Origin of the sequence: Paenibacillus sp. FSL P4-0176 (genome assembly GCF_037975265.1) — a bacterium.
Lineage (GTDB): Bacteria > Bacillota > Bacilli > Paenibacillales > Paenibacillaceae > Paenibacillus > Paenibacillus amylolyticus.
Window position 1 is genome coordinate 2,133,849 of record NZ_CP150242.1, and the last position, 57,671, is coordinate 2,191,519.

Below are 57,671 nucleotides of genomic sequence, written 5' to 3' on the forward strand. Positions count from 1 at the left end.
ATTTTTTAAGTGAATAAACTAAGATTGACAATTGAAGTTGCTCATGATTTAATTAACTTACTTAAACATCTAAGTGATATATCTAAGAGAACAAAAACCACATCAATTAGATGTGGAATGGGTTAAGTTATATTCTTGATGATATGTTCTTTAACTTTCTCTTGAATTATTTCTTACTTTGTTTCTTTACTTCTTCAGCAACAGTAGCACTGATGTACTCCTTCAGTTTTTTTGAAAATTCCGGGTGTTGTTCTATCAAGTTTTGTGATATCTGATGTGTAATATCGGTAGTATACATGTAACTTTGAGATTCATTTATAAGGCCATTTTGAATTTCTGCAGTCTTATAGAATTCAACAATGTTCTCAGGGGAATTACCTTTACCAAGTATGAGCCAATCCAGACTTACTTGAAAAAACTCAGCTAAAGCAATTGCCATGTCTAAAGATGGTCGATGTCGATCATTTTCTATGTTGGAGATAGAAGCACTCGTAGTTGGCTTATAAGCAAGTATCTTATTTGTATCCTTTTCACGAAGAGGAATAGCAATTGACTTAGCTAGTGCATCCATACTCAAACGTTTCTTGGTGCGTAGTTCTCTAACACGTTCACCAATAGTATTCATGTCACTCATCCTTATATATTAGTTAATTAGTATATGAATACTAGTATAACGGTATTTGAGTATTTTAAACAAGCTATTCACTCAAGTAACTTAGTAAATACAAAGTTGGCTTTGACATAGGTCAATAAGTATGGTTTAATGATTTTACAAACCTAACGTAAGTATTAGTATAGTCAGCTTACGATTTTGCGCTAAGTAGAGTATAAAAAAAGACCCGAGCTCATTTTGAGTCTGGATCATCATTATCTGTCAGATCGTCAACTTTGAGATTTAATGCTCTAGCAATAATATATAAGTTCTCACTTTTATGATGGACACATTTATCATTTGTGGGATGTCGACTCTCAGTGAATTTCTGATTTTATAATTCATATAACAACTTTATATAAACATTTCTTGTGAAAAATTCACGCAGTAAGAGTTCCACGGAAGGCATGTGTATATTGTAATTGCAGGAGCAGTAAACAAGTTGCTGTTTAACATAAACTTAACTAGAAGGGAGTAAATAAATATGTACAAACACAGCAAACTAATTCACGGTGTTTTATCCATTCGTACATGTTCAGTTAACTGGGTTAAATTGAAATCTGTTGCAGACGTTTAGACAATTATAAAATCACAAAGGGGATTAATACATATGACAATCGCATTCAATCCATCCATTACACAGGCAAATGAACAATCAACCATGACAAAAAACCACATAAGACCAACGTGGACAATTGAAGAAGTTATTGCGGACTGTGAAATAAGCAATAAAGCACTTTCGTTGATTGCCAACCTTAAAGCTGTCTTAGTTACTAATGACCTCTGCACCGAATTTATGATACGTGTTCCATTTGATCCAACTGGCGTAGATGTGAATAGATTAATTGATCAGATGCGCGAGGAACAATTGACCATCAATCCAATGTCAGACGGAGCGTTTATGGATATGTTCATGCTCAATCCACTTCAAGCACTCATTCAATACTTTAAACATAGCGTGGTTCCAGCTCACATTGAACGGATGAAGCAGTGGAACATTGATATTAAAGATGTCGTGGAGATGAAGAAGAAGGATAATACAATTCACTTTGATGAAGCTTTGATGTACTTATATATTTAAATTATTCACATAACAACTAGAATAATACATAAAGTTGAACAGACTAACATTGATCAGGAAAAGATATGGATAGTGCAAATTTGTGCTGTCCTTTTTTATTATTGAAAGATTTTGATGGACAAAATGCCTACTACCAATAATTATGTTACAATATATCCATCACTCACATAAGGAATGAATGTTATGCTGCCTGAAGATAGTCTGTTTGAGCAGATAATGAAGTTGAATAGAACTTCAATTCCAAATCGCAAAAAATTAAAAATAAAACCACAATCACAACAAAAAGTTATAGTGTCATTTAGAGATTCAGGAGACCTTGATATACGTTATAAGAGTTTGATAACAGAAACTAAAGATCGTTCAATACCAATGGAACGTTTATTGGAGATCAGAAAAGAGCTAAGTGAAATAAGAAGATTGAAGAGGGTTAATAAGAAGTTGTAAGAGTATAGTGAAATCATTAAGTGATTGAATCACAGGGTAATTATGGTATAATTATATACATCCGAAAGCATCGGTCAGACCGCCACCTCTAGGGGAGCGGTCATTTTGCTTTGGAAATATATTTTAAGGTGGAGGCATATGAGGAAGTTATTGTATTTATCAATTGCTGTTTTAGTATTATTATTGTCAGCGTGTGGAGTGAAATCGAATTCAATTTCTAAAGTAGATATTGGGGTTATCAACGTACATACAAAGGAAAAAGTTAGTTATGGTATGACTAGATCTGAAGTAGAGAAAGTATTAGGAAAAGGAGAAAAGATAGGTGATGATACTATGTTTTCATATGAAGATGGTCTAAGTATTATCTATAAAAACGATCAATTAATCGGAATCATGTTGAGCAATAGCTCAGAAGGAATCTTTGAAACTGTTCGAGGGATAAAAGTGGGAATGTTAGCCAGTGAAGTTTTAAACTTATATGGTAGTGAGAATAACATATCCGCCGAATCAAAAATTCTACAGTTCATTTATGAGGCTAATAGCGGTAAGTTTTTGAAAGCATATCCTAAAACTAGTGAGGAAATTAAAGCAGCACAGATATATATGTATGATTCTTTTATAGATGACAATCAATATATTTTTAGTGTAAGTTTAGTTGATGAAAGTGCACTTGTAGATCAATAGTATTGCTGTTAAAAGTGAATGATTTCAATTATTTTAAGGAGAGTCCAACAAAGGATTCTTCTTTTTGTTGGTTTTTCATTAGCATTGTTTAACAAGTAGAGTATAAAAAAAGGGAATGAACTATCACTCCCTTTTTCAGAATGTTGTTAATAAGTTGTCCCTAAAAGAGTATGTAGGTATAGGAGAATTGTAGCGTGATTTCATAAATCCTGTTTTATTCTAAAGATTGTTTCTTCAAGTTCTTGAATGACTTCTTTTTTTGCATTGTTTATAAGATGTTTCGTATCCACGTGCTCAGTATTCATCAGTTGTTCGCCATATTCTTTTCCTTTTAAAAGCCAGTCAGTAGAAACATCAAAGTAGTTAGAAAGTGCAATAACTAAATCAATGCTTGGTTTGTTTCTGTCGTTTTCTAAATTTCCAATTGTACCTTTGGTCAAAGTTTTGCACCCATATTCTTCTCCGTTCTCATCGTAAAGAGGGATCTTTACTCCGTTAATTACCTCACTTACAGTCTTACATTTTTGATCTCTAAGAAACCTAACCCGCTTACCAATCGTATTCATAATATATACCTCACTAATGCTAGAATATTCTCTCAATAACATATTATAGCTTGACCTTATTGTATGTACACAAAAAGGTACAAATAGTTGTGTTTGACAAGTACAATACTTTATACTAATATCTGTTACATAAGATACAAAGTTTTGTTCCAATTGAAGGGATCTCTTACAAAATTTTAGTTCAAGGAGGATCATAACTGTTTGTTAAATAGTGTTATTCGAGTTTTTATAAGTAAAATATTAGGTGAGTTCCCTCTATGTAAGTTGAGGATTATTCTTTTTAGATGAAACTAACTATGTATAGAGAGGCTATAGGAGATGTGTTATAATGCAAACAATTATCAATCATAAACAACGTAGTATTAGTTATATAGAATCGATAGATATCCATAGCCGTCATGTTAATAAGAAAGAATTAAATATACTTGATCGTATGCCATATGAAAAATTTATGTATCTTGTTGATTATAGTTACAATTCTTTAATTAAAACTGTTTCCATAATGGAACCAGAGATTGGTGAATTTGCAGTTCAGAGGATTGAATCGCAGTTAGATGAGAATCAAGAAAAAATATTTATACAGCTTCGAGAAGTATACGAGAGGATCATCATGGAGTGCTATTCTCTCAATAGAGGCAATCTAATATATAGACAAAATGACTAGCTGCTAGTACTATTTAGATCGTATCAAATACCATAAAGCAATAATCATAAGAAAAAGACCAATCCCTAGAAAAGTATATACATATACTATATGTACGTCAAAACAGTATAAAATAAATCCAATGAACGCAATGATGTCTCCTATAATTAAGAGCAGAGATGCTTTACGCATTAAATACCTCCTAAAGTGACAAGGATGCTTGCTAATTGATTATATGTTTAAGACAGTACCAAATACAGCGGTAAAATATTACAGTAAAAAGCAGAGCAGGGATACTATTCCCTAGACTCTGCTTCTTTTTTTTGATTCTGATAAGAATTAATTATATTTGGTGAAAGTGAACCGACTTTAGTTTTTTCAATGGACGTATTCTGTGTCATACTGATCACGATTTTGGTCAGAATATCGATTTTTGATGAGAGTTCTTTAAATTCCTTATTTTCTTTTGGCATACATTCATTTATAGAGTATTTGTAGTTGTTTCTGTAATTTACTTTGAGAAAATCGTTCATTGAGTTAACGTTACTTTTGTTTTTATTGCTATAGGTCTTTAACAAATTATCTACCTCATCGTTAGAACATGGTAAATATTTGTCGTCATAAGTATACTTCTTATCTTCCCACTCAAGTTCATTCTCTTCTTCTAGGTCAAGACTCTCCAATTTATCATAGCCAGTTAATAAGAAGTCAAACGAGACCGAGTAAAATTCGGATACAGCAATCAAAAATGAAGAGGTTGGCTCTGTCTTATCTGTTTCGATGTCAATTAATACAGAAGGTGGATATTTCTTATACGAGGTGAATCCTGTTTTTTCTATTCTAATTACTAATTGCTCAGATAATTCATTAATGGTTAACTTTCTCTTTTCACGTAGATCAACTAATCTTTGTCCAATGGTTTCAGTCTTTATATTCGAAGCTACTCGCCACTCATAGACTTGTTCCTTAATCACAATATCTTCAAGCGACTTATAATATAATTCATCTTTTTCGAAATTATTGATGTTATAGGTATTAGATATAGATTCTTTGACTATATAAGGATTTTCGTTGAAATACTGTGGTTCCTCTATTAGAGAGGATTCGTTTAAATCACTTTCAGTATATCCTGCTTTAATCATAAGCATGTTGTAGGGATATTCATAGGCATCTGCCAGTTTCTTTAGTTGTTCTGGTGATACTTTTGAATTCTTTTCTGTAGATGAATGTAGACCTTTCTCTAGCATGCTGATATAGGAATAACTTACTCCAGATTCTTCTCCAGCCTTCCGAAGACTCCAGCCTTTTTTACTTCTAAGTTCTTTAAGCAACTCACCTAATTGATTATTTAATGAGAATGTTTGCACTTAGAAACACCTCCATTTAACGGTTGTTTAATCTTTTGAACAAATTTGTTGACTTCCTATTATTGGTTGATATATATTACTAGTATAACCTTGTTAACTGCTTTAAACAAGTGTTGAAAAGAGTCGGGATCATACATAATTCAACATAGATTCGACAAAAAACATCCCATAATACGACAAAATCCCATCTCTGGGAGAGAGAGATAGGACTATAATCACACTATACGATGTATGAACGGAGTTGTTAAGAACTAAAAATCTTTTAATCTTTGAACAAATTCAATACCTTTGTCGGTGAGTTTTACTTCTACTTCATTGTACTTGACCAAACCATAAAGATTTAAATTGTGACGCAATCTAAGAAAAGTGTCATTAACTTCACTTAGCTGTCCTGTGTCGCTTTTCATACCAAATTTTGCGCCATTTTCCATTAAGTATTCACCAAAAATTAAAAGAAATTCACATATGTCTGTCATTTCCAAAGTCTTAATAGTCGTATGAAGGCCATAAGCTGTGAGAATTTCTTTAATTTTTGAAAATTCATCTGGACTCATAATGCTCCTCCGCTTACTGGCATTGATAAAATCATCTGTGAGTTCATACTCTAGAATGTCTTCAATGTTGTAGGTGCGCGGCATACCTTTGGTCATCGAGATTTCATTCAGAGACTTGAGTATTTTCTCTAATGTATCTATTTCTATCCTTTTTGCATCGCCATTAGCTAGGTCATTAATTGTATTTGGTCTTACTTCGGCATAGACCGCTAATTTATTTCGTGTAATATCGAGTTCTCGCAATGACTTCTCTAATTTAAACAACATCTTCGTATCTCCTTTGGCTATTTATTGCCTTAATGATAACTCTAAAAAAAGGTATTGGCAATACCTAAAAGTTAAACATATATAACTTTAGAAGATAAAAAAAGTTGACGGGAAGAATTATCCATTGTAAGATGATCTCAGAAGTTAAAAAAACCAACTCCTGAGAGTTAGTTTAGGTGGTTGAGTATGCAGGTTAATACCGAAATCATTTCAGTATTAAAAGTTATTGTTCATTATCAAGTGGATCTTGATCAATTTCAGGTGAAGGAGAAAGAGGTATAAACAGATTATTCATTTCACTAGTTACAGAGTCAATCTTCTTGAAAGTTTCAGGGGATACAAAAGGGATCTGTTTCTGTAGATATTTTATGAGTCGATCTTTAAGTTGAACTTTTTGAAGGCTTAATACTGTCAAATTTTTAGTTAATTTGACTCTGTGAGCTTCAATCTGCTCAGGTTTAATATCACCTAACTCATAATCATAAATATTAGGATAGCGAGAAAGTACTCTCAATTCGCGTTCAACTGTTGCAATATTAAAGCAAACAGAATGGTAATTATCATAAAGGCTTTCACCAAATTTATCAAAATCAGTTACACCAATTAAAAAGTCAACACTCTCATCTAGAATACTTGGAAATTTAGCAAGCACTTCTAAGTTGGGTTCACGCTGACCGCTTTCAATTTTCCCATATCCTTGAGGCGACATGCCGACATGATCAGCAACTTGCTTCTTAAGTAATCTCTTTCTGTCTCTAACTAATTCCAATCTTGCAGAAAAAATATCCAAAATGATTCCCCCACTATTGAAAAATAAACAAAACGGATATATAATGATAGTTAAGTATCCGGATTGTATATTTTAGATGATTATATATCCAGAATGGATACTTTAAATTTAGCAGATCAACAGAGGAGAGGCAAGGCTTTATTTGAAACGAACTCTGATGATATCTGGAGTGTAAATGAATAGGTCTGCAACATCATAAACTTTTCCATCTTGTGTAGCCGAGATTCGATTAATAGTATCAAGTAATGTTGCAAGAGTCTCAAGTTTTATTGCTTTGGTTTTACCATCTGACATTTCAGTAATTAAGTTGGGTCTTAACTTAGCTTCAACAGCAAGTTTGTTCTTACTTATATTCAATTCTTCAAGGATGGAATCTAAGTTAATGTCAATCTTGGACAATTCAACACCTCATTGTGTAGTTACTATAGTTACTATTGTAACATACAATACTTATTAAATATAGATTATCGAAAAACAATAAATTAATTAAGAATAACTATTTACATTTAACGAAATTCGATATACAATGAGATTATCAAGTAAAGCACAACACAATCCCAACTCCAAAGGAGACTAATACATAATGACACTGGCAAACATCAAACCATCCACTATTTCACTCTCAAAGGGGATTTTCACTGTGGCAACTAACAATAACGTGACTTGGACTATTGAAGAGGTTATCACTGATTGCGACATTTGCAAAAAAGCGCTTGGCTTGATTGCATATCTCAAGGCAGTCTTGGCGACTGAAGACTTATGTTATGAATTCATGATGCGTGTTCCGTTCGATCCTAATGGACAGCAAGTATCTGACCTACTTGATAAAATGAGGGAAGAACAACTTCAAATCAACCCAATGTCTCATGAATCATTCCTTGATATGTACCTATTCAATCCACTTCAAGCCTTGATGCAGTACTTCAAACATAGCGTATCTACAAGTCACCTTGAACGAATAAAGCAATGGGGTATCGATATCAAAGATGTGATCAAGTTAAAACACTTGGACAATACAATCCATCTGAATGATGCTTTAGAAAAATTGTATCTTAAATAGATTATTAATGTAAGAATCTAAACGTAACATTATACTCGAACAGTCAACATTATGCTCAGAAGACATACCAATAATTCATATAACAACTAAGAATATACATAATAAACTCATTGGAATGATACTTTCATTGAAACTTGTAGCAACGTCTCCATTCACGATATGTCCGTGCCAACTTACACTATCTTTGCTACAGCAACGAAATTAAAGGTATAGCTAGATTAATCCATATCAGATATAGAATTAGCACTGAATTGTGTATTAAGATAGCAATGAAAGGATGTTATTGAATCATAGAAAAAGAGCTACTACACACAAAGGATATTATGGTGAGATTGAAATTAGGCAGAAACGCAGCAAGTGAAGTCTTGCATAAGTTAAATCCAATTCAGATTGGGAAAAGATTCTATGTTCCCAGTGAAGTACTTGCAGTATGGATAAAGACAGGTAGAGTTGATTAATAATATATCCTTATATAAAGGAAGGAGATACATATGAACAATAATGTACTACTGAACGTTACAGGTTTGCACACGCAGTCAGTCTACGCAGACATACGCTCGTTTATAGACTCATTCACAAGTAAACACACTCAGCAGACATATGAGCGCTCTATTCGCATTTTCTTCATGTGGTACACAGGCAAAACTCTAGAAGAGCTCACACCTGATGATCTAGCCATCAAGAATGCAAAGTTCACGAATTACCAGTCCTATTTACGCAATCATGATGTGAATTACAGCAACACAACTATCAACAATATGACAGCAGCTATCCAAAGTCTGTATACGTTTCTGGAGATCAACGAGTATAACGTGAAATCTTTGAACCTTAAACTTAAATCATTGAAAGAAAATCCTGAACACGCTGGTTCTCTTCGTGCAGATGAAGCTGAACAAATGGCTCAGCTAGTATTGAAGCAACGCAAAGGACAGGAGAAATCAGCTCTTATTCGTCTTGCTTATACAACAAGCTTCCGTAAGAGTTCTCTACTGTCTTTGAAATGGGATGACTTTTCTTTTAAGGGTAACTATTATGAAGTGAAGGTTATAGTCAAAGGTGGAGACGTTCATGAGAACAGTATTCCTGTTGAACTTTACAAGGAACTGTTGAAAATTAAAGAACAACCTTACTACCAACAATACACTGACAATAGATTATTTCACCTTGGGAACAAGGCAATTCAAGCTATGATGGATACATTGCGCGCAGAACTAAATATCTCAGAGACTCGTAATATTGTTTTCCATAGTTTTCGTAATGTTGCTGTAAAGTTTGGAACACTTGAAGAAGCACAAGAGCAATTGGGACACTCTAATATCCATACAACTAAAGTATCATATGACAATGAAACAAAAGATCTGTCCAATAGACCAAGTATGCGTATGCACAACAAGATTTCTGATGACGTATTTAAGTCATTGTCCAAAGAGGAATTGATAAGTCTTATTCTTAATGAAGATTCAGGTGTTTTAATGCGTTTGAAGATGAGAGCAGTTGAATTTGGTAATCAGGGCAACGACAAAGAATAATGTTGTTCCCCTGATATCCTCGAATAAGAATAAAAATACATATTGACATTTTGATGTCTGGTGGATAGAATGAAAACAAGAGCTGAACAATACATATTTTTTATCAGATTTTAAAATTATTATAATCGAGAGGATATTGAGAAATGAATAAAGTTATCAAGAATGCCGAAGTCAAAGAACGTACATTGAAATTAATTAGAGAGAGAGGCGTGATGCAAGCCTTTCTTGCTGAAATTATTGGAATCTCTAGACCAGCACTTTCGAGCTTCTTAAGAGGGATAGGAAAATTGAAAGAGACAGACATTGAGAAGCTGGATGCATTAATTGATACATACTATACAAAGTTGCCAGTGGAGGTTTGACCGATGAATACGAAAGGTGGTGGTTAAGGTGTAGAAATTGTTGCTTTAGGATTTAATAAGAATAAAAATAAAAAAATATTGAAGATATTTATGATTAACTTTTAGCTATTGAAAAATATTTGAAATGGTGTCTCTGCCAGAATTAGTTGATCGAGAAGAATTTTTAACTAAGGAACATACTGTACCATCGACTGGTGAAGAGAAAACCAAGAAAAGGAGAGAATTTATATGGGAACAATAAACATTAACAAATTAAATCCACATCCTAAGAATGATTTTTACTTTACCGACATTACTGGTGATAAGTACGAAGAAATCAAACGTAGCATTGATACATATGGTATACGCGATCCATTAAAAGTGACAACTGCTTATACAATTATCTCAGGACACCAACGTTATCGTATTGCCAATGATTTAGGACTACTGGAGGTTCCAGTAGAGATTATGGATGTAGATGAATGGCAAGCTGAGTACATGCTAATTGCTGAGAATACAGAGCGTAGAGGGGAAGCTGAGAGTGATCCGGTTAAGAAGGGGAGACAAGGTGCTTTCTTAAAGGAGTACTGGAAGGCAGGAAAGGGAAGAAAAAATTTAATGGGACCAATGGTCCTAATTAAAGATATAGCTGAGTCTATGGGCGAATCAGAACGTACTATGAAGCGTCTCATCAAACTTAATGATTTAATTCCAGAAATTCAGACACTTGTATCTGTTGGCTCTATTGGAGTTAGGGCAGCCGAACAGTTGGCGTATCTGACAGAAGAAGAACAAACCTCATTGTTCAACCTAAAAGAAGGAAACATAGACAAACTTACACTTGAAGAAAGTAAGCAAATACGAACTGAAATTGAAAATCTCAGAGACACGAATCAACTTTTGCAAGACACAATTACATCATTAAAAGAAGACAATATACCCAAGGTTGTCCATCGTGATGTAATCAAAGAAGTCGTACCAGAACATGTCACAGCAGAAATTAAGCGCCTTAAAGAGCAATATGAAGCCACTCAGAACAACGAGAAGGCATTGCAGTCAGCTATAGGCAACATACAAAGGGAAAAGGAGTCTCTTGAGCGATACATAGAGTCGGATGATTTTGAATTATTGAACACTCAGAAAAAAGAGGCATTGCTTAAATCCCAAGCACATGTAAGTATGTTTGAATTGCAAATTAAGATTCAGAAATTCCTAAAGGAAGCCGCACCTTCACTGTATTTACAGGGAGCCATGGCATGCGTAGACAGAACAGTTAAAAGAGAGCTACTTGAAGCGGCAAAGGCACTGGAAGAATACACTAACAACCTTATTAATTATGTAGGCAACATTGAACGTCAACAAGTTAAAGAAGTTATTGATGTAACAGAATACGAAGTTAACTAAAAGGAGAATGAATATATGAAGAATAATAAAAAAAATGATTTGCAAAAAATGAACCCTAACAATACTAGCATTAAAACGCGGGATGAGCTCGACATTGCCAATGATGAATTTCAAAATGTTAAAATCCAGATTCAAGCACTGGGAGAATTTATGGTAAAACTGTATAACGAGACTCGTCAAGACAGCCGTGTTTCAACTGGACAAGTGAAAGTGCTGAAACGTGAAATGACCAATAAGGCCACTAGAATTACAAAAAACATGTTTCCATCACTAGAAGAAGATAGATCGCGTAAATCAGAATATTATAAACAATGGATTAAAGTGATTCATGGTTTGTGGTCTATTTACCGTAACAGAGTCAATGACCGTGCATGTGGATTCTCAGAAACACCTAGAATTAAATTCAATGCCGCAGTAGATTACATCGATACTTTGTCATTGGCAGATTATATGGCTTACCGTGACTACAGATGGAGTGACATTCAGCAATTTTACTACGAAGCCACTGATGAAGATGAACTAACCTTTGAAGCCATTGTAGAAAACTACAAGCAACAACTCTTGAACAGTATGAGTACTATGAGAATGATTCAATAAATATACATACCCGAATTCATAACGATCACGCCATAGCAGCACAACATAGAGGGTGGGTTAATCTCACTCTCACATAATAAAAATAGGGAGAGGTGGATACTTGACTCAAAAAAGTATAAGACAGATACATCTACCTGACGAATCAATTAGAGATCCTAGCATCACACCAAATGACTTTACGCTGTTACTCTACTTGAAAGCAGCCATTTACGATCATAATTATAAATATTCTTTCTATGAGGATATCAACAAACTGAAATACTGGGTCAATATAAAGGATAACAAGACGTTAAAGAAGTCACTTTTAAGCCTTTACGACTCAGGTTATCTACTCATTAAGACACCGGATAAATTTGTTCAAGGTAAGCCCGTCAATTTCTCATTGAATAAATCAAAACTTGATACAGAAGGAAAAACATTTACAATGCTTCCTATCACAATTCTTGAAATGGTAAGAGATACTACAATAACTAGGGAAGCAGCACGATTGCTTTATTATTACGAAAGCCGAATAAACAGAAAGATTCCTAATCGTCACTTTTGCTTTCCGTCTGAACAAACAATCTCTAGAGAAACCAACATTAAAGATCCTAAAACAATTCGAAAGCACAATAAACTCCTTTCACAGAAATACTTGATTAAGATAGAGAAACACAAAATTACTTGGGATTATCAATATGATGAAAATGACATGCCTATCTTCAACAAGTACAACAATCACTACTATGTGAATCTAGATAAAATGTGTTGAAATCTCCTACAGGGAAATCATCCAAGATAGACAGGGAAATTATCCAAGATGTATAGGGAAATAATCCAATATACACAGGGAAATCCTCTTGGAGAAAATCACCCGTAATAAGTATTACTATAATTTAGACTTTAGACATGTATACACAGTATTTACAGGTGGCTTCGCAAAGCTAATCCACCATGTTTGAAATTGTTTTTTTTGATGTTGTTTGAACTCTAATTAAATAAAAAGGAGGATTTATTTTTGGCGAAACACAAACTAAATCAGAGTCATGTTTTGAAAATAAATTCCACACGAATAAAGAAGGAAAAGTACAATCTAAATTTACCACTAGAACAAGCACGAGAGAATAAAGAAATTGTTTCACTTGGTAGTAGTCAGACATTACGTTTCATTCAGGGATGGGAAAAAGAGCATTATAGTCTAGGTGAGGACTTTGATCGTGAAAGAGATATACATAGAATCAAGATGGAAATCAAAAGATTACGGAAGTTGGATACTAACAAAGAGAACAAGCGCAACATTGCATCACTGTACAAAGAATTGAATGAACGGTTGCATAATCAACACTATGCAATGATTGTTATGAAGTCAAAGAAGGACTTTGATAGATTGTGTTCAAAGAAAGGTTTCAAAATTAATGGTCACAACTATAAACGTTTGCTTGCTACTACTGGAGGTGGCAAAGACTCAACTGTAGTGTTTGTAACAAATGACGTGTATCCATATCTAAAAGAACGTTTGAATATGGGTAGAGATATCACAAAGAGAATGGTTCCAGCCAAGCTCGAAGCGTATCAAGCACTCGCGTGTTCAGCAAGCACACTTTTATCAAATCCAAAAGGAGTATTAATTGTACAGGATGCAATGACCTCATTTAAGTCAAATGTTATTACCATTGACGACAGGTACTCAGATGCCCCTGTTATTGAAGAAATTAAGGATTATTCTTTTGAGGGTGACAGTGCTATGAACGCTTCAGACGGATTTGGATTAATGTTGCCAGATCGAAGTAGAAAGTGGAGTGAAGAATTGGGTATTGATGGTTATGCCAGTATGGTTGTCCGTCATGGTTACACCAAAGGTGTTTTACATCCATTCGATTTCCTTGACTATGCTGAGAATATTGCTAAGTCATACATGGTTCAAGACGCATGGGGAGTTACAAGGGATATCAGGGACTATGATGTGATTCTAACTACATCAATGATGAAGCTGTGGGATTCGTATACGAGCTTAGAGCATGTAAAAGAGTGTTGGGATAAGTTTGGCTATGCCTTTGCTGTAACCAAGACCACACCTGAGAACTTGGACAATGAGGGCGATTTGAATTATCAGTTTATTCAATCGCTAAAATTGTCAGATAGTGAAATTGATCAGTTAATTAGTCGAACAGTAACCGAGATTAAAGAAGTACTTGGTGGAGACTATAGGAAGACACTGCTTTATCTTAGAGGTAAAAAGATTAGTGAGAAAGATGTGCTACATGATAATCCAGACTTCATACAAGCTTTAATGATTGATAAAGAAATAATAAACGATCCATTTGTTCGTAAACATGTCTACAAAATGATACATAAAAGAATTGATGAAGCTAAAACAGGCGTACTCAGGGTTAAGGGGAATTTCAGTATGATGTCTGGTGATCCGTATACATTGTGTCAAAATATATTCGGTATGCCACTCACTGGATTGTTAAAGGGTGGAGAATACTACTCTAAGTACTGGATTGAACGTAAAGTCGAGAAGATAGCAGCGTTTAGAGCGCCAATGACCAACCATAACAATATTCGTGTATTTAGAATGAAGGAAGACAAGGATACATCATATTGGTATCGCTATATGAAGAACGTAACAATCCTAAACAGTTGGGATACAGCTACTCATGCCTTAAACGGTGCTGATTTTGATGGCGACCAAGTATTTACAACAGATGATGAAGTGATCATGAATAATGTCCATGAATTGGATGCACTTGTATGCATGCAGAAACCAGTAGGAAAAGTAGTACCCACAGAAGCAGATTTGATTGCTGCCAATAAAGCAAGTTTTGGTGATGAAATTGGAATTACAACAAACAGAATCACATCTATGTTCGATGTACTGTCTAGATTCGATGAAGACAGTGACGAATACAGAGAAGTGAACTACCGTATCATGAGTGGTCAGATGATTCAGCAAAATGTTATCGATAAGACTAAGGGAATTGAAGCAAAAGGCATGCCGAAAGAATGGTATACCCCTAAATTGAGCTATACACCTATCGTTACTGACGAAAAGGGAAAAGCAATTACTGATGAAAACGGCAAATACATACCACTACCAGAAACTGATGAAGATAGAGCTAGACGAGAATTCAACCTGAGCATAGTTGTTGATAAGAAACCATACTTCTTTATCTGGAAAAAAGATTCATCAGAATTAGGAAATTACAAGAAATACATAAAAGCAGTTGAACGCAATTGCTCAATTAGATTTGGTATTAGTTTTGAAGAGTTGAAAAGAAAGACTGATTTAAATAAAAAGGAAAAAGCGTTTCTTGATGACTATCATCGAGATATTCCAGTCTCAATTGCTCAATCAACGATGAATAGAATTTGTTGGAGAGTTGAAGAAGCATTTAAGGATGTACCTAGAGATGTAAAGACAAACAATTTTGATAAGGAAATACTTAAAACTGATAAAAAGTATTCTCAAGCCCGTTTCAAGGAAATTAAAGAGTTATACAAGAATTATAGTGCAGAGGTAAAGAGCTATATCCTGAGCATGAAAGATGTCATAAAAGATAGTGAAGAAAAAGAAGAAGCGAGACGTATGTTCTTAAAGAGATTTAGAGTAAAAGCATTGAGTATTTGTAACAATGAAGAGGATCTGTGTAACATGGTTGTTGATTTGTGTTACAAGACTGATAATTCAAAGCAGTTTGCATGGGATGTGGCTGGAAAGCAAATTATTCTCAACCTGTTGAGAAAGAACAGATATACATTTAACTTCCCTGTACTCGATGAAAAGGGAGAAATTGAATACAGTGGCAACAGATTTAAAATGGTCGAAATTCAAATGGAGGTTGATAATTATTAATACAGTATTGAATGAACGTTATGAAGCAGAGGAAATTTTGAAATCAGGAAAAGTAGACAAATACCCTAGGAAGACTATCAATAGCCTTGCTAAATACTTTATTGCTGAAGGGTACACTTCAAAGGAAACTGAGGATTCAATTGATGAATTTCTAAAGACACACATGCACAAGTATAATTCAGTTCTATGGTATAAGGATATCACTAAGATTGTTCAAGGTAATAAAAATAGAATTAAAAAAAGAGTAGAAGCGAATAAGGAACCGCTTATAGAAGTTGAAGAGGTAGTAATCACTCAGGACGAATTAGATAGTATACAGCAGTTAAAGAGTATTCGACTCGAAAAAATAGCATTCTCATTTCTTGTGTACGCTAAGGTTGCAAACCAAAAGAACAATAAAAATACATATTGGATTAATGAAGATGTATCAGAGGTAATGAAGGATGCAGGAATAAAGGACGGATTAGTAGAGCAAAATAGAATGATGAATAAGTTGATTCAGTTAGAATATCTAGAGACTCCATTTAAAGCAGCTTCAACAAGTTATCGTGTTACATACGGTAATGAGGATAGTAAAGCAGTGATTACAATTAAGGACTTTACCCACTTCATTTACGAATATTTGAGATATAAGGGTGAGAATGTAGGTAACTGTGGAGAGTGTGGAAGATTGTTAATTAAAAAATCCAACCGTCAAAAAAGATGTAAAGTGTGTCAAAAGAGTTTTAAACGTAAAAATAATATTAAAAAATGAAAATGTAGCATGTTAGAAAACGCTGAAATCCCTTGCCCTATCTGGGCTGAGAGGTTTTACTAGATACGTCTGTAGTGGAGGGGAAGATATGGTTTTCTCCTTCCTCAACTCCGTATTATTCTTCATTCATTTTAAGTCCCTAATGCTAGTTACGGGATGACTGTCTATAGGCAGGCCGTTGCTCTCCGGTTAATGAGAGCCTCCTTTCCTATTGTGTAATGAGGTGTATACAAAATGAGGAATGATACTCAAGTATTTCAAGGATATCTGGTTGCTAACAAGATGAGCTGTGATGGCTCCACAAATAAGAATATATAAAAGGGAGACGTTACAAATTGATTATTACTAAAGAATATTATCCACCTGTTAAAATTACTGACAATGAGGGAAACATCAAGTTTCAATACAAAGGTGCCGTCAGTTCAGAAGGCAATTCATTTGATGAGTCAACTAAATTTACAATTAGTGACAATCAGAGGAATATCAAAATCCAATACAATAATGGTAATTTGTTTGTAGGAGATAGTTCAAGCACTGTTGCCTCGCATGTAACTGTATGGGCAGATAGTGGTCTATGTAGTCCACATCCCGAAGGTGGTACTGGATCCATTGGAAATGAAGAGTGTGAGATTCAATATTTAGACGAAGACACAGAATATGCAATGTCTATTATCGAAGATATGGAATATCCACTAGCCCTATTTGAATGGAGCAAAGAAATGGATAAGAAGTATCGTCAAGAACTTTGGGATACTAGAGATTTGTCATTGCAGTCTATTCGTGAACTGAGCTTGAAATATCCTGATTTTCTTGAATGTACTTGGCTTGATGCTGGACGAATGTTGGAATATCTAAATGATGTAATTGGTACTCAATGATTTGACAGTGTTCGGGATATATTCCTGAACATGATCAAGTTTTTGATCGTTAAAAGAAAAAGAAAGAAGCCCAATTGATGAGCTTCAGGATTGTTTCGGGTTAGGTTGATCTTTATATACAAACCATGTCTTTCCACGTTTACGGGCTATGACTTTACCGTCACTACACAGGTGCTTGATACGTACAGGAGATAGTCCCCATAACTCGCTTGCTTCTTCAGTTGTCATGATACGTTTCATGATATTGTCCATGTCTGATTCAATATGTTCTCTTTGTGATTCCATGAAATACACTCCTAACGTCTACGTATTAGTTGTACTACATTATATAGACCCAATACAACAGCAGCGCTACCAATAATAATATTGAACGTGTTCTTTTCCATGAAGGCAAGTACTACAATGGCAATGATAAATGCTAATATTGTTAATGCTATATTAATTGTTTTGCTCATCTATACACCTCCGTGTATTATCCTTATCTGTTATCTTATCCTAATTAAATTATACATCAACCGTTATCGGTTGTCAAATATCTATGACGAAATATTAAACTTTATTTAATTTCAATTATTTGAAAATGTAACACGTTGCATATAGTCAATAAGATTGTGTATAATTAAGGAGTAAGAGGAACCCTATTGGATTCCTCTAGCTTGTTAGACCTATCGGTGAGTTCTACTTCTTGGCGGGAGTTGCTCACCTTGTCCATTCAGCGCCTGTGCTTCTTTCAGGCGTTTTTCCTTTTTCTCTTCTTTCTTATCCATCCTACCCACTAGGAAGATTGTAAGGTTAAGGATGAATCCGAGTGTTGGGATGATGTAGGGTAGTAGTTCTTTCATTTGTTATCACCTCCTCTTCTTTATATACTTATTATACCACAACCGATATCGGTTGTCTATATTTATTTTCATTCTTAAAGTATTTTGTACTATTGTTGGCTTTGGAAATATGTCCATTCATAATTAAATTGAAATAGAAAAAGACCCCTGAAATTTCAGGAGTCCCAAGTAACCTACATCGTGGCTAAATATGTACTTACAGCATAATGTTTGTTATTTTAGTTTACGTAATCTAAACAGTCCAATGACAGAAATAACAAATGTAAGGAAGCTTAATGTTCTCACAATATTACTGGTATATGAGTTTGTATAGTTAATAAAGAAAGTGCTAATTGCGGCAATCATAAGAAATACATATACAATAGCTGTTGGTGTACGTTTCATGTATGTTTCCTCCTGTTCATGAGATAATGTAAGGCGTTGCATATACTATGTCTATGTTATATAATTATTGTAGGTCTAGAGGAACCATGTAGCTCAGTTCCCCTAGTGTTGGTGCTACTTGCGGTGTTTATCCTTTCGTGGAGGATATACGCCGTTTTTCATTTCCGCTTGTTGTTCCTTCAAGCGTTCTTCCTTTTCTTTTCGCCTGATTCTTCGTTCGGTTATGATGAAGGTTACAAGCGAGAGGATGAGTCCAAGTGATTGTATTATGTATGGAATGTACTCTTTCAAAGTGTTCACCCCCTCTCTTCCACTTCTTTATTATACTACATCCAACCAGTGAAATCAAATGTATATTCATTCTTAAAAGGAGTTTTGTTGTTGTTATATGCATTGATAAGGTATTTGTTATGACATATACTGGATACATCATATAGAGGGATGGTGTATGCGATATGACTAACAAACTCCATGGATGGTACATAGAGGATGATATTCTGACCATTAGAATGATGGTCGAAACAGAGAAGAGTTTCAAATATGATTTAGTAATCACAGTTGATAGACAGAACAAAACTTATAACTATGTAGACAATCCATATTTTGAAAATGAAAAAATCAAAAATGAAAATCAAATTTCAAATGAGGAAATGGAATCGGAATTGGCTGAGTGTGTGAGTGGTATATTATTAGGATTGAGTACCACACAGAGTTTAGTAGATGACCCTGACTATGTAGAGTACACAGACAGCATATTGGACTGGTTATAGTTATGAGACAGTGAGTGATAATGTGGTACGTATGAGAGATGGAATAGTGATGAGTAATTAAGTTGTTAACAATATAGTTGTGGGTAGTATACTTGTAGATAATATAGTTATAAAAAATACCATTGTGGATAATATGTTGATAAGTCATGATATTCGGTTACACTGTTACCCTCACGATAATTAAGCATAGCCCCCCATACGGATTAGAAATTGTGAAAATTCAAAGCTAAATCCTCAAATTTGGTAATTTTTTAACAATTGTTGATCCATTCTTGAGTCATTCCGTCAAGGTGTAAGAGTGCGTCCTAAAGAGTATACAAGTAAGGTTGTGTATTCCTTAGAGATAGGATGGGGGGTATATTTACACCCAAAATCGAGATTGAATTTCCAAATATTCCGACAGCACTTATCCCTACACCGCAATGTTGGATTTCTGCTTTATCCCTAAATTTCAGCCTGTTTTATATCGTAAATGGTGTCGTACCCATCATCGTAAACTCCGCATAAACACTGTTTTTTTCACCTATTTTCCTATCCAAAATCCACCTCAAATTTACTCGACACAACCAATATTCATCACGTTTACATCCATAATTCCTTGATACATAAGCTTTATCACGATATCAACACACCAATTACATACGATTTCACACTTAACCCTTGATATATAAGGGTTCTTTGTTGTTTCACGATATAACCTAATTTGGAGGACGATAATGAATCTTAAAACTCAATTAGCAGCTACTCCAATTGTATATGGTGATGTTGCTAAACAAATCAGAACGGAAGCAAGTAAGCCCACAAGTGATTTAGCTAAGCGTAATGGTAATCGTCTAATCCAGTACTTTGACAAAAGGATGATCCGTAAATGATTAAGCCTATTCGACCAACTAAAGCAAATCTAAGTGATACAGAATATGAACAGTTTAATGAGTATGCAGGTAGCACCACCAAGACACAGAGTATTGGAATGGACAATATGAGACTTCACGTATCTGAATTTAGAAAACACACTAATCCTGAAATGAAGAAAGCAGCAATCCTAACTGGTGGATCATTGAAAACTAAGAATCAAATTGATGCACAGGAGATTTGTTGTGAAGTCAGAGGTAATTTGTATAAAATGAATCGTTAATCTAATAAATATATAGGGAGAGTATATATACAATGGCAAAGAATAAAGACACGAAGAATGTGAACCGTACTGGTGTACTCTGTATGGATGATATGACTATTACTTATAAAGACAAAGATAATACAACCATTTTCAATCTCGAAGCACTACTACAAGAGTTTGATGGTGAGCAGTTTTCAATCACATTAAGTTCAGACTTTAGCCCTAGCCATGTACTGGAGACTACTGAATGATCCATAACGAACTTTTAAAGCAATCTGATGAATCAATCAATGATTATCTAATTCGACTAGGTGACAATCAAGAGTTGTACGGTTTGACATGGGTTCAGACTGCTGACCTACTTAACAAAGAGTCAGGTGATGAGTATTCAGAGTCTAGATGGCGTAAAAAGTACTCTGCATATCTGGAGTGGAAACCTGTTGTACTTGAGAAATATACTAATAATGAAGTTGTAGATGAAATTAGAGATGCAACTATTGAATTAAAAAAAGAGCGTAATAAGCTTCAAACTGAAAAAATTGAGTATAACAAAATGATTCGTGAGCAAGGTAGAGCGGATTTGCTTGAAGAAAAGATTGTAGAAGCAGTAATTAATCGCCCAACTATACATATTCCAAACATTCATATCAAAAAGAATAATGTAAAACGTGACTTTCTTTTCCCCGTTTGTGATCTCCATGACGGTGTCTCCTTTAAACTGTTTGGATGGGAAGGTGAACTTCTCAACGAATACAGCCCAGAGATTCTAGAGCAGCGTATGTGGAAGTTGCTTGAAGAGTTTGTTTCTATTAACGATAAGCAAAAAATTAACCATGTCACACTTCCCAACTTAGGCGATAGCATTGATGGCATTCTTCGCATGAGTCAGTTAATGAGTCTAAAAATGGGAGTCACTGATTCGGCAATCCATTTTGCTGAATTTATGAGTCAATGGTTAAATGAGTTATCTAAATATTGTTTAGTTGACTACTACTCAATCTTTGGCAATCATGATCAGCTTAGACTCCTGTCAGGCAAAAGAGATGAATTCCCACATGAAAATGCTCAAAAGTGGATTACTAAGTTGATTTCAGCAAATCTAAAGGATAATAAGAATGTTTCAGTAACTAACTGCAATGAATTTATGTACCTTGATATTCTTGGCACAAAAACGTTGGCTGTCCATGGCGAGAACGAAAAGAATCTAGAAAACAGTATCAAGGATTACTCTTTAACGTATAGTAAACCCGTCCATCTATTGTTGAGCGGACATTTGCATCACTCACACGAGAAGACTATTGGTATGAATGGCGTAAGAGATATTGAGTATGTGCAATCCCCTTCTATTATTGGTATTGATGACTACTCACTTAAACTTAAAAAGACATCGAATGCTGGTGCTAAAGTAATGATTATTGAAGAAAACAAAGGTCGGACACTTACATATAACATTAGATTGTAATTTTAAATGACTGATGTCCTTATAGGACTTTGGTTCAACTAAGCAAGAATACATAAATCGATCACCTGATTGCTAACACAGAATCGGGTTATTTCTTATTTGTTTTTGTAAGTAGGTTGTTCCTGTATTAAGGAATGTAAAACGGGCTCTCCCTCCCAACCCTACTTATTTTTTACATCGGGAGTCAAGGAAGGTGAACGAATGAGTAAGACAACAGTTAAAATTACATGTATGTACTGTGGAGAAAGCAAAGCAGGACATAGTAATTATTATACAAATGTTAATCCATTGTTTAAGTCAGAAAGACTTCAGATATGTAAGAATTGCATTACTGACTTTATAGGCAATAAAGAAGATAGTGATCATTTAGATAATGTAAAACTTGTGTTGGCACTAATGAATCGTCCATTTTTGGAGGCGACATGGATTGAGTCCAAAATGGATTGGAGTAAGTACATTCCAAAAATCTCATCTTTGCAGCAGCATAGTAAGTTGAGATATAAAGATTCAGACTTCGGATCGGAATTTAAACAAACAACACAGGCATTCCCTGACGAGAGCTTAGGCGTTAGTGAGGAAGATTTGAGACAACTTCGTCATATGTGGGGTAAAGGCTTTGAACTAGAAGATTATCTGTATTTAGAATCTGAATACGAAACATTTTTAAACTCATACGAGTGCGATTCATATGCTCAAGAGATGCTGTTCCAAGAAATTTCACATAAGAAACTTGAGATCAGGAAGCTTCGCGAAGAAAACAAGCCCACAGATAAAGAATTGAAAACACTACAAGAACTGTTGGGTTCTTCAAACATTAAGCCAGTACAGGAAACAGGTGCTAATGCCACAGAACAAGCGACCTTTGGTACATTGATTAAGAAATTTGAAAATGATAAGCCTATCCCTGAGCCAGATGAAGAGTGGAAAGATGTTGATGGGATCAAACAATACGTAAACATTTGGTTTTTTGGTCACTTAAGTAAGATGCTAGGCAAGAAGAATAAATACTCTGAGATGTACGAAGAGGAATTAGCAAAGCATACTGTAGACACTCCAGAATATGATGCTGAAATTGAAGAGAATCAACTATGAGCGGATACAAGAATTTTCAGGTGAATAGAAATAAGTCATCAAGAGGGAACGATGTCTTTAAAAAAAGTCGGAATTTTAATAAGAACACAAATAAAAGCGATAGGCTTATGAATGGCGTGGGCCTATGGGCTAGTTTTTATCGTGCTAACCCTCACAGATTTGCTAAAGAATACCTCGGAATTAACCTCAAGCTTTTTCAAATGATTCTTATCTATATGATGAATCACTCTTTTTATTTCATGTATATAGCAAGTCGTGGACAGGGTAAGACTTGGCTTACTGCTATTTATTGTGTGATTAGGTGCATCCTTTGGCCTGAAACAAAGATAGTTGTAGCCTCAAAAAACATGAAACAGGCAAGAGAAGTTATAGAAAAAATAGATGATTTGAAAAAGAACTTGCCTAACTTAGCAAGGGAGATATCGGATTTATCAACTTCTTCTAATGACCCTAGAGTTGAATTTCATAATGGTAGTTGGATAAAAGTGGTGGCATCGAACGATGGAGCGAGAAGTAAGCGCGCAAACTGTATTATTGTCGATGAATTCGTAAAAGTAGATCTAGACATCATCAATAAAGTACTCCGTAAATTTCTCACAGCTCCTCGTCAGCCTAAATACTTGAATAAACCCGAATACGCCCACTTACAAGAAAGAAACAAGGAAATATATTTGTCTTCGGCATGGTATCAGTTTCATTGGTCATGGAATAAGTTCAAAGGGTATGTTAATTCAATACTAAATGAAAAGAATTATTTTGTATGTGGCCTTCCTTATCAATTAGCAATAAAAGAGAGTTTGCTAATGAAGGATCAGGTGTTGGATGAAATGCAGGAAGACGATTTTGACGATATTGCCTTTAGTATTGAGATGGGCTGTTTGTTCTTTGGGGAGTCTGAGAAAGCGTTCTTTAAATTCGAAGATATCGAGAAGAATAGAAAAATAAATCAAGCTGTATATCCAAAACCTTACTATGACTTACTAAAAGATCCTTCGTTTAAATACATACCAAAAAAAGATGGCGAAATCAGAATACTATCATGTGATATAGCAACCATTGAAGGTAAGGATAATGATGCATCAGCATATAGTTTAATTCGATTAATACCAAACCTTACTGGAATGAACAGATATGTTTCATACATAGAGAGTATGACTGGTGGACATACGGTCACTCAAGCAGTCAGGATCAAACAACTTTATGATGACTTAGATTGTGATTATGTCGTCCTTGATACACAGAGCGCGGGAACTGGTATATTCGATAACTTAGTTATTCCTCTTGCAGACAAGGAACGGGGAATAGAGTATGAACCTTGGAGCTGTATTAATGATGAAAAAATGGCATCAAGATGTAAGTATCCGTCTGCTCCGAAAGTAATTTATAGTATTAAAGCCTCTCAACAATTCAATAGTGATACAGCAATCGCAATGCGTGATGGATTGAAAAGAGGTAAAGTACATCTGCTTGTAAATGAGACCGATGCCAAGGAATATCTTAGATCATTAAAGGGTTATTCTTCATTGCAGGTTGAGACTCAAGTGAAACTGGAGAATACATTTATTCAAACTACGCTTCTAGTTAATGAAATGATCTCTCTAGAAGGAGAACGAACAGATAGCGGATTGATTAAACTGAAAGAGCCTTCAGGTAAAAGAAAAGACAGGTATAGCTCAATCTCATATGGAAATCAGATTGCTTCAGAGATTGAAAGATCTTTGCAACAAACAGATGAATATGATGATGATGATGAACTAGTTTATTACTAGAGAGGAGGTGTTAAGAATTAATGGCAAATATCGATCCTTCAATTGAGAGGGAATATGGTGCAAATGAAAATCATTTAGACATAGATTCGTTTATTTCTCAGATGTTTTCCAAAGGCATAGTTAATACTGTCGACGCTAAACTGTTGAAAAAGTATTTTTCAAGCCCGGATGCATATCAGAAAGAAATTGAAGGTGTCGTACAATATTTTTATATTGCTTATGCCGAAGTTTCTCAAATGATTGAACTTGTCAGAACTCTTCCTTCCCTTAATTATAAGACTGGAGTCTTCGAAAGCAGCAATAAACATGAGATAAATCTGTCTACAATTAATAAGTTCATGTACAAGATTAAACATAAGTCTCTGACTCGTGACATTGCAGTACAGGAAGTAGTCGCTGGCTCTTTAGTCGGAATGTGGATGGGAGAAAAGAACAATCTTTATCCAGTAGTTTTTGATAATTTAAAGTACATCTATCCTTCACACAGGATACAAGGGGAATGGGTAGCTGTTATGGATCTGGCTTACTTTGATGACTTAGTTGAATTGAACGAAAATCAAAAAATTGCTCAAGCAGAAGCCTATATGAAATACATTCCTAATTTAAATTATAGAAAGTATCTGACAGACAAGACAAACAATGATCTGCGATATATCGAACTTCCTTCGGAAAGAACATTTGTACTAAGAACGAGAACTGCTAAGAGAAATCAAAAACTTGGTACAAGTTGGGGAACTACAGGCTTGATGGATATCATTCACAAAGATCATCTTAAGAATATGGAAAAGTCAGTCGCTAACAAGATAATCAATGCGTTGGCTGTATTAACTGTAGGTAGTGAAAAGAATAGCAAATATGCAAACCTTGAATTAAGGAAAGATGTAAAAAGAAAGATACATCAAGGTGTTAAAAATGGATTAGATAAAAATGATGCCAACGGAGTAACCCTTTTAACTATTCCTGAGTTTGCAAATCTTGTATTCCCTGACATGAAATCAGAAGCATTGGACCCTGATAAGTTTGATTCTGTGAATACAGATATTCAATCCTCATATGGACTCTCTCCTGCGATTTTAAATGGTACAGGAAGCAACTTTTCGTCTGCTAAACTCAATCTAGAGATCATGTATAAGCGTATCGGAGTCTTGCTTGAGGATATCGAAAGAGAAGTATACGGTAAGTTACTGAACTTGATTCTTCCGAATAAGGAGAAGGATAACTATTACATTGAATATGACAAAAATATGCCTATCTCTGGCGATAAACGACTTGAGATGTTGTATAAACTTCATTCGGAAGGTTTTGCTGTCAAGCCAATCATCGATACTTTAGAAGGTTTGAATTTCAATGAATACACAGAGCAAAGTATGCACGAACTTGAGATTTTGAAGCTTCAAGAGAAGATTAAACCCTACGCTACAAGTCATACTAGTTCTTCATCTGTAGATAGTGGTCGCAACGAACTATCAGATTCAGAATTAGAGAATGAAAATACAATTAAAACTAGAACATTGGATGCTAATAACGCTCCAGATTCTTAAAGGAGGTGAGAAATGAATAAGAAGAAGGATTTAAATTTAAAACTAAACTCAGTAGAGACAGTTGACAATGACCCAACCATTCTTAAGGCAACATATGTAATCTTAGATTTTGAAAAGTCTTGGAACAACACAATCATCAGTAAAGAAGTTGCTCTTTCACTTGCAAAAACAGTGAAAAATAAACCTATTGTTGCTAATTACATTCCTGTTACTCAGACTAACACCAACACAGACAACTTTACTGGACATGAAGCAAGTTTAGAAAAAGATAAATATGGAGTCGATCAAGTAAAAACGAATACTGCTACGATTGGAGTATTTACTACAGATGGATACATAACAACAATTAGTGTAGATGGGTTAGAAAGAGAAGTATTAGCTGCCGATGCAGTTCTTCATAGATCAAGATACAGTGATGCATGTGATTTGCTAATGGAATGGTATTCAAGAGGAGTCGATATTAAAACAAGCTGTGAGTTCCTATACTCAAATTTCTCCTTTGTAGATGGGATCGAGTATATTGATTTACCAGTGTACTTTGAAGGTCACTGTCATCTTGGAAGTGAATCCAGAGGTGGATATGATGCCGTTGCTCCTGCGTATGACTCCTCTAAACTGATCAGTTTCAATGAGTACAAGCAGTTTGAAAAGTTTGTTGCTCAAGCCAATACAAATACGAATGATAGAAAGGATACGGATATGCTATTTAAGAAAATTTTTGAATTGTCGCATAGTGATGTGCGAAGTCAAATCTATAAGGAGCTAGACCCAACAATTGGGGAAGATGCATACTCTTTTATTTATGACGTTTATGATGATCACTTTGTAGTGAACATTGAAAACAGCACAGAGTCAAAATATTTTGACTATAAGTATAGTAAGAATGATGAAGCTATTGTAATTGACTTTGATTCAAAGTCGGAAGTAAAAGAAAAACGGGAATGGGCTAAAGTTCCAGAGGTTCAAAATTTGCAAACTCAATTGAATGAGATTACTGAAAAGTATGAGCAAGCAAGTGATAAGTTGATTAAATTGAATGCTGAAATGGAACTTGTTAAACCATATAAAGATAAATGGGAACAAGAAGAATTTAATAAAGCACTTAATGAAAAAAATACATATTACAAAGCGAAGTTCAGCGCTGTTAATGCGGCAGACAAATTTGAGACAGACGAAGTGAAGGATTTGATTAAACAGGCAACTGTTAACAATGATGTGGGAACACAGGCCAAGTTGAAACTAAATTCTATGCTTGTGGATCTGGTAGAAGTAAAAACAAATACAAATAAAGATACAGGTTCATCTTTTATTCGGGAATACGCAAGTAAAACAGAAAACTTGATTCCAGAAGATGACGATTTTGATTCGAAATTTAAATAATATAACGGAGGCTATAAAATGGCTACAGAAAGACTTAAAGCACTAACTAAACAAGGCACACATGCAGTAGGACAGCTCAATAGTTGGAAAGTTGAGGATATCGCAAATGGAGCAATTGTTACAGCGACTCCAATTGACAACTTTACGATTGTGGAGTTGGGATTCAATGTTGAAGGAGAGCGTACTTGCATTCAGCTGTCAGATGTAAAAAACAAACAATATTTGATTGCTGCTCCTGAGCGTAGATATTTGGGTGAAGAGTTGAACGAATTCTTCAATGACGTAGGCGAACGTAGTCGGATTGTGCGCTTGCGAGATGGATTGCGCTATCAAACTTCTGCTTATACGGCTAATACTGGACTAACAGAAATTACAAAGGGTAATGTTGCACACTTTGATCCTGCTACTAAGAAGTACATTGTATCAAATGCTGCAAGTCCACATGCTGATTATACAGAAGCTCGGATTAAATTCACCGTTGTTGCCGATGAAAATGATACAGGTCTCGATTTAGGTACTGAAAATATTAGATTGGAAGTTCAGTAATACTGTTCTTATACTAGGAGGAAATAATAAATGATCTACAATGACACAAAAATTAAAGCACTGTTTAGTCGCGTACTTGATGTAAACAACACTTCAACGGATGATGAAAAGTACATTAGCGAATACTGTTCTCGTGTTTTCGGGGATGGGTCAAGCACTCCAGACCCTTCAATGCTACACCAATTTAATAACCTGATTGTTCAAGAGGCAGATAAGATTGCAAAACCAAAAGTAACAAAAGTAATTGAATTGCTTGCTAATATGATTCCTCGTAAGCTTGGCGATATTTATCAATACAAAATCCCACAAGAGCGCAATGCAAAGGTTGTTTGGGCAGCAAATGGATCAAGTGTTGATTTGTTGCGTTTGGCTGGAGCGAAAACAAAAGTAGCTACTCCTTATAAATTTCAAACAGGCTTTAGTTACGACCCTCTTGATTTAGTTAATGATTCGGTTGTGAATTTCCGTAAATTGGTTGATGATATTGGAGATGCTAAAGTCAAGCTGTATATGGAACAAATTTCTAAATTGTTCCAAAAGGCAATTACTTCAGGTGAAATCCCTGCTGCTAACGTTAAGAATGGTAGTAATATCTCTTTGGCTGATTACAATAAAGTGTCTTCTACATTACAACGGTATGGTGGTCGTCCTGTATTTATCGCTGACACTCTTTTGATTGATTATTTTGCAAATCAACAAACAACTGGTGTCTACAAAGATTTGTTGACTGACGAGCTCCGTGAAGAGCTTCGTACAGCACTTAATCCAACATCCATCGGTCGTACAACGGCTGTAAATTTGGTCAATCCGTTTACAAACAGTACAAATAGCAAAGTAGAGTTGCCTGTTAACGAGGGCTACATGCTTGCTGGTAGCGTATCTCAAAAGCCGTTCATTATTGTTGAGTATGGTGGCATGAAGCAATTCACAGAACAAGACCCAAGTGATGAGCGTATTAAATTGAAAATCACACAAGAAGCAGCAATTGAATTGCTATATGGTGAAGCAATTGGATATATCAAGGAAGATGCGGCTGTTAGTTTGTAAAATCATAGGGGATTAATTTCCCCTTAATATTATTCTAAGGGAGAACTATGATGACAGATTTGATTAAAATTGCACGTTATAGAAATACGCCGTATGTTTTCAATTTCAAACATAATGGTGGTACTAAAGTAAGTACGTATGAATGGGCTGGCAGTAAAAAAAGTAAGTTTGATATCAAGGAAATCCCCATTGAAGCTGTGAGTTGGCTTCAAATGAATAGTTCTTGCTTCAAGTCTGGAGAATTAGTAATTATCGATGATAATGAAGAAGCTCAACATATTGTCACTAATATGGGAGAAGACAAGGAATCGTATGTGAATAATTCTCATAGTAAAGAAGATATTATCAACTTGCTTAATGGTCATGCAGCGACAATGAAAAGTGCACTCGAAAAGATCAATGAAGCTTCTGAAAAGAGGTTCGTCATTGATATTGCTAAAGAAATGTCTGAAGAACTCAGTGGAGGAAAACTGAAATTTTTGGCTGAGTGGATGGATATTCCCCAAGATGTTTTGTTCGGCGAGTAAAGGAGGTTTTTTATGACTTCTTATGACGAAATATACGAAGAGTTTTTATCAAGGTGTAAGGTAGATGATATTGACTTACCAGACACTAATGAAAAGATATATGCAGTAATTCGAAGTGCTGTTAGAGACTTCAACAACAAAATGAGAACTCAAATTATGTGTGATGATGAACTGGAATCAGTCAATCAAAAATTAAGCGATGATGATCTTTTGATTCTCGCACACTATTTGAGATTAAACTTTCTTCGAAATCAACTAATTCATTTTTCAAGCACTTGGCAGCCATTTGCAAAAGATATTGGACTTAAAAACTTCCAGTCTCAATTGAAAGCACTGGAGACTTTGGTTTCAAATGAAAAAGAGAATATTAAAGAACTGATTGTCAATACTCTTGATGATTTTATGTAAGGAGACAATCAATGAAGGACTATTCTAATTATCACAATTCGTTTAAGCAGAAGGTCAAACATGACGCAAATAAAATTTTGAGCTATTCAATAAATCATAGTTTAGAGGCAGAGGAAGTTACTGTCAATGGTCGTAGACTTAAAGTGACTATGAATGATAAAACCTCATCAACGGACTTGATGAAATATATTATAGGTGAAGATAGTAGCTTAAAACTTGGAGATATTGTTGAATTAGATAATGGTCAGAAGTGGCTTATAGTTACTTATAATGTAGAGAATGTTTTATATAAGAAGTGGGAAGCCAAATATTGTAATCTATATCTTAAATGGATTGATGACAATGGTGATATTCAATCGCATCCAACTGTCTTTTACTTTAATGCTAAATCAAACTTTGGTGTTGAAGAGGGAAAGGTGATGAATTTACCTGCTGGTAGACGACAAACAATTGTACAACTTAATGAGCATACTCGAAAAATTAAGCGCGATGACCGATTTATTTTCGGTGGTGAAGTCTTTAAGGTGATCGATAATGATTACGTTTCCGATGAAGGTTTGGTTAATCTCAGCTTACAATCAGACCAAGAAGATACATCAAAAGATAACTTTGAATTAGGCATCGCAGATTACAATCGATATACACCTTATAGTATGAAGTTACTCAACAATGATATCAACAGTATTGGTATCAACCAGACTATTCAATTAAACGTTGAAGTAAGAAAAGGCAATAATCTTATATCAAATCCTTCCCTTGAATTCATTGTAATTAACAATGAAATTGGTGATATTGATTCCACAGGACTGTTTACACCTAAACAAGTTGGAGAGACAGAAATCACTATTAATTACAAAGGATTATCTGAGAATATCAGGGTTTTGGTGGTAGACAGTATTAGGAATGAATACTCTGCAACAGTTTCAGGTAATGATTCAATCAAGTCTGGTAAAGAAGGTACATATGCATGTGAATTCCAAATGAACGGCTCTCCATGGCAAGATGAGGGTCTGTTTGTGCTGACTTCAGATGATGGAATTTCGCCTAGTAAGTATGTATCTATTACTTCTCAAGGCAACAACAAGTGTACGATTAAAGCAGCAAGCAATATTGATTTCACTAAAATCAAAGTTCCTCTGTATGTGCAACTACATGTACAGAATCTCAATAGATTATCTGTTGGGTATAAGCGAATTAAGATAATTCCACTAATGTAAAGGAGCGTGTTCATGGGACAAGCTATTGTAAGGCTCGGAGAACTAAAGGTAGAAAAGTTTATTGAAGGAGTAGTTAATAACTATCTAGTTTATTCACCGCTACCACTATCTAAGCAACATTCATCTGGACTGGATGGAGACATTGTAATGAGTGCTACTCCAACAGTTGAAATTATTGATGCTGACTTAGATGTGTCTCTAGATCCACAGTATGAATATGCCTATTCAATTGGCACTGATAATAAATTAAAAATTGCCTTTGATAAAACGAAGCATGTTAACAAGGGTAGTGCTGTTGATGCCCTTAAGTGTGTAAGTGTAATTTATGAGCAAGGCGATTTGATTGTCACAGGCAATGAATATGTACTCACTGTACACAACAGTCGTGGTGAAGAGATTCATAGGACTGTACCACAAACACCAGCACAATTGCTAACCATCATTTCAACATTTGATGATACTCGTCAAGTTGATGAGGTTGGGCCACTGGATTATAAGATTCGTCGAAATTACACTGTAAAGTAGGTGTGCTATGTCTAGATTCAAAGATATGGCGAAGGACAAGAATACTTTTCTAAGCATGATCACAGGTAATGAGGACATTATGAGGGCACTAGTCTACAATGAACGAAATTTCCTTGAAAAAGAACCAGTTGCTAATTCAGAAGATTATATATATGAACAGGTCATGCCTTATCGTTTTATTCCTGAAACGCTTGGGGAAAAGAAGACATTTATCACAATGACTTTCGATAATTTTAAACCAGTAAACAATGTCTTTAAGACTGGAATGGTAATTTTTGAGGTGTTCACACACCAAGAGTTGTTCAGAACCGATCATGGAGTGCTGAGAGTAGACTATATAATCAATAAGATTGATGAGCTTTTTAATGATGTTAGAGTTGCGGGGATTGGTAAGTTGGAGTATGCAAAGATGGGAAACTTGGCAGTGAATGAAAAGTATCACGGTTCTTACATAGCATATAAAATGTATGAGAAGAATTGATTAACCTAGAAGCCGTAAAACTTAGAACACTTGCCAACAAACCCACGCTATACAAGAATTTAACTATAGCACCTAAAACTTTAAACTCAATAATCGATATGGGGTACGAGGAATACAATCATAAGCTTTACATAGTGAATTTAGCAGTTGAAAACTTACTACCACCATCAGAAGAAGCTGTGAAAGTAGATTTTAGTATGATTGAATTATTAATGGAGGCAGATAGCGATTCTCTGGTTGCGTATCTATCGGCAATCTCTTTTTTTATTGACGAGGAAATTGGACTCTCTCCAGACATGGAATCATTAGTCATAGGTAAAGAAAAATTTTCATTTGAAGAAGTAGATGTGATTACAAACATTATCAAGATTCAAAATTGTGTAGTTTCAAAAGATGACGATAATTTTAATCCGTTGAATGAAAACGCCAAGAAACTTAGAGAGAAGATGTTAGCCAGACAGAGGAAATTAAGACAATTAAAAGAGGATGATAATGGGGATAACTCCCTAAGCTTCCTTGATTTAATCTCTGTACTATGTTCCAACGCTAATGGAATTAATCTTCTAAATGTATTCGATCTGAATTTCTTTCAATTCAATGATCAGTTCAATAGAATGAAATTGCTTGATGAGTATGAAGTTAATATTCAAGCTCTATTACATGGAGCAGATTCAAAAAACATAAAACTAAAACACTGGATATCCAAAGGGGAGTAGTCTATTGGGCTGCTCTATTTGTGTATTCATAATTATTGGAGGAAATTATAAATGAGTCGATATGGTTCACGCGAAATTATGGACGTAGTATTGAAAGATCCAGCAACAGGAGAGCCAGTAGTTTATCTTGAAAGTCTTACGACTTCTACGTTTGAGTTCCAAGCGCAAACAGTATATGCGCGCGGAGGCAAAGGACACCCCAAACTGATTGGATGGGATTCTGAGAAAGACGTTACATTGAATATGGAAGATGCCTTGATTTCAAAAGAATCTTTGGGTACTCTTACTGGTTCGGAGTTTAAGAAAGGCATTAAACCTGTACATAAAAAAGAGGTTATTACTATTGAAGAGGTTGATACACTTACCCTTGCAAAAGAGCCTTTGACAACTAAACCAGCATTTTTCTATCGTACAGTCGATGGTACTTCTATTGGTGAGAAACTGGTTTCTGCAACTCCTGTTTCACAAGAGATTGATTTTGCAGGTTTGGCAGTAGGTGAGAAAGTCATTGCTGATTACTATTACAATGCACCTGATACGACTCAGAGCATGACTGTGTTCTCAGATGTCTTCCCGGGTACTTATCTTCTTGAAGGAACTACCATGTGGAGAAACGAAGACGGAAAAGATGTTGAAGCACTATACACTGTGCCAAAACTTAAAGTTCTGCCGGGATTCTCTATCGGTATGGCATCTACAGGTGATCCACAACCATTTACGTTTACTTGTGAAGTACTGAAAGATACCAAGTCTACGGCGATGGTAGTTATCGATTTGTTGGAAGATTAAAATACATAGGGGCTAAGTCTAATTGGCTTGGTCCCTTTTTTTTATAGGTGATGAATATGAAAACTATTACTATTGCTGCGCCAGTACGTAACAGAGATTGGATAATTCCTCAATATCTATTGAAAATACTTGAGATCAATTATCCTAAATCTCTTATTGATTTACATTTTGTTGTGAATGACAGCTCAGACAGAACATTCGAGTTATTAACAGAATTCAAGAAAGACAATAAAAGACTATACAACAATATTAGAATCGATGTCATGAACAACAATATCCCTGCTGATTGCAGAGATTTTACAATTAGAAACACATACATATATAAACATTTGAGCAACTTAAAGAATTACATTATGAGCAAAACCAGAACCGATAAACTGATATTTATCGATACTGATATCCTTGTAAAACCTGATGTTATTACTAAGCTGCTTAAACATGGCAAGAAGATTATATCGGGTTTGATCTACAATGGCTATCTAACGAACGATGAAAAACCTTATCTCTATCCCAATATTATGAATTTAGATGACAATGGGCAATATCGTCACATCAGAAATTACTACATTAAAAGTGCTTCTAATTTACTATGCTCTCGCGTTCAAAGAGTTGATCTAACCGGAGCAGTGATATTGTTAGATAGGTCAGTGTATAAGACAGTAAAGTACGGGTTTCATTCCCAAGGTGAGGATGCATATTTTTGTAAGATGGCTCAAGACAATGGCTTCGAGCTTTTTTGTGATTTGTTTGCATATTCTCATCATATTATGTCACCAGTACATTTAAAACTATATCAAAAGGGAGAAATGAATTAATGAAGTCAGACCAGCAAATCACAGTAATATATCCACCAACAGTTGACTACTATTTGCTATTTCAACGTCCTCAGCAACTGTTACGAGCTATGTCAAAAATCCAAAATGTACGTTCAATCTTTATGAGTTCTGAAATGTATCGAAAGCTACCCAAACCCATTGTTGAGATCAGCAAGGATATGTATGTTGTAAGTGGTCATTCAGATTATAAATCTTTGATTAAAGGTAAGGTTGTTTATTGGGTTTCATATCCCGAGCACATCGACTACCCCCTCACTGTTAAAAAGGATTTCACCGTGTTTGATGCAATCGACAATCCAGTCGAGGAGTTTTCATTTTGGGCAAAAAATTTAAAACAAGCTGTTCAGAAAGCAGATGCTATTTCCTGTACAGCTAATTTGCTTTATAAGAACCACAAAGAAAACAATGATAAACCAGTATTCCTTTGCCCAAATGGCGGCGACTATGATCACTTTAAAAAGGCTCGTAAAAAACTTGAAAAGCCAGCCGACTTCCCGAGCTTTGATAATGATAAAAAAGTAGTTGGATTCTATGGAGCTCTGGCTTCATGGTTAGACATCGACTTGATTAGGAAGATTGCCGAGAAATTCAATGTTGTACTCATTGGCAAAAATGTCTACTATCCACTTGAAGTTGACCATCCAAACATTGCAAACCTTGAACACAAAGATTATTCTCAGTTACCCTATTACCTTTCACATTTTGATGTTGCTATGATCCCATTCAAGTTGACTGAGATGATGAAGGGGTGTGACCCGGTTAAATTGCAAGAGTACCTATCAAGTGGTAAACCAGTCGTTGCAACTGAAGTTGAAGATGTAGTAGCAAATTTTAGTGATGTTGTTGATTTCATGAATATCGATAATTGTCATGAAGTTATTGAACGTGCCATTGACGAGAATAGTAAGGATAAAGAACAGGCACGTATTGAAGTAGCGATCAACAATTCATGGGATGTAAGAGCTCAAATAGCAATTAAAGCATTGAATGAGTACATGAACAAATAAGGGAGATGAAATAATGACAAACTCGAATAAATTAACGCTTGCTAAATTGAATGCTACGGATAGTAAAAATAACCAACGAAAAACGATTTACGTAACATCTGAAAATTACGAGGTAAATGTGCATACCTATTTCCGAGAATCATTGATGGAAGATGTGGTAACAGAATACATTGCTTTAGTAGAGGAGTTGCGAAACAAAACTGAACTTGATGATGTATTGATCCGTGGAACCCTGAGTCTATTCAATGTTTTGGTGATGAAAAAATTCACTGACCTACCCTTTCCTAAAAAGATTGATTTGGGTGGCTTGATTGGTATCTCGCGAAAGTTTATGGACAATGGAATCACGAATGAAGTAATCAATTCATTTCCACGGAAGGAATTGGATAAACTTGAGCAAAGATTCAAAGCAGCTCAACAACAAGCAGCTAAGGTAATTGCTGAAATGGCTGTCGCTTCTGTTGCACAAGCTCAGGAAGTTTCAAATGCAAGTTAAGACACAGCAGGATTTAGTTAGGTTCTTGAAACAACTTCAACAGCCAGTATCTAAAGCGCTGAATAGCAATGTAGCTCAAACTATTAAAACAGTAATGAAGGATAAAGTACAAGATGAAGTGTATGATCCATATACTCCTAGTGTATATCAACGTACAGGAAGATTGGGTAGTGAGGATAGTATGGAATCTAAATTGATCAACGATGACACGCTTATCGTTGAAAATGTACGTTCAGATGGTGATAGAAATGTAGCTGAAATTGTAGAAACAGGTAAGGGGTATACATACGATTTTCAGTATTCAGGTATTCCGCGTCCATTCACCGAAGCGACAAGGGAAGAATTGAGAAATACTGGAGCGCATGTAGCAGCTTTGTATGCTGGACTCAAACAACAGAACATTAAGGTGGACAAGAAATAAAAAAACAAAATATGAGCAAACACTGAGAAGCGATCTTGAGTCGCTTCTTTTTTATTTCTCTTATAAAGAAAAGAAGCAAAAAGGAAGTGGTTCAAGTAAATGGATAATAGATTAAAAATCATGGTGGAAGCTGGCATAAATGTTGGTATAAGCCTGAAAAATATCAATGATGAAATTAAGGCAATAGCCAAGCATCCGTCTCTTCAAAAACTGAATCTATCAATTAATGTTGACAAGTCATTTGTTAAATCAATGAATGAGTTTGTTGCAGCTACTAAAGTGTTAAGTACTGCACTCGAACAACAACAGAAAGTAATCAATGAGTCAGTTAAGACTACTAAAATGCTGGATGGGTCAATTGAAAAGGTAACACAGAGACAACTGGCTAACGGTTCAATCATCACTCAGACCACCAAGAAGATTAATGAAGAAACTAAGGCGTTAAATGATCAGAAAAAGACTCTCAATGATTTATCTAAGGAACTGAATGGATACACATTAGCAAGTTCGAGAGCAACCAAAAACAAGCTTGGAGAAGTAACGGGTAGCAAGAATACATACGCGAATGATAGTAATCAAAAAGTAACAGTTAATTTAGATAACGCTGGAAATGTTAAAAACTATTCTGAGCTAAACAATTATTTGAAGCAAAAAGAAGATACACTAAAGAAATCCGAAGCACTGGATAAAGCACATTATCAAGCGCTGCAAGAGGATCAAGCAAGAAGAATTGCATTGATTAACAAGAATCTCAAAGAAGAAGAACAGCGTAATCAACAGTTTCTTAATCAGTTGAAGACTCGATTTGCTGAGGAGCAGAAGATTGCTCGTGATCGTGATGCATTGGATAAGGCTCATTCAGCAGCTATAACAGAGAATTTAAACAGGCAAAAGGCTGTTGCTGATATGCAAGCGAAAATTACAGCAGCACAAACTAAGTTTAAGGGTAACTCCTCTGCTGTTGCTGAGTTGAATGCGTTAAATGCTCAATTGGGCAATGTATCAAAAGTTAGTAATTACAAGAATGCATTAACAGAGTTGCAGACTAAGTTAACACAGATTACATCTCAGGCTAAGTTGGCTGGAAATGAAACTAGAACACTAGGACAACGTTTTGGTGATGCTGCTTCGAAGGTAGCTGTGTGGGCAGGTGCAACTTCATCTGTTTATATGGTTACACGAGCTTTGAGAGATATGGTCAGTGTGGTCATTGAAGTTGATAGCCAAGTAACACAACTCAAACGTGTAATGGATGAATCAACAGACTTTGAAGGCATGATGAGTAGAAGTATTCAATTAGCGAATGAATTAGGTCGAAGTATTACAGAGGTCAATGAGAATGTTATCGGATTTGCACGTATGGGATTCCATGAAGATGACACAATGTATTTGGCTAAAACATCTACATTGCTTCAGAATATCTCCGAATTAACACCTCAAGAATCGGTAGATACACTCACAGCGGCAATGACAATCTTTAATGTTGAAGCTGGGAAAAGTATAGAAATTGCCAATAAATTGAATGAAATAGATAACAACTTCGCAGTTACGACCCAGAACTTAGCATTGTCAATGACCAGAGCTGGAGCAAGTGCAAACACATTCGGTGTTTCTATGGAAGAATTATTGGGACACACAACCGCCATTGCAACCGCCACTAGAGAATCAGGTTCAATTATCGGCAATAGTTTAAAATCAATATATTCTCGTATTACAACTATGGATAAATCTGAAGGTGTTCTCAAAGAAGCTGGAGTTTCTATGCGCGATTTGAGCGGTGAAACTCGTGATGTTTCTGATATCATGGCTGAACTGGCTGGTAAATGGAATGGACTGTCCAAGGAAACACAACAGAACACGGCAGTAAATCTCGCTGGTCGAAATCAGTTAACTCGTTTTCTTGCGCTTATGCAGAATTTTCCAATTGCTATTGAAGCTACAGAAGCTGCTATGAATTCTCAAGGTTCAGCTACACGAGAAAATGAAAAATACATGCAATCCCTCGAAGCAAGAATCCAGAAGATGAAAACTGCATGGGAAACTATGTCCCTAGCATTTGGAGATGCAATAATCTCTGATTCAATTGTAACCCTTACCTCCCTCATAGCTTCCATGTTAAACGGTGTTGCTAAAGTAGTCGATGTAGTTGGTGCTCTCCCTGTCATCTTCGGGGCGGCAAGCGTAGCATTACTGGGTCTCCATCTCGGTTTCCGTATGCTTATTGTAGAGATGACTAAGACCATCGCCTCCATGTTTGGTCTAACTATTCAAACTGGTACAGCTTCAGCAGGTTTAAATAGATTCTCATTGTCTAATATCGCATCTAAAATATCGCTTATGGGCTTATCTGGTGCTGCCAATATAGCCAAAGTTGCTCTTCGTGGACTTTTAATTGCTTCAGGTGTAGGTGCTGTATTCTTTGGTCTCGGATTAGCTATCGAAGGTATTGTTGGTCTCTTCTCTGATGCAACTAAAGCAACAGAAGATTTTACGGATAAAGCAGAAGCGCTCAATGAGAAACAATATGACTTAGCTAATTTAAAGCAATTACAGTCGGAATACGATACTCTCTCCAAGAAAACAGCTCTCAATTTTGACGAAAAAGCCAAACTAGCTCAAATTGAAAGCGAATTGTCTTCTAAGTATGGAATAACTGTTCAAGGTATTGATGGTCAAACTAATTCAATTCAAACGAACAATGAAGCTATTCAAGCTGCAATTGAACTGAAGCAAGCAGAGATTAAAATTGAACGAGATCGTGCAGAACTTGACTATGCTGCAAATGCACTAGATATTGAGAAGAACATCTCAAAATATAAAGAGCAGCTTGCTGTACGAGAAGAAAGCAAACGAATTGCACAAGAAGAGTACGATCTAAGAGCTAAAATTTTGAGCGAAACCAGCACTTCAGATCGTTCATATGATGCTAATACTCGTCACTATCAAAATGCTGCTAAAGCATTGCAAGTTGAAGAAGAAGCCTACAGTGAGTCCTTAGTTAAACTTGAACAATATACAAATAAAAAAGGCTTAGCGTTGAAGGCTGCTGGACAAAATTACGTCGACGAGCAAGAACGCAATAATGTAAAAATCAATGGTCTTACACGTCAGATGATTGACATTTATTCTGATGCTTCCGCAAAAAGTAAAATCCCATTAACAGAACTCAAAAACGACATTTCCAAAGTTTTCGATGCAGCTCAAAGTGGAAACATATCGACTACCGAACAAGGTGTAAAGATTTTAGAGAAATTGCCCGGTATTGGTACACTCGCTTCAAACGCAATTAATAGTCTTAGCGGTGCAATCTCCCAATTAAACTATCAGCCAGTTGTTGAAGGTGTTGACTCTGCCGAAGACTCCCTTAGTTCATTTAATTCAACCATAGATGAAACAATAGCTCGAACAGATGAGATGTCACAAAAGATTAGCAAAACTGTATCTTTTGTTAGTGAGTCAAAAAAGTCAATTGATTTACTCAATACGGCATCATCTGAAATGACAAAAAAGAATCGTTTATCAACTGATACGATTAAAAAGATGAATGATAAGTATCATGACTTCATAAAAGTAACGGGTTTAAGTGGCGAAGCTATAAAGAGATACATAAAGTTAAAAGAAAATGAAGAAAAGTCCTCAGTAAACGCAGAAATTAGAAAAACTCAGACAACTATCAATGAAACCAAGAATCGTATTGAGGCATACAAGAAGGAAATGCAAGCATGGGAAGTCATGCAAAAAGCAAGAGTAGCTGAGTTAGAGTCACAACTAAATTCTGGACAGATTTCGGAACAGGTGGCTGAACAACTGTATGCTGCACAACGTAGAAGTCAACAGGATGGCGCATTTGGTAATTATCTAAAAGAACAAGAGGCATTAAAGGGTCTATTGGCAGAACTTAGTCTTCTTAAAAGTGCCAAAGGCGATTTGATTGATGCGGATAATGATGCAAAAAAGGCAACCGATGATGCAACTAAATCCAATGATAAATCCAATGAGTCCTACAGTGAGACCAACGAAGTTCTGACGGATCTACAGAAGAATCTTAAAAATGTAGAAAGTGCTATTAATTCTTTACACAATAAGCAAAAGAGTCTAGAACAAGGATCTGCCGCATATCGGAAATCGATAATGAAAGAGAACAGTCTTTTGGAACAAAAAGCTAAACTGCTTGAGGAAGGTATCGCTGATCCAAGTAAGCTTGTTTCCTACAAAGTTACTACAACTTCAAACACTTCTGGTGATAGTTACTCTGGTGAATACGATGACATAATCAATAAGTACGCTTCTGAAAATGGCGTTGATCCAAGACTCGTGGCTGCCATTATTCAAACTGAGAGTACTTTCAACCCTAACGCTAAATCGGGCGCTGGAGCTATGGGACTAATGCAACTTATGCCGAAAACCGCAAAAGGGTTGGGTGTTAAAAATGCATACGATCCAGAACAAAACATTGCGGGTGGCACAAAACACATTGCAGATTTGCTCAAAAAGTATAACGGAAATGTTGAATATGCTCTAGCAGCGTATAATGCGGGTTCTGGAAATGTGAATGCATGGATTAAAAATGGTCAGATGGGATATATTCCGTTTAAAGAAACAAGAGAATATGCTCCTAAAGTTTTAGCCAACTATAATTCAATCTCTGGCACAAGCTCCTCCCCTACTTCTTCTAGTGATTCTGGATCGAAATTGGACACCATGCTCTCAAATGCGCTTGGTTTGCAAGGGGATTTCAAGTACAAAAAAGTTTCAGGTAAATTCAAAGGTACATATGAAGAATTTGTTAAAGGGGCAACATCTGATTGCTCTCAATTTGTTCAGGAGATGTTTGACGAATTCCTTAACATAAATCTTCCTCGTACAGCGGCTGAACAATCGAAACAAGGAACTGCCGTTGACAAGAAAGACCTCAAAAAAGGTGACTTAGTATTCTTTGAAACAGTCAAGGGTGAACAAGCATCTCATGTGGGCATATACACAGGAAATGGCAAGTTTATTCAGATGGGAGATCACGGACTTAAAGAGCAGGATATTAACAATAACTATTGGGCTCCTAAGTATCGTAGTGCTAGACGCATCAATGGTGTTGGCGAATCAACTACTAGTTCAGACGGTAAAATTAACACAAAAACATCAACTAAAGCTGCTTCTGAAAGCGACAAAGCTCAAGCAAAAGAAAATGCTAAAAAGGATCTTGAGGAGATTCGCACTGAGCAGAGAGAAAACCAATTTAAATTAATTGATGATTGGGTAATACAATACTCTAATGCCATTGAAAAAGTGCAAAATAAAATCGATAAATCCTCCAATAAGCAGTCTATGTTTTATGTTAATTCGGAGGAATGGCGTAAAGAGGAACAGTCTCAAATCAGTTTAATTGAACAGCAACGTAAACTGAGAGAAAAAGAAATTAAAAAGATCAATGAGTTAATGAAGCAAAAAAAAATCACCTCTCAAGACTATAATAAACAAATTGCTGAAATAGAAACTCAATTGTTGGCTGATGAAGCAGAAACCTATTCAAAGCGCGAGAGTGTTATTGATTCATTTATTGGTAGTTACAATGACAAACTGGACGAACAAGACAATATGCTTGCGATTTCAGAAGCAAATTTAAAAAGTTTAACTGAAGGTTCTGTCAGCTATAACAAGGAATTACAGAATCAAATACCTATCCTTGAAGAAAAAAATCGAATTATTGGTAAAGAAATAGAATATGTGAAACATCTAATAACAAGTGGGAAGTTAAGTGCTAAGGATACAGTCAAGTACACCAATCTCTTGAAAGAACTTAACCTTTCTCTACTGGACACTAACTCAGCCCTATCTGATGTTAACAAGACTCTTAAAGATATGCGTGAGTCTGCTGCTGACAATATCATTGAAGAGTACAAAAAAGTACTTGAGCAACAGCGTGACTTGGCAATGGATGCACTCGATCAAGAAATAAAAAAAGAAGATGAACGCCATGAAGAGCGTACCAAAAACATTGATGATGAGCAAAAGCAATTCGAGGATTATATCAATGCTCGTCTCAAAGCGCTCGACCGAGAGTATGCTTCCGATGATCACGAAGAAGAACTTGCAAAGAAGACTAAAGATAGAAATAAGATATTAAGCGACATTAATGAACTAGCATTAGATGACTCTATTGAAGCAGATGTAAAAAGAAAAGCGCTAAAAGAGCAATTAGCATCTGTTGAAGAAGAGATAGCAAAGTTTCAACGTGACCGTGAGCGTGAACTTGTTAAGCAAGGATTGCAGGATCAGCTTGATATTCGTAAAGAAAATAACGATAAAGTCAAAGATGAAGAAGATAAAAAGCATAAAGACGCACTTGATAAAATTGAGAAAGAGAAAAAGGAAACTGAGCGTAAATATAAAGATATCCTTGAGGATCAGAAATATTTTTACGATCTTAAGAAAGGTCTAATGAGTGAAGATGCAATCGTAGTGACTGCAACGCTTGGAATTATTGGTGGAGAGTACGACAAGCTATTTGCCAATATGAAAACTCATATCTTCGAAACGTCAAAAGAGATGCAGAATTTAGTTTATCAATTCCAACAAGGTCAGGATGCTTTGAACAAGTTTAAAGTGGGCGATTATTCAGTAACAGACCCCGGAAGTAGCGATAATGGTAATTCTTCAGATTCAACTGGAACAATTAAAGGGACAATGGCTTCTAGAAAGGCATGGACAGAGTATCTCAGCAACAAGCAACAAGCTGAATCGATTAAAGAGCAAATGAAGAAGGCTGAGAAGGGATCTATGGAATATAAGGGGTTTGAACAGCAATTTAACACACTCAAATCTACGAATGATCAATTGCGTTCTGTTTATGGATTCCCTGATGGAAGTTATAAGGATTTAGTAAGTATGAAGATATTCTCTGCTGAAACTGGCGGTATGACTCCTGCTGGGATAGGTAATGAGGGGAAATTCCTATTGGCACACGAAAAGGAATTGATACTTAATAAATCAGACACTAGTAACATGCTGAAGGTTGTCGATATTGTTCGTGGGATAACGGATAAAATTAAGAGCAACTTTAACTTCAATGCTATTAAGCCAACTCTTACACCTTCCATGGCTAATTCTACTCCTGCATCATATGGAGATATCAAAGTATACATAGATAGGCTGAATGCCGATGAAGCAGGTGCTAAAGATTTCTTTACACGTATTGTTTCGAAAAGAAGAAAAGAAGGATTCTAGTATTACATAAGTGACTAATAGTTCGGGGGATTAATCTATTATGATGAAGTAAACCCATTAGACTCGTATGCAATCATTAGTCATATAAATCAGATGTGTTCTGATCAGTCTCATGGTATTCATCATTATAGTACATGTGGTATAATATTCCTTATCAACAGAATGGCTTGAATGGGCGGTCGGCTAGTCTCCTGTAAAGGAGGTGATGCCTGTGGAGATGAAAGATGTGTTGACGTTGATGATCAGTTTTGGGGGATTTATTGTAGCCCTAATTGGACTGATTGTAACTATCGTCATTGCATTGAATAATCAAAACAAAAGGAAATAGGCCGCCCTCGGTAAGGTAGCGACCCGTTTCAATTACCTGTCCACAGCCACCGCCCTTGAAAGCGGCTGTTGTAAAGAGTAGGGATGTTCCAGCATCCTTGCTCTTTTTTATTATATCCTTATTGACTATAGTGTATCACAACAATTCCCAAAATTCCACATTCACAATGCTGACTGTAGAGTGGTTTTACAATCTTTTTCAATCAGTTTGAATAGGAGATGAGGCACAATGGTGCAAGTCAAACCAATCCCTAAAACCAATTTAGGTTTGAATAGCAAACAAAAAGAAATCCTAAAGAGCTGTATTGGGGCAATGCCAAATGGAGTCAATTTGAATAGAGTGAGGGAGTGGATGAAGTATGAAAAGTAAAGTTAAAGAGGCTATCACACCACTAACCAGATCCAAATTAGCCAATCCGCACTCACACACTCCAATGTCTGAACGTTTAGCAAATCGAGAGTCGATTGACTTACGTGAAAACCATACAGTAGTTGACGTAGATGATGGATTGGTAAAGATTATTCCAATAGATATTTCTAAGACTCATACTTATATAGGCAGTGAATACACTGAACAATTTATCAATGAAGTAAATAGTAAACCTACTGAAGCAGCTAAGGAACGCAATAAACAAGCACAAGCACTGTTACATAAATTGCAACGTTAAGACCGAAGTCTTTGGAGGCATTAAATGAAAGAATTTAAAGAGCTAATCGAACAGTTTGAAGCCAACAAGGAACAATACTACAAGCAAGAGAATACAAATGACGCATTGAAACTGTCACTAATTAACGCTTTAATTAAATTCTCAGATGAGAGATTCACTCTTGATAAAGCAATCGAAGTGGCAGATGTGATTGCCTCTAAAGTTGACTTCTCTGATCCCGTACTAAGTCACAAGGGTATTAATTGGTTTGCAAAAGATTTTCTGAAGCATTTTCGGATTACTTAGGAGGATGTAAAGATGAAAACTCAATTAGCTTCAACTCCAATACTTGAAGGTGAAGATGCTAAACGATTGCTTGATTCTCTTCAGAATAAACCAACTGAGAGATCACGTAAGAATGCTGAGAAACTGAGGGAACATTTTAAATCAATTGAATGTGGTTTTCTGAGCACTGCTAAAAGACTTCCGAGCGTGGATGGAGTAATCACATTGGACAGAGATAATGTCGATCATGTCGCATGGGGTGAAGGGTATGATTGCAGAGATAGATGAAGGGAGTAGTGACAATTGATACTTAAAAGTCCAGAGATCTCATTAGACACACCTGAGAAGGTGGAGCTATTCAATAAGCTGCTAAATGGAAAAGGGAAAGTAAACGAAGAGTTGATTCAAAAAATTAAAAATACACCTACTATTCCACGAAGAAATCAATCTAATGAGTAAGTCTTTATTTCATGTTGATACTGTTACTTGTTACCTGCTTCAACTGAAACCCAATATGTCACCGATTAAATTACATAAGAGTTTGTATTTTCTGTTTGCTTACTATGCTTCTATTCATGAAGAAATTCTCTTTAAAGCAGACTTTGAAGCGTGGAAGTTTGGACCTGTTATTCAGGATGTTTACACTAAGTATTGTGATCATTATTATCTAGAACAAAGCAGGATGAACCAATCAATTCAACTAGTTAATAATAATCCAGAAATCAAACATTTTATTGATGATTTGTTTAGTCAGATTGACTCAGTTAGCGACTTCACTCTTGTTGAAAGAAGCCATCAAGATGAAGCATGGAAAAAGGCTTATAGACTAGCACAACCCACCGTAATTGATAATGATGAATTGATTCAAGAATATAAAACTAAATATGTAACTTGCTAAGTCCTAGAAGTAGGGCTTTTTATTATGTCCAAATTTAATAAATGGAGGTGATTTGAATCACAATACGGGATGATTTGTATTTTGTTTTTGATGGTATTACCAGTAAAGATATGGGGCTTATAAATGTCAACTTGAATAGTGGTATGCTAGAGGAACAATTGATGTCTGAGCAATCTATTACAGAAGAGAAAATTAGGCACAATGATACTCCTTACTTTATTGGAGTTGAAAGAAGTCCATTCTCTGTGGAATTTAGTTTTGCATTTGAAGACAATTTCGATGAGGAGAAACTAAGAGTAATTACTAATTGGCTCGGTAATCAACCCTATTACAAGGAGCTATACTTTTCTAACAATATTGATAGACGTTATTTCGTTATCTATAATGAAAGTCCCAAACTTATACATAATGCTTTAGAACAAGGATACATAACAATTAACATGCGGAGTATAAGTCCTTATACGTATTCTCCTGTTATCGCTGGAGGACAATATGATTTATCTGTTAACTCGGGAAATGGATCGGAGATTATGATTCAGAATCTGGGTAATATGAACACGGCACCTGTTATTGAAATAGAAAAAGTAGGAAATGGAGAAATTGAAATTATAAATTACTCTAATTCCGAGAATTCTAACTTTCGTTTAACAAGTTTAGTTGATAGAGAAAAAGTCATTATTGATTGCGAAAAAGAAGATATATCTTCAGACATACCTCTCACTTACCACTTTGATCATGTCTATGGTCGGTATCCTTCATTCGTTCGAGGATTAAATTTATTAAAAGTCAAGGGTAATTGCAAAATTACATTTAAGTATCGCTACATATTTAATCAATGTTAGGAGGATTTAATTGTTAGAAGAAGAAAATTTTATAACCCAGATAGATAAACCTAAAGTTTACCTATGTAGACCGAACCTAAATCGATCCACCGTTGCCAATTTTACAGAGGCATATCAAGTAAAACGAGTTGTTAGCAAGGGAAACATCGGAGAACTGAGTTTTACCTTGCCTTTGTTCCTGAATGACCAACTACGTATGAAAAAAATAAGAAACAAACACGTAGATGATATTAGAGAACGGTTCCTTATTCGGTTTGAACTTGGTAATGAAACAGAATACTACATTATTGATAGAATCTCTAAAATAATGAATGACTCAGATACTATCGAAGTAAGTTGCTACAGTTTGGGATTCGAGTTATCAGCTAAATTAATTAGAGACTACACTGTAGTATCTTATAATGCTAAACAGTTGCTCAATGACATCCTAAAAGAGACAATCTGGAATGTAGGTTACATGGATGCACAGTTTGAATTGAAATATCGATCTTTTGATCTTAGCGGTACAGTACTTGATGGCGTGAATCAGATTGCTGAGAAATTTAATGCTCTTATTGTATGGGATACCAAGTTGAGACAGATTAACTTTTATGATCCTGAAAGCTATGGAATAAATAAAGGGTTTAAAACTAAAATGGGAAAACTCATGAAAGGTGTTACTCAAGAATTAAATATGGATGAGTTTTGTACTCGAATGAAATTATTTGGTAAAGACGGACTCTCTATTCAGTCTGTTAATCCAACAGGAACGAATTTCATTCAAGACTTCTCCTATTTCATTTATCCATTTAAGCAAAACAGTAATGGGGATGTAATAAGCCATAGTCACTACATGAGTGATGAGTTGTGTATCGCTTTGGCACGTTACGATAAGGTTATCGAGAATAAAGGAACGGAGTACAATAACTTACTCAAGCAGCTCGAAACACTGAATGGTCAACTCAGTACAAAAAATAATGAACTGACAGCACTGAAAACTGACTTAGCGCTGATTCAAGATAATTTGGATACATACAACGCAACAGATAAGACAGGCTTACCTAACAACACTCTTATTAATAGCAAGAATGCCAAACAGACACAGATTAATACTAAGAATTCAGAAATATCAGTCCTTACAGCACAGATCAATAACGTCAATGCATCCGTTCAAGTACTACATAATATGTTTAAGATGGAGAACAATTTTTCACCAAATCAGCTCATTGAACTGAACCAGTTTGTGTTTGAAAAAGAGATTAACGATGATAATTATTCAGACGCACAAACATTACTTGATCATGGTAAAAAGGAATTTAGTAAAGTTCGGGAGCCTAAAATTATTGTTGATCTTTCCTTGGTCAACTTTTACGAAATACTTACAGAACAACATAATAAAGAAAAGCTATCTATTGGCGATGTTGTTACCGTTGAACATGAGGTTTTGGGGATTAATGTGAAGGCATACGCGACTGAAATTACATACGACTTTGAGTCCTCAAGCATTGATGTGTTAGTTTCTAATGCTCAGGACTTGTTGACCGATGAAGATAGATTTATGCGTGACCATACCAAGAGTATTAGCACATCTGCAACGTTGGATATGAGCAAATATAAGTGGGATCAAGCTAAAGCGACCGCAGACGATGTATCGCAGATATTCAATAATACAATTGATACCGTAAAGCGCAATATTACGGCTGGGGTAAATGAATCAGTGGATATCTCAAGACGAGGTATCATTGTTAAAGATCCAAAAGATCCTTTGAAATTTTTGATTATTCAACATGGACAAATTGCTCTGACTAGTGATGGTGGTAACACATGGAAAACAGCGATGACACCCGATGGAGTGGTTGCAGAACGAATTATTGGTAAATTGTTGTTGGGTAATAAACTGATCATCTCTGATAATGATGGAACGTTCACTATTGAGGGGAATTTGCTCACCATCAAAGATAAGCAGGGGAATATTCGTATCCAATTGGGGGAATACAAACCGGGAGTATATGGTCTGAAAATTGTTAGTAAACTTGGTACAGTTGTCCTTGATGAAAATGGAATTATTCAAACTGATACAATTCAACTTGCAGACAATGTAGACAGTACCCATCCACTTAAACTGAAGTTTTACATTGCTCCGAGCACACTTGTCTATCATCAATTTCAATTAAACTTTACACTGGAACGCTTCCGGGCTTATAGCAAGGGTGCTGCTTCTGGAGGAGGTGGGACAACAACATCTGCTTCTGGAGGAGACACTTATACAACTGCCCAAAGTATGACTATTAACTTAACAACTACTCTTCCGCAGAACGTATCGGGTTCGACTCAGACTGAGGGTTCCTATACTGGTTCAGGTGGACATAACCATGGTTGGCCTGCGGGAACACAATTTAAAGACGTTAGCGGTGTGACAAGAACTTGGGTCCCATCAGGAGGACATCAACATGCAATTTCCTTACAGTCACATTCCCATAGCATAAACATGCCATCACATAGTCATGACGTTTATGTACCCTCTCATTCGCACCAAGTAAATATGCCTTCGCATTCCCATGCAATTGACTATGGAATTTATGAAAGTACAACAGCCACAGGGGTTCGAATCATTATTGATGGTGTCACCAGAGGGGGCGTGTATTCTTCTACTGAGAATAACGTTGACGTAACAGCGTGGATTCAGACACCCGGATGGCACACGATTGAGTTGTCTTCTCAGCAATTGGGACGCATTAATGCCAGTTTGTACATGAAGACGTTTGTAGGAGCATAAACAAAAAATGGGAGTATACACTCCCACTTTCAATAAACTATAGATTAATCACAGTTTTTTCTGGATTTTTATATCTATCACTATCATATCCCCAAAAATCAATAGGATTCATAATTTTGACTTGTTTTAAAGTATCTCCCTTTGTGACATGTACTATTATTTTCGCTTGAAGCTTTTGATTTAGAGGTAATTTGTCACCATCTTCAGTATGATAGCCTGTTTTTAATCCCAATGCAGTTTCAAATTGATCATCATAATCTAAAAAATCGGCAGTATTTACGTGCCTTAAACCTGATGGAATCTTATCAATCTCAAGTTCAACAGTTAAAGTTATCTCGTTGACATTGTCATTAAAATCTTTAGGTTGTGATGCGTCGACGACTTTAAATGTGGCATCTGTGAATTCAATTAAGTCTCCGACTTTATATTCCTTTTTTAAAGAAGCCCTTTTGACAGATTCATTTGTACTTCCACCGTTGGTTGTATTACCACCATTAGACGTATTACCAGCGTTCCCACTATTACTACTTGCAGTATCCTCTTTACTCTCAATGTTAATTACATTCTTAGTCTTATCGAAACTTACATCAGCATCCAATGCTCTACCAATCTCACCAACAGGCAGATAGTTTAAGTTTTGATAGTTGATAGGCTGTGTACTCATCTTTTTGCCATCTACCATCACGGATACAGAGCTATTGATCTTTGCTTGGACTGTTTTGGCTGTAGCTGCTAAAGCTGGAACGGATACAGTCAAGGATGCACCAAGAATTACACCCAAACTTACATAACCGACTTTCTTTAATTTGCTCATGTTTTCACTTCTCTCTTAGTAATTTATGTATTCAGGCACTCACATCTAATTTTACTATGGGATTCCGTTTATTACCATATATATCGACAAAACATACTAGAAATGTTAGGAGGGATTCAGTGTCATCATTTGATTATCAAAAAAGTACACTAACCAAGTATCGTAATGGTACAATCGATGATCCTTATATCGATATAACAGAAACTAAGACCGTTATTAACGGTCAAATATTGCTTAATGAAATCCCGTTGCAACTGAACAAAGTTGTTATTGGGGACATGTTTGAAATTTCTAATACAGATAGTGATGAGATTAAACCGAACGAATATAGAGTAGATTACTCAGAGGGAATTATTTCTTTTCATAACTCTGCCGAGAATACTCAAAAAACTTACAGCTATAAAGGCAGAGGTAATCACTATGTTAGTGCAACACGTATCTGGACTGAAGAACACGATGGTAACGTAGTTAAAACACTGAAAGATGCTGTGGATGCGAGTAATGAAGCCATTATTAAGGTAGACAATTTGGACAAGGTAATTGCTGAAGCTGAAGTAGTTAAACAAGAAATGAAAGATGCTACAGACTACACTATCGAAAAATCAATCGAAGCTGATGAGAGTGCTATTTACGCAAGAGAACAAGGCGACTATGCTTTAACACAAGGAAACTTTGCCAAAGAACAGGGAAACTACGCCAAAGATCAAGGTAACTTTGCTAAAGGTGAAGCCGAAAATGCTGTCAATGTTACAAAATTAGGAAATGAGAAAATTGTAGAGGTAGATGAGTCCATTCAACGTTCTAACAACAAGATCGATGAATTAGAAACAGAACGATTGAAAGCCGTTGAAGCTACACTAAAAACAATTGAACAAGGGAACAAAGCTGCTCTAGAAGCAGACTCAGCTAAGCTTCAGGGCGAATACGCAAAACAGCAAGGCGATTTCGCTAAACTTCAGGGGGAATACGCTGAAGAACAAGGTGCTTATGCTCTTGAACAAGCAACATCAACGAAAGAATTTCTGGTTGAAGCTAACAATAAAGTAGTTGAGCTTGATGAGGCACTGACAAAAGCGAATGATCGAATCGCTGAAACTGAAGAAGCCATCACTGAAACCAATGCTAGTTCCGTCTATGCCAAGGAACAAGGTGACTTTGCGAAGGAACAGGGTGAGTTTTCGAAGAGTGTTGCAGAATCGCTGGTCCACAAAGGAAATTACTCTGAAACGGTAACATATGATAATAGAAATATCGTTTACTATAACGGTGCTACGTTCATGTGTGTCGCTAGTAGTCTTGGGAACGATCCAACGAACTCGAATTTCTGGAAACGAATCACCAATATGGCTTGGCAAGGTAGATATATCACCACAACTACGTACAATTTTGGTGACGTAGTAACAGACGAAACCAATCAGAGCGTTTACATGTGTATTGTTGAAGGAACAGTTGGCGTTAGTCCTTCAGTTGAAACCAATTGGGATCTGTTAATGAGCGTGAAAGATTCAGTAGATATTGTCACAAATTTGATCATTGAGATCGATGAAGTTAAACAACAGGCGATAACTGCCACAACTGATGCTAACTTAGCTGCTGCACAAGCTATGGAATATGCTGAAAAAGCTGAAGAACAAGGTAAGTATGCTAAAGACCAAGGTGACTACGCGAAACAGGAAACAGAAATCATTATTCAAAAAGGCACAGCTCTAATTAACAAAGGCACATATAAGAATGATGAGCAATACAAACCGTTGAACATTGTTGTTTATGAAAATGGCGTGTATCAAAATATCGTTGAATCTATAGGTGTTCTTCCGACAGAGCCTTCAAATTGGCAACTTCTTATGAAAACTGCAACATCAGTTACGTGGGATTCAATCGCAGGTAGACCTAACGTGGAAACAATCGATGGTGCTCAAACTAAAGCAGATCAAGCAGAAGAAAGCGCAAAAAACTATACGAATGAAAGTCTTAGTAAAATTGCAGATATTATTGAGAATTTGCAGCCGATTATTGTTAATGAAACTGAACCAGTAAAGCCAGAGCGTGACGTTGTTTGGTTTGATTTTCAAAAGTTTAATAGAAATATCGGCTCACCAGATGCACCAATATGGCAAGAAATTCACCTTGATCAAGGTATAGGAGACTTGTCCCATGTAGAAGGAGAAGAGACTGTAGCAGTAGGCAAAGCTTCACATGCTGAAGGACATTATACAAGAGCTAATGTAGGTTTTGACAAACTGACCAGTGTAGCAGTAAACGTGGAGCCTTATAGTGTTGCAGTGTCAAACGGAAGCAGATTTCGTGTAGGAGATACTATTGAGCTTATACATAATGGGGATGCTGTTACATCCAAAGTTCTAGGTGTGACAGATAACGTTGTTACTATAGATCAAAAACCAGAATTTATTGAATCAGAAGTATCAGTACCTTTTGCAGAAGGATCAGATATCTTCAATCTGTCATGGGCTAAAAATTATGAAGCTTATGGTCATGCCGAAGGTTATAAAACCTATGCATTAGGTATCGCATCTCACGCAGAAGGTCAACAGGCTCAAGCAATAGGACAAGGTTCACATGCAGAAGGATTTGCTACGAAGTCTACAGGTTATTCGTCACATGCAGAAGGTAATCAATCTATTTCATCAGGCGACAATTCACATGCAGAAGGATTTGCAACCAAAGCTTCGGGCGCTACAGCACATACAGAAGGTAACCAAACGGAAGCAACGGCAGAAAATTCCCATGCAGAAGGATTTAAGTCAATCGCAAGCGGTATTGCTTCTCATGCAGAAGGAGTAAATTCAAAAGCATCAGGGGTATCATCCCATGCGGAAGGCTCAGATTCACAGGCAACAGGAGATTTCTCGCATGCAGAGGGTGAAAGAACATTCGCAATTGGGAAGAGTTCGCATGCCGAAGGAGATAGAACACAAGCAACAGGGAATAGTTCTCATGCTGAGGGTTCTTTCACGCAAGCGACTGCTACAGGAGCACATTCAGAAGGTGCTGGTACAAAAGCAACTGGCTATGTATCTCACGCTGAGGGATTGAGCACTACTGCATCAGGACACTATTCCCATGCACAAGGCGAAGGGACGCTTGCTTTTGGTGAGCATTCCCATGCAGAGGGCATCAGAACGATTGCGACTGGTGAGCATTCCCATGCAGAGGGCATCAGAACGATTGCGACTGGAAAAGGAAGTCATACAGAGGGGGAAATCACATCTACAGCCTACAGATTAATTGGCATGACTGTACTTGACGTAGAAAACAAGAAGCTTGTATTCAGTGCGGATAAAGATGTTTCGCTGTACGAAGTAGGAGAAGAAGTGTTCTTTACGTGGAAAGATTCTCTTGATAGTCCCTTGTATGTATTCGAAACGACTATTGCATCTGTAGATTCAGCAACACAAACAGTGATTCTAAGCAACATGCCAGATATCCCGTCTGGAACACCAACAACCGTATCTCGTAACGATGGTGGAATTTTCAAGAAGACAAATGTCATCGATGGTAACAATGCCCATGCCGAGGGATTAGGAACCTCAGCAACAGGCAATAATTCGCATGCCGAGGGACTACAAACAACTGCTTCAGGAGAAGCTTCTCATGCAGAAGGAAGAGATACAATTGCGTCAGGAGTATCCTCTCATGCCGAAGGTGCAAGAGGAAAGTCTACTGGATTAGGATCGCATGCAGAAGGTGTAGATACCATAGCGTCTAATAGTTCAGCCCATGCAGAGGGTTCTAATACAACTGCATCAGGAAGAAGTTCACATGCAGAAGGTAGCTTCACAAAGGCAAAGGCAACTTCTTCACACGCTGAGGGGAATGCCAGTCAAGCTACAGGAGAAAATGCACATGCAGAAGGAGAACAGACAATTGCATCTGGCAGAGCTTCACACGCAGAAGGTAGTTCTACTACTGCAATTGGGGAAGGTTCACATGCCGAAGGTGTAAGAACCAAAACAAGTGGAAATGGTACGCATGCCGAGGGTACTGACACAGTAGCAATTGGTTACAGTTCACACTCTGAGGGGGCTAAAACTGTGGCATCGGGAGATAGTTCCCACGCTGAGGGCTATAATACACTAGCGGCGGCAGTCATCTCTCATGCTGAGGGTCAAAGTAATTCAACTGGGAGAGGTGCGAAGGTAGCGGGATTTGATTTTGTTAACAATACGATTTTATTGAGTTCATTACCAACAGGAACAATCTTTTCAACCAATGATGAAATCAAATTAGTTTATGAATATTACAACGAACCTTATGAACATGAAACAAAAGTTGTTAGTTTCACTGGACTGTCCATTGTTGTTGAAAACTTGAATCTGATTTCTAGTTCTAATACTCAGTTGTTGGGGTACGTAGTGAATCTTACACGATCATCAGCGTATTCCAAGAATGGTGGAGCACACGCAGAGGGGTACATGAATCTGGCATCTGGATACAAGGGTGCACATGTTGAAGGTTCATTGAACGTTGCGATTGCAGATTCAGCACACGCAGAAGGTTATGGAACAATAGCTTCTGGACTTGCTTCTCATGCCGAAGGAAATGAGACTATTGCCGCTGTTAACTACACTCATGCTGAGGGTCACCAAACTGTTGCTAACAGTACAGCATCTCACGTAGAGGGGATATCGACTTATGCAGGGTCAGCCACAAAAATAACAAGTGTTAATACAGCTACTAAAGCTATATCGCTTGAAAACACTTCGCATGGAATCACGGTAGGAGATACAGTGGGCTGTTTTAATGGTAACGCAGGAGGAATGATAGGAAAAGCTAATGTTACAGGAGTATCATCTAACATTATCACTGTTGATTCTTTGCCTACTGGGTACGGTGTAGGGCAATATCTGTTAGTAGTCGTCAGTAAAGGGGGCTCCTCATATGGCGCACACGCAGAAGGCAGACAAACAATTGCAGTCGGAAAGAGTTCTCATGCAGAAGGTGATACTACAAAAGCGCGGGGAGAAGCGTCACATGCAGAGGGTTACTTAAGCGAAGCATACGGTCAGTATACTCATGTTGAGGGCAGAGACACCAAAGCTTTTGGTACAATGAGTCATGCAGAAGGATATAATTCTGCATCTGGTCATTCAATGTCGCATGTAGAAGGATGGTCGGGTGCTACTGGTGTATATGCAAGTAGGATTGTCTCACTTTCAGGAGCGATGTTCACTATAGCTGATAGCGCTACCTCTCTGTTTTCTGTGAACGACAAAGTTAACGTACATGGTATTTTACTGGGTCCGGGCATACCAGATGTTACATCGTATACCGTTACATCAGTTTCGTCAAATACGGTCATGGTATCTCCAATACCTACATATCAGGAATACGCCTTTATATTTAATGTTACTAAAAGTGAAAGCGCAACTTCATCTGCTTCTTATGCATCACATGTTCAAAATGGATTGAATCTAGCTAGAGCTTCATATAGCAATGTAGAAGGGTACTTCAATACTGATAACGGTTTCGCTGGAGCCAGTATTACAGGGAGATATGGAGATGCACCAGCGGCATACTCATGGTCTATGGGTAATGGAACATATTGGAACGCTAGAGGTTTAGCCATTAAGATTTTAAGTAATGGTGCTGTGACATCAGATGGCGCTTACTCTTCAAGCGGTGCAGACTACGCAGAAATGTTCGAATGGTCTGATGACAACAGAGATAACGAAGATCGAGTCGGCTATTTCGTTACTTTAGATGGAAATAGGATTCGCAAAGCTACGTCCGAAGATGAATATATTCTTGGTATAGTTAGTGCTGATCCATCAGTGATTGGTGACAATCAGGACTTACATTGGAAAGGTAGATTCCTAAAAGATGAGTGGGGTCGTACTAAATACCACATGGTTGATATCCCTGCAATGTTTGATCAGGTAGCAATCGGGGAAGATGAGAGCGGGAATACTCTGTATGATACAGTTGAAGTCTCACCAGCCAGAACAGAGCGTCAACCTATGTTAAATCCTGATTGGGATGCAGATCAGTATTATGCGCGGCGTGAATTGCGCCCTGAATGGTCAGCGATTGGTATGATGGGTAAATTGCTTGTTCGTGATGATGGTACTGCTGTTGTCAACGGACTTGTAATGCCGAATGACAATGGTATCGCAACTGCCTCGGACAATGGATACAGAGTTATGAAGCGTATAAGCAAAGACATTATACAAGTCTTAGTTAGGTAGTTGTTGTTAAGATAACAAATAATAGTGTTAATTATAAAGATAGTGCAGTAATGACTCTAACGTTCCTCGTGAATGTTTAGAGTCATAGCACTATTTAATAGAGTATACAAATTGGAGGAAATAAATGTCATCATTCGATTACCAGAAGAGTACGTTAACGAAGTATCGTAATGGTACGAGTATTGACCCCTACATTGATATAACAGAAACAAAAACCGTAGTTAATGGTCAAATATTACTTGATGAGATTCCTGTATATATTAGCAAAGTCAAGATCGCTAATATGTTTGAGAGTCCTAGTAAAAACAGGAATGTACTTAAAGAAAATGAGTACAGAGTAGATTATTCTGAAGGCGTAATATCCTTTCATATATCTGCTGAAAATACCCAAAAAACTTACAGTTACAAGGGTAGAGGCAATCATTACGTAAGTTCTGCAAGGATTTGGACGGAAGAACATGACGGAAATGTTCTAAAAACCTTAAAAGATTCTATTGATGCAAGCAATGAAGCAATTAAGAAAGTAGAACAGTTAGATAGGGTCATTGAAGATTCCGAAGAAGCAATTCAAAACATGGAAGAAGCAACAATACTTGCTGAAACACAAGCTAAAGCGGCAGAAACAAATGCTCAATATGCTAAAAAGCAAGGTGACTATGCAAGCGAACAGGCTGATAATGCTAAGGATCAGAGCATTTACGCTAAGTCTCAAGGGGCGTATGCCAAAGAACAAGGAGATCATGCCAAGGATCAGGTGCTTAACGCACAAGAGGTAATCGTAGAAGCGAATAACAAAATTGAAGATTTACATATCTCCATTCAAAATGCCAACGACAAGATTGATGAGATTGAAGCGA

Annotated in this window: 56 protein-coding genes (1 of these 56 only partly in view); 46 read left to right on the top strand and 10 right to left on the bottom strand. The window is 36.3% G+C overall.

Going from position 1 to position 57,671, the window contains the following annotated elements; genetic code table 11:
- Window positions 1-166: 166 nt before the first annotated feature.
- Window positions 167-625, bottom strand: coding sequence for a helix-turn-helix transcriptional regulator (locus MKY95_RS09950; protein ID WP_339198466.1), 459 nt, complete (start codon window positions 623-625; stop codon window positions 167-169).
- A 637-nt stretch (window positions 626-1,262) separates the two neighbouring features.
- Here MKY95_RS09950 and MKY95_RS09955 point away from each other — a divergent pair.
- From MKY95_RS09955 to MKY95_RS09965, 3 genes are all read left to right on the top strand, one after another.
- The gene (locus MKY95_RS09955; RefSeq protein WP_339198469.1) at window positions 1,263-1,733 is read left to right on the top strand and encodes a hypothetical protein; all 471 of its coding nucleotides are present in this window, start codon (window positions 1,263-1,265) and stop codon (window positions 1,731-1,733) included.
- Between the two features lie 183 nt (window positions 1,734-1,916).
- Window positions 1,917-2,177, top strand: a complete 261-nt coding sequence (locus MKY95_RS09960; RefSeq protein ID WP_339198471.1) for a hypothetical protein — start codon at window positions 1,917-1,919, stop codon at window positions 2,175-2,177.
- Between the two features lie 138 nt (window positions 2,178-2,315).
- Window positions 2,316-2,861 (top strand): hypothetical protein, encoded by a 546-nt coding sequence (locus tag MKY95_RS09965; RefSeq protein ID WP_339198473.1) that lies wholly within the window; start codon window positions 2,316-2,318, stop codon window positions 2,859-2,861.
- A 200-nt stretch (window positions 2,862-3,061) separates the two neighbouring features.
- Here the strand turns inward: MKY95_RS09965 and MKY95_RS09970 are convergent, their stop codons facing one another.
- A complete protein-coding gene (locus MKY95_RS09970; RefSeq protein WP_339198476.1) occupies window positions 3,062-3,427 on the bottom strand; it encodes a helix-turn-helix transcriptional regulator in 366 nt (121 codons plus the stop codon).
- Window positions 3,428-3,755: 328 nt separating this feature from the next.
- Here MKY95_RS09970 and MKY95_RS09975 point away from each other — a divergent pair, with 328 nt between their 5' ends.
- Window positions 3,756-4,091 carry a hypothetical protein gene (locus MKY95_RS09975; RefSeq protein WP_339198478.1) on the top strand — a complete coding sequence of 112 codons (336 nt, stop codon included), beginning with the start codon at window positions 3,756-3,758 and terminating at the stop codon, window positions 4,089-4,091.
- 275 nt (window positions 4,092-4,366) lie between these two features.
- Here the strand turns inward: MKY95_RS09975 and MKY95_RS09980 are convergent, their stop codons facing one another.
- The 4 genes from MKY95_RS09980 to MKY95_RS09995 all read right to left on the bottom strand — a co-directional run bounded on the left by MKY95_RS09980 (window position 4,367) and on the right by MKY95_RS09995 (window position 7,447).
- Entirely contained in the window at window positions 4,367-5,437 is a 1,071-nt protein-coding gene (locus tag MKY95_RS09980; RefSeq protein ID WP_339198481.1) for a helix-turn-helix domain-containing protein, read from the bottom strand.
- Between the two features lie 251 nt (window positions 5,438-5,688).
- Complete coding sequence (locus MKY95_RS09985; protein WP_339198484.1) at window positions 5,689-6,258, bottom strand: helix-turn-helix transcriptional regulator; 570 nt, start codon at window positions 6,256-6,258, stop codon at window positions 5,689-5,691.
- A 223-nt stretch (window positions 6,259-6,481) separates the two neighbouring features.
- On the bottom strand, window positions 6,482-7,048 hold the full coding sequence (locus tag MKY95_RS09990; protein ID WP_339198487.1) for a helix-turn-helix transcriptional regulator: 567 nt from the start codon (window positions 7,046-7,048) through the stop codon (window positions 6,482-6,484).
- Between the two features lie 138 nt (window positions 7,049-7,186).
- Complete coding sequence (locus MKY95_RS09995) at window positions 7,187-7,447, bottom strand: helix-turn-helix transcriptional regulator (RefSeq protein WP_339198490.1); 261 nt, start codon at window positions 7,445-7,447, stop codon at window positions 7,187-7,189.
- A gap of 184 nt (window positions 7,448-7,631) precedes the next feature.
- Between MKY95_RS09995 and MKY95_RS10000 the strand changes: the two genes are divergently transcribed.
- The 9 genes from MKY95_RS10000 (at window position 7,632) to MKY95_RS10040 (ending at window position 17,446) form a co-directional block, all read left to right on the top strand.
- On the top strand, window positions 7,632-8,108 hold the full coding sequence (locus tag MKY95_RS10000; RefSeq protein WP_339198493.1) for a hypothetical protein: 477 nt from the start codon (window positions 7,632-7,634) through the stop codon (window positions 8,106-8,108).
- A gap of 491 nt (window positions 8,109-8,599) precedes the next feature.
- A complete protein-coding gene (locus MKY95_RS10005) occupies window positions 8,600-9,637 on the top strand; it encodes a tyrosine-type recombinase/integrase (RefSeq protein ID WP_339198496.1) in 1,038 nt (345 codons plus the stop codon).
- Window positions 9,638-9,780: 143 nt separating this feature from the next.
- Complete coding sequence (locus MKY95_RS10010) at window positions 9,781-9,999, top strand: helix-turn-helix domain-containing protein (RefSeq protein WP_339198499.1); 219 nt, start codon at window positions 9,781-9,783, stop codon at window positions 9,997-9,999.
- Window positions 10,000-10,227: 228 nt separating this feature from the next.
- Window positions 10,228-11,382, top strand: coding sequence for a ParB N-terminal domain-containing protein (locus tag MKY95_RS10015; RefSeq protein WP_339198501.1), 1,155 nt, complete (start codon window positions 10,228-10,230; stop codon window positions 11,380-11,382).
- Window positions 11,383-11,397: 15 nt separating this feature from the next.
- Window positions 11,398-11,979 (top strand): hypothetical protein, encoded by a 582-nt coding sequence (locus tag MKY95_RS10020; RefSeq protein WP_339198505.1) that lies wholly within the window; start codon window positions 11,398-11,400, stop codon window positions 11,977-11,979.
- 100 nt (window positions 11,980-12,079) lie between these two features.
- Window positions 12,080-12,730 carry a hypothetical protein gene (locus MKY95_RS10025; protein ID WP_339198508.1) on the top strand — a complete coding sequence of 217 codons (651 nt, stop codon included), beginning with the start codon at window positions 12,080-12,082 and terminating at the stop codon, window positions 12,728-12,730.
- Between the two features lie 246 nt (window positions 12,731-12,976).
- Entirely contained in the window at window positions 12,977-15,814 is a 2,838-nt protein-coding gene (locus MKY95_RS10030; protein WP_339198511.1) for a hypothetical protein, read from the top strand.
- Between the two features lie 7 nt (window positions 15,815-15,821).
- On the top strand, window positions 15,822-16,568 hold the full coding sequence (locus MKY95_RS10035) for a hypothetical protein (protein WP_339198514.1): 747 nt from the start codon (window positions 15,822-15,824) through the stop codon (window positions 16,566-16,568).
- Window positions 16,569-16,903: 335 nt separating this feature from the next.
- Window positions 16,904-17,446, top strand: coding sequence for a hypothetical protein (locus MKY95_RS10040; RefSeq protein ID WP_339198517.1), 543 nt, complete (start codon window positions 16,904-16,906; stop codon window positions 17,444-17,446).
- 84 nt (window positions 17,447-17,530) lie between these two features.
- Here MKY95_RS10040 and MKY95_RS10045 read toward each other — a convergent pair whose 3' ends face one another.
- From MKY95_RS10045 to MKY95_RS10055, 3 genes are all read right to left on the bottom strand, one after another.
- Window positions 17,531-17,731 carry a helix-turn-helix domain-containing protein gene (locus MKY95_RS10045; RefSeq protein WP_339198520.1) on the bottom strand — a complete coding sequence of 67 codons (201 nt, stop codon included), beginning with the start codon at window positions 17,729-17,731 and terminating at the stop codon, window positions 17,531-17,533.
- A gap of 11 nt (window positions 17,732-17,742) precedes the next feature.
- Window positions 17,743-17,901 (bottom strand): hypothetical protein, encoded by a 159-nt coding sequence (locus tag MKY95_RS10050; RefSeq protein WP_339198523.1) that lies wholly within the window; start codon window positions 17,899-17,901, stop codon window positions 17,743-17,745.
- A gap of 210 nt (window positions 17,902-18,111) precedes the next feature.
- Window positions 18,112-18,288, bottom strand: a complete 177-nt coding sequence (locus MKY95_RS10055) for a hypothetical protein (RefSeq protein ID WP_339198526.1) — start codon at window positions 18,286-18,288, stop codon at window positions 18,112-18,114.
- An 839-nt stretch (window positions 18,289-19,127) separates the two neighbouring features.
- On the opposite strand from MKY95_RS10055, the gene MKY95_RS10060 reads away from it, so the two are divergent.
- The 31 genes from MKY95_RS10060 to MKY95_RS10210 all read left to right on the top strand — a co-directional run bounded on the left by MKY95_RS10060 (window position 19,128) and on the right by MKY95_RS10210 (window position 49,794).
- Window positions 19,128-19,442 carry a hypothetical protein gene (locus MKY95_RS10060; RefSeq protein ID WP_339198528.1) on the top strand — a complete coding sequence of 105 codons (315 nt, stop codon included), beginning with the start codon at window positions 19,128-19,130 and terminating at the stop codon, window positions 19,440-19,442.
- A 716-nt stretch (window positions 19,443-20,158) separates the two neighbouring features.
- Window positions 20,159-20,314 (top strand): hypothetical protein, encoded by a 156-nt coding sequence (locus MKY95_RS10065; protein WP_339198531.1) that lies wholly within the window; start codon window positions 20,159-20,161, stop codon window positions 20,312-20,314.
- On the top strand, window positions 20,311-20,577 hold the full coding sequence (locus tag MKY95_RS10070; RefSeq protein ID WP_339198534.1) for a hypothetical protein: 267 nt from the start codon (window positions 20,311-20,313) through the stop codon (window positions 20,575-20,577). Before MKY95_RS10065 ends, MKY95_RS10070 begins: the two co-directional genes overlap by 4 nt.
- Window positions 20,578-20,609: 32 nt before the next feature.
- Window positions 20,610-20,810 carry a YonK family protein gene (locus MKY95_RS10075; RefSeq protein ID WP_339198536.1) on the top strand — a complete coding sequence of 67 codons (201 nt, stop codon included), beginning with the start codon at window positions 20,610-20,612 and terminating at the stop codon, window positions 20,808-20,810.
- The gene (locus MKY95_RS10080; protein WP_339198538.1) at window positions 20,807-22,021 is read left to right on the top strand and encodes a hypothetical protein; all 1,215 of its coding nucleotides are present in this window, start codon (window positions 20,807-20,809) and stop codon (window positions 22,019-22,021) included. Before MKY95_RS10075 ends, MKY95_RS10080 begins: the two co-directional genes overlap by 4 nt.
- 201 nt (window positions 22,022-22,222) lie before the next feature.
- Window positions 22,223-23,113, top strand: a complete 891-nt coding sequence (locus tag MKY95_RS10085; protein ID WP_339198540.1) for a hypothetical protein — start codon at window positions 22,223-22,225, stop codon at window positions 23,111-23,113.
- On the top strand, window positions 23,110-24,882 hold the full coding sequence (locus MKY95_RS10090; protein ID WP_339198544.1) for a terminase family protein: 1,773 nt from the start codon (window positions 23,110-23,112) through the stop codon (window positions 24,880-24,882). Before MKY95_RS10085 ends, MKY95_RS10090 begins: the two co-directional genes overlap by 4 nt.
- A 20-nt stretch (window positions 24,883-24,902) precedes the next feature.
- Window positions 24,903-26,423 carry a hypothetical protein gene (locus tag MKY95_RS10095; RefSeq protein WP_339198547.1) on the top strand — a complete coding sequence of 507 codons (1,521 nt, stop codon included), beginning with the start codon at window positions 24,903-24,905 and terminating at the stop codon, window positions 26,421-26,423.
- Between the two features lie 12 nt (window positions 26,424-26,435).
- Complete coding sequence (locus MKY95_RS10100) at window positions 26,436-27,803, top strand: hypothetical protein (RefSeq protein ID WP_339198550.1); 1,368 nt, start codon at window positions 26,436-26,438, stop codon at window positions 27,801-27,803.
- Between the two features lie 18 nt (window positions 27,804-27,821).
- On the top strand, window positions 27,822-28,349 hold the full coding sequence (locus tag MKY95_RS10105) for a hypothetical protein (RefSeq protein WP_339198551.1): 528 nt from the start codon (window positions 27,822-27,824) through the stop codon (window positions 28,347-28,349).
- Between the two features lie 30 nt (window positions 28,350-28,379).
- On the top strand, window positions 28,380-29,396 hold the full coding sequence (locus tag MKY95_RS10110) for a hypothetical protein (protein WP_339198554.1): 1,017 nt from the start codon (window positions 28,380-28,382) through the stop codon (window positions 29,394-29,396).
- Window positions 29,397-29,443: 47 nt separating this feature from the next.
- Window positions 29,444-29,923, top strand: a complete 480-nt coding sequence (locus tag MKY95_RS10115) for a hypothetical protein (RefSeq protein ID WP_339198556.1) — start codon at window positions 29,444-29,446, stop codon at window positions 29,921-29,923.
- A 12-nt stretch (window positions 29,924-29,935) separates the two neighbouring features.
- The gene (locus tag MKY95_RS10120) at window positions 29,936-30,331 is read left to right on the top strand and encodes a hypothetical protein (protein WP_339198559.1); all 396 of its coding nucleotides are present in this window, start codon (window positions 29,936-29,938) and stop codon (window positions 30,329-30,331) included.
- 11 nt (window positions 30,332-30,342) lie between these two features.
- The gene (locus MKY95_RS10125; RefSeq protein ID WP_339198562.1) at window positions 30,343-31,548 is read left to right on the top strand and encodes a hypothetical protein; all 1,206 of its coding nucleotides are present in this window, start codon (window positions 30,343-30,345) and stop codon (window positions 31,546-31,548) included.
- Between the two features lie 12 nt (window positions 31,549-31,560).
- Entirely contained in the window at window positions 31,561-32,073 is a 513-nt protein-coding gene (locus tag MKY95_RS10130) for a hypothetical protein (RefSeq protein ID WP_339198565.1), read from the top strand.
- A gap of 25 nt (window positions 32,074-32,098) precedes the next feature.
- On the top strand, window positions 32,099-32,554 hold the full coding sequence (locus MKY95_RS10135) for a hypothetical protein (RefSeq protein WP_339198568.1): 456 nt from the start codon (window positions 32,099-32,101) through the stop codon (window positions 32,552-32,554).
- Complete coding sequence (locus MKY95_RS10140; protein WP_339198570.1) at window positions 32,551-33,270, top strand: hypothetical protein; 720 nt, start codon at window positions 32,551-32,553, stop codon at window positions 33,268-33,270. The genes MKY95_RS10135 and MKY95_RS10140 overlap by 4 nt, the downstream gene beginning before the upstream one ends.
- A gap of 51 nt (window positions 33,271-33,321) precedes the next feature.
- A complete protein-coding gene (locus MKY95_RS10145) occupies window positions 33,322-34,059 on the top strand; it encodes a hypothetical protein (protein ID WP_339198573.1) in 738 nt (245 codons plus the stop codon).
- Window positions 34,060-34,115: 56 nt separating this feature from the next.
- Window positions 34,116-34,874, top strand: coding sequence for a hypothetical protein (locus MKY95_RS10150; RefSeq protein WP_339198576.1), 759 nt, complete (start codon window positions 34,116-34,118; stop codon window positions 34,872-34,874).
- Window positions 34,874-35,902, top strand: coding sequence for a hypothetical protein (locus MKY95_RS10155; protein ID WP_339198580.1), 1,029 nt, complete (start codon window positions 34,874-34,876; stop codon window positions 35,900-35,902). The genes MKY95_RS10150 and MKY95_RS10155 overlap by 1 nt, the downstream gene beginning before the upstream one ends.
- 13 nt (window positions 35,903-35,915) lie before the next feature.
- Window positions 35,916-36,398: a hypothetical protein gene (locus tag MKY95_RS10160; protein WP_339198582.1), complete on the top strand. Its 483-nt coding sequence runs from the start codon at window positions 35,916-35,918 to the stop codon at window positions 36,396-36,398.
- Entirely contained in the window at window positions 36,388-36,819 is a 432-nt protein-coding gene (locus MKY95_RS10165; protein ID WP_339198585.1) for a hypothetical protein, read from the top strand. Before MKY95_RS10160 ends, MKY95_RS10165 begins: the two co-directional genes overlap by 11 nt.
- A gap of 99 nt (window positions 36,820-36,918) precedes the next feature.
- Window positions 36,919-44,040: a phage tail tape measure protein gene (locus MKY95_RS10170; protein ID WP_339198588.1), complete on the top strand. Its 7,122-nt coding sequence runs from the start codon at window positions 36,919-36,921 to the stop codon at window positions 44,038-44,040.
- A gap of 211 nt (window positions 44,041-44,251) precedes the next feature.
- On the top strand, window positions 44,252-44,368 hold the full coding sequence (locus tag MKY95_RS10175) for a putative holin-like toxin (protein ID WP_339198591.1): 117 nt from the start codon (window positions 44,252-44,254) through the stop codon (window positions 44,366-44,368).
- Between the two features lie 228 nt (window positions 44,369-44,596).
- Window positions 44,597-44,737: a hypothetical protein gene (locus MKY95_RS10180; RefSeq protein ID WP_339198594.1), complete on the top strand. Its 141-nt coding sequence runs from the start codon at window positions 44,597-44,599 to the stop codon at window positions 44,735-44,737.
- Complete coding sequence (locus MKY95_RS10185; protein WP_339198597.1) at window positions 44,727-45,035, top strand: hypothetical protein; 309 nt, start codon at window positions 44,727-44,729, stop codon at window positions 45,033-45,035. Before MKY95_RS10180 ends, MKY95_RS10185 begins: the two co-directional genes overlap by 11 nt.
- 24 nt (window positions 45,036-45,059) lie before the next feature.
- Window positions 45,060-45,320: a hypothetical protein gene (locus MKY95_RS10190; protein ID WP_339198601.1), complete on the top strand. Its 261-nt coding sequence runs from the start codon at window positions 45,060-45,062 to the stop codon at window positions 45,318-45,320.
- Window positions 45,321-45,332: 12 nt separating this feature from the next.
- The gene (locus tag MKY95_RS10195) at window positions 45,333-45,587 is read left to right on the top strand and encodes a hypothetical protein (RefSeq protein WP_339198604.1); all 255 of its coding nucleotides are present in this window, start codon (window positions 45,333-45,335) and stop codon (window positions 45,585-45,587) included.
- A gap of 163 nt (window positions 45,588-45,750) precedes the next feature.
- Window positions 45,751-46,197, top strand: coding sequence for a type II toxin-antitoxin system antitoxin SocA domain-containing protein (locus tag MKY95_RS10200; RefSeq protein WP_339198607.1), 447 nt, complete (start codon window positions 45,751-45,753; stop codon window positions 46,195-46,197).
- 74 nt (window positions 46,198-46,271) lie between these two features.
- Complete coding sequence (locus MKY95_RS10205; protein ID WP_339198611.1) at window positions 46,272-47,039, top strand: phage tail domain-containing protein; 768 nt, start codon at window positions 46,272-46,274, stop codon at window positions 47,037-47,039.
- 10 nt (window positions 47,040-47,049) lie between these two features.
- The gene (locus MKY95_RS10210; RefSeq protein WP_339198613.1) at window positions 47,050-49,794 is read left to right on the top strand and encodes a phage tail spike protein; all 2,745 of its coding nucleotides are present in this window, start codon (window positions 47,050-47,052) and stop codon (window positions 49,792-49,794) included.
- A 37-nt stretch (window positions 49,795-49,831) separates the two neighbouring features.
- Here the strand turns inward: MKY95_RS10210 and MKY95_RS10215 are convergent, their stop codons facing one another.
- Window positions 49,832-50,608 carry a hypothetical protein gene (locus MKY95_RS10215; RefSeq protein WP_339198616.1) on the bottom strand — a complete coding sequence of 259 codons (777 nt, stop codon included), beginning with the start codon at window positions 50,606-50,608 and terminating at the stop codon, window positions 49,832-49,834.
- A gap of 119 nt (window positions 50,609-50,727) precedes the next feature.
- Here MKY95_RS10215 and MKY95_RS10220 point away from each other — a divergent pair, with 119 nt between their 5' ends.
- Together MKY95_RS10220 and MKY95_RS10225 are read left to right on the top strand one after the other, a co-directional pair.
- Entirely contained in the window at window positions 50,728-56,814 is a 6,087-nt protein-coding gene (locus MKY95_RS10220; RefSeq protein WP_339198619.1) for a peptidase G2 autoproteolytic cleavage domain-containing protein, read from the top strand.
- Between the two features lie 124 nt (window positions 56,815-56,938).
- Window positions 56,939-57,671: the start of a hypothetical protein gene (locus MKY95_RS10225; RefSeq protein ID WP_339198622.1), read on the top strand. The gene runs 2,222 nt beyond the window's last position; the window shows 733 of its 2,955 coding nt (coding positions 1-733); it begins with the start codon at window positions 56,939-56,941; the stop codon falls past the right edge of the window.

What these genes read in the sequence shown, in the direction of transcription:
- MKY95_RS09950 (WP_339198466.1), bottom strand. Translation starts at nt 625, where the DNA reads ATGAATACTATTGGTGAACGTGTTAGAGAACTACGCACCAAGAAACGT.
- MKY95_RS09955 (WP_339198469.1), top strand. Translation starts at nt 1,263, where the DNA reads ATGACAATCGCATTCAATCCATCCATTACACAGGCAAATGAACAATCA.
- MKY95_RS09960 (WP_339198471.1), top strand. Translation starts at nt 1,917, where the DNA reads ATGCTGCCTGAAGATAGTCTGTTTGAGCAGATAATGAAGTTGAATAGA.
- MKY95_RS09965 (WP_339198473.1), top strand. Translation starts at nt 2,316, where the DNA reads ATGAGGAAGTTATTGTATTTATCAATTGCTGTTTTAGTATTATTATTG.
- MKY95_RS09970 (WP_339198476.1), bottom strand. Translation starts at nt 3,427, where the DNA reads ATGAATACGATTGGTAAGCGGGTTAGGTTTCTTAGAGATCAAAAATGT.
- MKY95_RS09975 (WP_339198478.1), top strand. Translation starts at nt 3,756, where the DNA reads ATGCAAACAATTATCAATCATAAACAACGTAGTATTAGTTATATAGAA.
- MKY95_RS09985 (WP_339198484.1), bottom strand. Translation starts at nt 6,258, where the DNA reads ATGTTGTTTAAATTAGAGAAGTCATTGCGAGAACTCGATATTACACGA.
- MKY95_RS10000 (WP_339198493.1), top strand. Translation starts at nt 7,632, where the DNA reads ATGACACTGGCAAACATCAAACCATCCACTATTTCACTCTCAAAGGGG.
- MKY95_RS10005 (WP_339198496.1), top strand. Translation starts at nt 8,600, where the DNA reads ATGAACAATAATGTACTACTGAACGTTACAGGTTTGCACACGCAGTCA.
- MKY95_RS10010 (WP_339198499.1), top strand. Translation starts at nt 9,781, where the DNA reads ATGAATAAAGTTATCAAGAATGCCGAAGTCAAAGAACGTACATTGAAA.
- MKY95_RS10015 (WP_339198501.1), top strand. Translation starts at nt 10,228, where the DNA reads ATGGGAACAATAAACATTAACAAATTAAATCCACATCCTAAGAATGAT.
- MKY95_RS10020 (WP_339198505.1), top strand. Translation starts at nt 11,398, where the DNA reads ATGAAGAATAATAAAAAAAATGATTTGCAAAAAATGAACCCTAACAAT.
- MKY95_RS10045 (WP_339198520.1), bottom strand. Translation starts at nt 17,731, where the DNA reads ATGGAATCACAAAGAGAACATATTGAATCAGACATGGACAATATCATG.
- MKY95_RS10050 (WP_339198523.1), bottom strand. Translation starts at nt 17,901, where the DNA reads ATGAGCAAAACAATTAATATAGCATTAACAATATTAGCATTTATCATT.
- MKY95_RS10055 (WP_339198526.1), bottom strand. Translation starts at nt 18,288, where the DNA reads ATGAAAGAACTACTACCCTACATCATCCCAACACTCGGATTCATCCTT.
- MKY95_RS10060 (WP_339198528.1), top strand. Translation starts at nt 19,128, where the DNA reads ATGACTAACAAACTCCATGGATGGTACATAGAGGATGATATTCTGACC.
- MKY95_RS10065 (WP_339198531.1), top strand. Translation starts at nt 20,159, where the DNA reads ATGAATCTTAAAACTCAATTAGCAGCTACTCCAATTGTATATGGTGAT.
- MKY95_RS10070 (WP_339198534.1), top strand. Translation starts at nt 20,311, where the DNA reads ATGATTAAGCCTATTCGACCAACTAAAGCAAATCTAAGTGATACAGAA.
- MKY95_RS10075 (WP_339198536.1), top strand. Translation starts at nt 20,610, where the DNA reads ATGGCAAAGAATAAAGACACGAAGAATGTGAACCGTACTGGTGTACTC.
- MKY95_RS10080 (WP_339198538.1), top strand. Translation starts at nt 20,807, where the DNA reads ATGATCCATAACGAACTTTTAAAGCAATCTGATGAATCAATCAATGAT.
- MKY95_RS10085 (WP_339198540.1), top strand. Translation starts at nt 22,223, where the DNA reads ATGAGTAAGACAACAGTTAAAATTACATGTATGTACTGTGGAGAAAGC.
- MKY95_RS10090 (WP_339198544.1), top strand. Translation starts at nt 23,110, where the DNA reads ATGAGCGGATACAAGAATTTTCAGGTGAATAGAAATAAGTCATCAAGA.
- MKY95_RS10095 (WP_339198547.1), top strand. Translation starts at nt 24,903, where the DNA reads ATGGCAAATATCGATCCTTCAATTGAGAGGGAATATGGTGCAAATGAA.
- MKY95_RS10100 (WP_339198550.1), top strand. Translation starts at nt 26,436, where the DNA reads ATGAATAAGAAGAAGGATTTAAATTTAAAACTAAACTCAGTAGAGACA.
- MKY95_RS10105 (WP_339198551.1), top strand. Translation starts at nt 27,822, where the DNA reads ATGGCTACAGAAAGACTTAAAGCACTAACTAAACAAGGCACACATGCA.
- MKY95_RS10110 (WP_339198554.1), top strand. Translation starts at nt 28,380, where the DNA reads ATGATCTACAATGACACAAAAATTAAAGCACTGTTTAGTCGCGTACTT.
- MKY95_RS10115 (WP_339198556.1), top strand. Translation starts at nt 29,444, where the DNA reads ATGATGACAGATTTGATTAAAATTGCACGTTATAGAAATACGCCGTAT.
- MKY95_RS10120 (WP_339198559.1), top strand. Translation starts at nt 29,936, where the DNA reads ATGACTTCTTATGACGAAATATACGAAGAGTTTTTATCAAGGTGTAAG.
- MKY95_RS10125 (WP_339198562.1), top strand. Translation starts at nt 30,343, where the DNA reads ATGAAGGACTATTCTAATTATCACAATTCGTTTAAGCAGAAGGTCAAA.
- MKY95_RS10130 (WP_339198565.1), top strand. Translation starts at nt 31,561, where the DNA reads ATGGGACAAGCTATTGTAAGGCTCGGAGAACTAAAGGTAGAAAAGTTT.
- MKY95_RS10135 (WP_339198568.1), top strand. Translation starts at nt 32,099, where the DNA reads ATGGCGAAGGACAAGAATACTTTTCTAAGCATGATCACAGGTAATGAG.
- MKY95_RS10145 (WP_339198573.1), top strand. Translation starts at nt 33,322, where the DNA reads ATGAGTCGATATGGTTCACGCGAAATTATGGACGTAGTATTGAAAGAT.
- MKY95_RS10150 (WP_339198576.1), top strand. Translation starts at nt 34,116, where the DNA reads ATGAAAACTATTACTATTGCTGCGCCAGTACGTAACAGAGATTGGATA.
- MKY95_RS10155 (WP_339198580.1), top strand. Translation starts at nt 34,874, where the DNA reads ATGAAGTCAGACCAGCAAATCACAGTAATATATCCACCAACAGTTGAC.
- MKY95_RS10160 (WP_339198582.1), top strand. Translation starts at nt 35,916, where the DNA reads ATGACAAACTCGAATAAATTAACGCTTGCTAAATTGAATGCTACGGAT.
- MKY95_RS10165 (WP_339198585.1), top strand. Translation starts at nt 36,388, where the DNA reads ATGCAAGTTAAGACACAGCAGGATTTAGTTAGGTTCTTGAAACAACTT.
- MKY95_RS10170 (WP_339198588.1), top strand. Translation starts at nt 36,919, where the DNA reads ATGGATAATAGATTAAAAATCATGGTGGAAGCTGGCATAAATGTTGGT.
- MKY95_RS10180 (WP_339198594.1), top strand. Translation starts at nt 44,597, where the DNA reads ATGGTGCAAGTCAAACCAATCCCTAAAACCAATTTAGGTTTGAATAGC.
- MKY95_RS10185 (WP_339198597.1), top strand. Translation starts at nt 44,727, where the DNA reads ATGAAAAGTAAAGTTAAAGAGGCTATCACACCACTAACCAGATCCAAA.
- MKY95_RS10190 (WP_339198601.1), top strand. Translation starts at nt 45,060, where the DNA reads ATGAAAGAATTTAAAGAGCTAATCGAACAGTTTGAAGCCAACAAGGAA.
- MKY95_RS10195 (WP_339198604.1), top strand. Translation starts at nt 45,333, where the DNA reads ATGAAAACTCAATTAGCTTCAACTCCAATACTTGAAGGTGAAGATGCT.
- MKY95_RS10200 (WP_339198607.1), top strand. Translation starts at nt 45,751, where the DNA reads ATGAGTAAGTCTTTATTTCATGTTGATACTGTTACTTGTTACCTGCTT.
- MKY95_RS10215 (WP_339198616.1), bottom strand. Translation starts at nt 50,608, where the DNA reads ATGAGCAAATTAAAGAAAGTCGGTTATGTAAGTTTGGGTGTAATTCTT.